This window comes from Lacipirellula parvula (assembly GCF_009177095.1).
GTDB classification, from domain to species: domain Bacteria; phylum Planctomycetota; class Planctomycetia; order Pirellulales; family Lacipirellulaceae; genus Lacipirellula; species Lacipirellula parvula.
On sequence record NZ_AP021861.1, the window covers coordinates 3,975,898 to 4,033,568 of the forward strand.

Consider the following 57,671-nt stretch of genomic DNA (forward strand, 5'->3'; position numbering starts at 1 on the left):
CGTTGTCGCGTTGCGGGCCCATCCATTGCGGCCACGAGTCGGCCAGGGCAGGGGAGGCGCAAACGATAGCGAGCAGCAGGGCGGCGAATCTCATCGGAAGACTCCGTGGCGAAGGGCGGGGATGCATCCGGGGCGCGTTCAACCTAGCGAAGTCACCCGCTGCTTGCCAGAGAGAGGGCGGCCAGCGGATTCGTGCGCGTCATGCGCGTTACGTCCGCTTCGCTAATGGAAAGCTTCGTTCGCAGATTGTTCGACATCTGCCGCAGCGTGCAAGCCGAGCCGACAAGGTGCGAACGATCGGCCGCCCAGGTGGCGAGTTGCTCGTCGACAACGACCTCCTGCCCAGCCAACATGTACCGCCCCGGCCCCTTGCCGGCTGCAGACATCGCGTCGCTCACGACGATCGCCCGCTCGGGGCCGACGAGTCGCAGATAATTCCGCAGCGCCACGAATGGCACGTGGACGCCATCGGCGATGAAGCAAAGCCACAAGCGATCGGCCAGCCCCAGCGCACGCTGCACGATGTTGTCGTGCCGATGCATTTGCAGCGGGCAGCCATTGCCGAGGTGGGTAAACATCGACAACCCCGCGTCAATCGAGCGTTCCAACTGGTCGAGCGACGGATTGCAGTGCCCCGCGGAAACAACGACGCCTTGCGAAACTAGCCATGCCGTCACGCGGCCGTCAGCGTCTTGCTCCGGCGCCAGCGTGACGAGTTTCACCATGCCGTCCGCGGCGTCGAGGAGTTGCTTCGCCGCGTCGAGCGTCGCCGGCCGCGCTTCCGCCGCCGGGTGCGCGCCGACGTAGCCCGGCTCGCGGCTGATGAACGGCCCCTCAATGTGAATGCCGGCGACCATTTGGTGGGCCAGTTCGTCGCTCGCGGTCGCCGCGGCAACGCGTTGCAGACGGGCGGCCATGATCGACAAATCGTCGGTGATGATCGTTGCGAGAAACTTCTCAACGCCATCGCCGCGCATCGCCTCGCAAGCAGCGCGCAGTTCCGCGCTCGACAATTGATCGCCATTAAAATCAACGCTGGCGTAACCGTTGACTTGCAAATCGAAGAAGCGGACGTCGGTCGCTGCGGAAGTTTCCAATCGAGTCATCAATCTTCGCCAACTACGAGCTGAATCTTCGCCACCGTTGCCGGGGCCTCGCTCCACTGCTGGAAGGCGGCCGCCACGCCGGCGAAGTCGACCGTTTGCGTCACCACTTGATCCACCGGAAATTGCTTCCGCCCAAGCATCGCGGCCACGCGGGCGAAATCCTCCGGCAACGCATTGCGCGAACCGAGGATGTCGAGTTCCTTCAGCACGAACTGCTTGCTGTCGTACTCGACCGGCGCCTTCGCGTACCCAATGTAGACCACGCGTCCTGCGAACGCGACCTCCTCGACCGCCAGCCGAAACGTCGCGGGCGAGCCGACCGCTTCAATGATCACGTTTGGCCCGTGCGAATCGGTGAGCGCCTGCAAGGTTCCATGGAGATCAACTTGCGACGAGTTGACCACGTCGGTTGCTCCGCAAAGCGCGGCGAGCGCGAGCTTCGCATCGTCGACGTCGACGGCGATCACCCGCGCCCCGCGTTCGGCGGCGCCGGCGATCACTCCCAGGCCAATCGCCCCGCAGCCGATCACCGCAACCACGTCGTCGTTCGTCACGCGACCGCGTGCGACGGCGTGAAAGCCGATCGTCAGCGGCTCGACGAGCGCAAGTTCGCAGAGCGACAGGCCGGGGACGGCCAGCAACTTTGCGAAGGGGACGGCGATGAACTCGGCCATGGCGCCGTCGCGCTGCACGCCGAGCGTCTCATTCCGCGCGCAGCAGTTGGCACGCGCCGCGCGGCATGAACTGCACGCACCGCAACTCGTATAGGGAATGACGAGCACCTCCTGTCCGACGCGCCAATCGCCGTCGACGCCGGGGCCGAGGCGCGCGATCGTCGCCCCAATCTCATGCCCCGGAACGCGGGGATAGCGGACGAGCGGATTTGCTCCGCGGAACGTGCTGAGATCGGTGCCGCAGAACCCCACGCGACGAACTCGCAACAACGCTTCGCCCGCGCCGACCGTTGGGTGCGGCCGCTCGACAAGGTTCACCGTGCCTGGCGCACTGATTTCAATCGCTCGCATCGGTCATCCTCGCAGGAAGTATCGAGATGAGGCCGCGTTCGCATGCCGCTAACCAAAACTGAGTGGGAAGCAGCGTTTCAACTGCAGCAACGTTCTCCGCAATCTTTGCGGGTGCACTCGTATTGAGGGCCACCGCAGCGACGCCCGTAAGGTGCAGCGCAAATTGCACGCAAGCGGTCGCCGGCGGCATGTCCCACTCGCGGCAGAGTTCATGGAAGCGCTCGCGCCATGCGAACGCCGCCGCATCCTCAGCGTTCGTTCGCGCGGGCAGGCGGTAATCAAGGTACCGGCCGCCGACAAGAAACCCAGCGTGGAACACCGCTGAGTTGACGACGCCGATCCCCTTCGCCGCCAGCGACGCCACCCACGCGATCAGCTCCGGCGGATGGCGGTAGATCGTCAGGCTGTTGGCGAGCATCACCCAATCGAGCGGCGTCTCCGCTTCGATCGCCTGGATGACGCGCCAATCTTTCGCGCCGACGCCGATCGCACGCACCGCGCCGCGCTGTTTCAGCTCGCCGAGCGCGCGGTAGGCGTCAAGTATGTCGTCGAAGCGGCGCCGCCGTTCGCTCTCGCTGGCCGCCGCCGCGAGATATTCGTCGGGATCGTGCACCGAAACAAGCTGCGGCCGATACGACTCGCCCAGCAACTCGCAGCCTTGCTCCCAACACTCGTTCATCCCAGCGAATGAAATCCGTTGCTGGGCGTCGTGTTTCAACCCAGCCCATACCCCCGGTTCGAAAGTTGGCTCCGCGCATTGCAGAGGCATTCGCTTCCAACCAAGCTTGTTGCTAATAACGACGGCGTCCGGGGCGATGCCCAACTCGCGAAGATTACGGCCGATCGTCTCGAGCGCCAGCCCGGCGCCATACTTACCCGCCGTATCAATCGCCACCGGCATGGGGCATTGTGTAAACCACTCGCGGCAAATTGCCAGCTTCGTCTCCGCGGGAACGGCTTCGTACAGGTTGCCGAGCGAACTCGTGCCGAACACGAGCCGCGGCATGACGACGCCCGTGTTGCCGAGTTTGCGGTGTTCCATGGCGATCACTGCACAGCGCGATGCCGCAGTTTGTCGAGCGCAACGGCGGTGACGATGATCGCCCCGGTGACGATCTCTTGCATCCAGACTTCGAGGCCGATCTTCGTACAGCCGTTGTTGATCGTCGACATCAGCAAGGCGCCGGCGACGGTGCCGAGAATCGTCCCCACGCCGCCGGAAAGGCTGGCGCCGCCGATCACCGCCGCGGCGATGACGGCGAGTTCGTAGCCTTGCGCGGTCGTCGGATCGCCCACCTCAACGAAGCTAAACTGCAACACGCCTGCGACGCCAGTCAACACTGCCGCGAAGGCATAGAGTTTTAATTTAGTCCGCTCGACGTTGATGCCGCAGAGGCGGGCGGTCTGCTCGTTGGAACCAATCGCATACAGATGACGGCCGAACTGCGTGTACCGCAGCACGCCGGCAATCGCGACAGCGAGGATGAGAAAGATCCAGACGCCGGGCGACCACCACTGGTGGGGGCGAAGAATGAGCGAAGCGTCGATTGCCGCGCTCGGAAACCGCATGAAGTTGTTGAGCGGCGTCGGCGGCGGATAAACGGCGGAATTGTCAGCTAGCCCTTTCGCTGCACCGCGGAGGGCGCCCCACATGCCGAGCGTCACGATGAACGGCGTCAGCGCGATCGACAGCTTCAGTTCCGACTCGCCCCAGAATGCGACTGCCGCCACGACAACGGCCAACAAGATCGCCGCGCGGTGGTCGAGGCCGTAACTCCACGCCGCCACGCCGACGAGTGCGCCCGCCACGATTGCGGCGACGCGACCGATGCGACCAATCACCATCGTCCCGATGCCGAGCCCGCACGCTGCCGCGACGGCCACGCCGGCCACTGCGGCGAGCGTCGACGCCGTGTACACGCCAACCGCCGCCGAGCCATCCTCCCCGCCGAGTAATCGCCGCAGCACGAGCGCGACGACCACCGAGACGAGCGCGATCAGCGAACCGACCGAGAGATCGATCCCGCCCGAGATGATCACCATCGTCCCGCCGAGGGCCGCGACGCCGATCACCGCCGTTTGCAGCAGGATGCTTTGGGTGTTCTCCCACGTCGGAAAAATATCCCACCGCATCGCGGCAAACAGCGACCAAACGCCGACAAGCGCAAGAATCGGTCCCAGTTGATCAACCAGAGAGCGAAGTTTCGTCGGCAGGCGCGGATCGGCAGGCATACGTATCTTCAGGTTCCAGTCGTAAATCGATCAGCCAATCAAGTTGTGCAACATCATGGCGCCGCAACCGCCTCGCGCCAGAACTCCGTTGACTCGTCCGCCCCGGTCGCGGCCAACATGATGCGGTGCTCGGTCCATTCGGCGATCGGCCGCGCCGGCCCCAACCGGCCGCGGCACATCACTGCAATACGATCGCACAGCCCGAGCAATTCCGGCAGGTAGCTACTCACGACGAGCACTGCCCGCGGCGCGCGACCGCGCGCCGCATCGCCCGCGGCAAGCTCGTCGATCAGTCGGCAAATTTCCGCTTTCGATCCCACGTCGATGCCGCGCGTCGGTTCGTCGAGGAGCAGCACGTCGACATCGGCATGAAGGAGCCGCGCGATGGCGACCTTTTGCTGGTTGCCGCCGGAGAGGGCGCCCACCTGCTGCCGCGGCGAATGGCATTTGATCCCCAGCCGATCGATGAGCGGCCGACTCGCGCGGGCTTGCGCGCCAGGCGTCACCCATCCGCGCGGCGTCAACCCCGACAGCTTCGGCAACGTGATGTTCTCAGCAATCGAAAGCTCCAGCGCCAGCCCCTCGAACTTGCGGTCCTCGCTCACTAGCCCCATCCCTTGCCGCCAGCGCTCGCTCGGGTTTTGCCAACCGTCGACCGTGGCGACGCGAACGGTTCCCCGTTGCACCGGGTCGAGCCCCATCACCGCGCGCAGCAGTTCGGTTCGCCCCGCACCGATGATGCCGGCGATGCCGACGACTTCGCCACGGCGGAGCTCGAGCGTCGCCGATTCCGGCTTCGCGACGCCGCCGAGTTTCTCGCAACTGAGGACAGTCTCGCCCGGCCTCCGTGGCGAGCGCGGATAGAGATCTTTCACTTCCCGGCCAACCATCATCGCGACGATGCGATCGACGGGAGTTTCCCTTACCGAGCCGCTGCCGGTGGTGCGGCCGTCTCGCAGGGCAGTAAATCGGTCGCACTCCGCTTTGACTTCTTCGAGGAAGTGCGAAATGTAAACAATCGCCAACCCGCGCTCGCGCAGGCGGCGAATGAGTGCGAACAGCCGCTCGACGTCTTGCGCCGGTAGCGTGCTCGTCGGCTCGTCGAGTACAAGGACACGGCAGCCGATGGCCACGCTGCGGGCGATCTCGACCAGCTGCTGCTCGGCGACCGAGAGCTTTCCCGCGGGCAAGTCGAGCGGCAATTCCGGTCGGCCGATCTCGGCGAGCGCCGCCGCCGCCCGCTCGCGCAGCGCCCGGCGCCGGACGAACGGCCCGCGCGTCGGTTCGACGCCGAGCGAAATGTTTTCCGCGACGGTCAGATCGGGCGCGAGCGACAATTCCTGGTAGATCATCGCGATGCCGGCCGCGCGCCCGTCGGCCGGCGATTGCGGCCGGTACGGGACGCCGTCGAGCTCCATCTCGCCCGCATCGGGCACGAGGGCGCCGCTCAACACCTTCATCAGCGTGCTCTTGCCGGCGCCATTCTCGCCGACGAGCGCATGAACTTCGCCGCCGTACACCTGGAGGTCGACGCCCGTGAGCGCGTGCGTCGCGCCAAAACGATGACGGACCCCCGACATCATCAACCGTGGCGTTGCCTGAGGAGCGGACATGCGAAACCGGGCGAGAGCGAGTTAGAAGCGATCACCAACAATGCAAACGGCGCGAGCGGCGACGAACTACACGAACTAATCGAGCAGCGGCTTGATCTCGGGAGTCTCCATATTCTCTTTGGTCGCGATTCGCACGTCGGTGACGACCTGCTCTTCAATCGGCTTGCCGTCGAGATGATCAACCATCATCTTCACGGCCGTATAGCCCATCTTCACCGGGTCTTGCACGACCAGGGCGTCGATCTCGCCGTCGCGCAGCGCCGCGACCAATTGCGGCGAGCTATCGAACCCGACGAATTTGACTTTGCCCGCGAGATTTGTCTTACGCAGCGCGGCGAGCACGCCCTCCGAGGCTGTTTGGTTCGAAGCAAACACGCCGTCGGCCTTGCGGACGACGTCGATCATGTTGAGCGCGGTGGTTTGGGCTTCGCCTTGCGAGGCGCCAGTGTAGCGATCGTCAACCAAGATTTCCGCCTCGCCGGCCTTCATCTCGGCGATGGCGCCATCTTCCCGCTTCGAGGTGCTCTCGTGGCCTTCCATGTGGCGAAAGCAGATCGTCTTGCCCCCCTTGCCGACAAGTTCCATCAGATGCTTACCGCCGAGTTCGCCAGCTTTGGTGTTGTCGGTCGCGACAAAGCTGATGAAATCCTTGCCGACTTCGCCATCGACGGCTGAGTCGAAGATCAGCACCGGAATTCCCTTCGCCGTCGCGCTCCGCACCTCGGCGGCCAGCGCCTTGCTGTCGGTCGGCGCGAGGCAAATGCCGTCGACGCTTGAATTGGTGAACTGCTGCGTCACCTGCTTTTGGCCCGCGCGATCGTTCTCGCTGCCGGGGCCTTTCCACAACAGCTCGACGTCGAGGTCTTTTGCCGCCTGCTCGCCGCCGCGACGCACCGCGTTCCAGAACGCCGATTGCGTCGCTTTCGGAATCATCACGATCGTTCGCTTCGCCTTACCCGCCTCGGACGTGGCCGAGGCATGCGCGTCCGTTGGCGTAGGCGATTTGGAACAACCGAGGATCGCGGTCAGCAGTAGCGCCATCGCCAGCGAAGCTGTTCGAGAAGGACGACTCACAGAGAGCTCCCACGTTGCGGAATAGAGCGTGAAGAAGAAGGAAGAGCAGCGAACTGCAAGTTTAGCCCCCCGACAAGCCGTTGGCTATCGCCTACGACCGCATGGATTGAACCGCCAAGGACGCCAAGAGCGCCAAAGAAATTCGGGAAATGAACCACGAAGACACGAAGAGCACGACGGCAACCAGTTTAGTCTTCTTCCGTTTTTGTATGTCCTTTGCGCCTCTGCGCCTTTGCGAGAGATCTTTTTATGAAAGGCATGTCTCACGCGAAGGCGCAAAAGGAAAGCGAGGGAAGATTGCGCTGCCTTGGCGGTTGCCTTTCAGACCTTACACTCCGCCCATTGCCTGGAAATCTGCCCGGAACTTCGGTACCTTGTTCCGACGAGACAGACGCGTGCCGGGCAGAGCGACGCCTAGCGCCGCGGCGTTTCGCCCCCGCACGATCGGCGTCCGCAGGCGATGGACGTCGGCCACCCACCACTCAAGCCAAGGCTGGCGATTCAGATGGCTGACGATTCCCGCGGCGCCGCCGCTGATCACACTCCCGGCGGCATGGCGCTCCACACGAAAATCCTCCTCGGCCTGCTGATCGGCGCCGCGCTCGGCATCGCTTGCAATCTCAGCTTCCGCGTCCCCGCCGATGCGGCGAACGTCGCCACCATCGACGCGAACGGCAACGGCATCCACGACACCCTCGAGTGGTGGGCGATCCATGTCGCCGACCCGCTCGGCCGCGTTTTCCTGCGGCTCGTCCTGATGGTGGTGCTGCCGCTGGTTTTTTCAGCGCTCGTCCTCGGCGTCCTCGGCATCGGCGACCTCACTCGGCTGGGCCGGGTCGGCTTCACATCTCTCCTCTATACGCTAATCCTATCGGGAACTTCGGTTGCGATCGGCATTGGGATGGTCAATCTGATCCAGCCCGGCAAACGGCTCTCTGCGGAACAAACGGCCCAGCTGAAAGCCGCGTATTCGACCGAAGCCGATGACAAACTCGCCAGCGCCGACAAAAAGAAGCCGCTCGAGCAAATCCTGCTCGATATGCTTCCCGAGAATCCAATCCAGGAAATGGCGGGCGCCCTCGACGGCAGTTCGAAGGGCAACGGCATGCTCGCCGTGATGTTTTTCGCCCTGATTTTCGGCGTTGCGCTTTCGATGGTCGAGGAATCGAAGCGGGCCGTCACCGTGACGCTGTTAGAGAGTTTGTTTGACGCGTCGATGATCATCATCGGCTTCGCGATGCGATTGGCGCCGTACGCGGTGGCCTGCCTGATGTTCTCGATGACCTCCCGCATGGGGGGCGGCATCCTCGTGACGCTCCTCTGGTTCGTACTGACGGTGGTGCTGGCGCTCGCCATCCAAATGTTCGTCGTCTATTCCCTAGCACTGAAGACGTTCGCTCGCCGCAGCCCGGTGAAGTTCTTCCGCGATGCGCAGGACGCGATCCTCACCGCGTTTGGCACGTCGTCCTCCAACGCCACGTTGCCGACGGCTCTGCGGGTCTCGAACGAAAAGTTGGGAATCCCAGCGGAAATCGGCCGCTTCGTACTGACCGTCGGCTCGACCGCGAACCAGAACGGCACGGCGCTCTACGAAGGGGTGGTCGTCCTCTTCTTGGCGCAAGTTTTCGGCGTCGAACTTACCCTCCCGCAGCAGCTGACGGTGGTTTTAATGTCGGTCTTGGCCGGCGTTGGGACGGCCGGCGTACCCGGCGGTTCGATCCCGCTGATCGTGGTCGTGCTCCGCTCGGTCGGCGTGCCGCCGGATGGGGTGGCGATCATCCTCGGCGTCGATCGCGTCCTCGACATGTGCCGCACGACGCTCAACGTCACGGGCGATCTCACGCTAGCAGCCTGCGTCGCCGCGACGGAAGAGCGAGCCGAAGCGAAGCGTTAGGTCCGCAAACCGATCTGTGGAGGCGTCTCCGACGCCGATTTCGCGTTGCCCCTTAGAATCCCTCAGCCCTCACGCGCTGCCTCGGGATCAGAGATCCCTCCCACAATTCTCTCAGATCGCCGCGTTCCGCGATCAGTTCCCATCGCTGCCAACCGATTTAAAAAACCTGGAAATTTTTTAAATCACCCGTTGACGCCGATCTCAATTCTCATATCCTATTGCTATTGAGACTCGATCTCACCAACCGCAGCCAGCACGCCTTTCGGTCGACTGCCAGCCACGGAGCGAAGGTTCAGCCACGGTTGAACCCCTTTGCGAACTCCCACGGCAAGAACAGCGACTGACGATGAGCCACCGCTGAGTTGCGATTCCAAGCGACCCGCTCGCACTCCATTGGAGCTGCCAGCATTCTCCGCCTCGATTGTGACTCGCTGCAGGCAGCGTTCAACCGCCAGTCACCCGATAAAACTCGCCCGGCCCCAGCACTGCCAATCGCAGGAAACGCTGACGCCCGGCGCCCCACACAACGTCCCCGTACTTGAAGGATCATCGACATGTCGCGTTACACCGGTCCGAAGGCCCGCATCAACCGCCGTCTCGGCGCCATGATTTTCGAGAGCGCCGGCGCCGCGAAGGCCTCTGATCGTCGCCCGAACGCCCCGGGCATGGCCCCGCCGGTCCGCAAGATGTCGACGTACGGCGAGTCGATGCGTGAGAAGCAAAAGATCAAGTACTACTATGGCCTCGGCGAACGCCAACTTCGTCGCGTCTTCGAGCACTCGAAGCACGCCGAAGGCGACACCGGAACCCAAATGCTCGTGCTGTGCGAGCGTCGTCTCGACAGCGTCGTCCGCTTGGCGGGCTTTACCAAGACGCGTCCTCAGGCCAGGCAGGGCGTCTGCCACGGCCACTTCACCGTCAACGGCCGTCACTGCGATGTCGCTTCAATGACCGTTCGCGTCGGCGACGTCATTCACGTGAAGCGTCGCGGCGGTCTCACGGACCTCTACGGCGGTAACTTGGCGGCCTTCGACGGCCAAGCCGCCGATTGGCTGCACGTCGACTCGGAACGGTTGATGATCACAGTGACTCGTCTTCCCGCGAAGGAAGACGTCACGCTGCCGGTGAACGTGCAGATGGTCGTCGAATTGCTGTCGCGCTAGTCTTGCTGTCACAGTAGTCGGCCGGTAGCCGCCAGCCGTTGGCTGGCGACTTTCCAACCGCGAGTTTCTCGCTTTCAAGAACCCCAGCATAAGCTAGTCGGACAAACCGCACATTTTACATATTTCTCGATCTATAAAAATTCTTACGAAGGAGAGCCATCGAACTCAACGCCCGCATCTTCGCGATTGAACGTCAGCCCCAGCAATGGATTGGATTCTCGCCCGAGCGCTGAGCCGTCTCTCCATCCTTAGCGTCCGCCCCTGCGGACGTTCTTCCGACTCCAACTGCGAGTCGTCTGCGCTGCCCCGGAACCTGCTGTTCCCGGCCCTCTGCGCTTTGCCCCCCAGTGAAATCCCCTCGTTCCCACATCACCACGTTTCATCTTGGAGTGTTCTCATGAAGAAATCGATCGCGGCGCTCGTCGCCGCCGTGGCTCTCTGCGCCAGCACGGCGTTTGCCGTTCCCACCTCGTTCGTCGTCCCCAACGGTTCGACCTCGCCCTTCGACTCCTGGTCGCTTGGCGCCGCCAACTCGGTGCACGCCCAGTGGGAAGTCTTCACCGACGCCTACAGCGCGCCGGGCAACGCCCCCGACGTGGCCGGCAGCTTCCCCGCTGCGGGCAGTCCGTCGGGCGCCAACTCGCTCGTCGTCGGCAACACGGCCGGCGCATTTCTAACCGGCGGCGGCAACATCTACTCGTTCTCGGCTCCGACGAGCTTCACCGTCACCGTGCCGAACTACAACCTCGGCGCCGGTTGGAACAGCCGCTTCGTCGCTCAGATTCAGAATCAAGGCAGCCTGCTCGATTTTACGAGCGTCCTGCTCAGCTACGACGGCGGCAATCAATTGCTCGCTCCCACCTACTCGGACGAGTTGGTCGGCGGCGCCATTCCCGAGAACCTCTTCGCTTGGGATCTCGCCGGCTTCAACCCGTCGACCTATTCGCTGACGTTCAAGGCCTCGGCCAGCTCGATGAGTCTCGACGCCATCGCGGTCGATACGTTCACCCAAACCGGCGCCTTCACGCCGATGGGCGTGCCGGAGCCGGCCACCGCCGCGCTCGCCGCGATCGGCCTCGTGGGTTCGCTGGCCGTGCGTCGCCGCTCGCACCGCAGCTAAGTCTGAAACAGGGCAGGGCGCCGTTCCGCACGCTTCGCTCGTCGACGGCGCTCTGCTCTTCCTGAATTGTTTTCCCTTTATTCCCCTACTGGAGTAGACCTCGTGAAGAACACTTTGTTGTTGGCCGCCCTCGTGGCCATGAGCGCGACCGTCGTTCGCGCTGAATCGATCAACTTCGCCACCGGCCCGATCGCCCCCAGCTTCCGCGGCGCCGCTAACACCACCTACTTCGGGTGGGGTAATGGTTCGTGGGACGGCAACCCGCCGCTGAACGTCGGCGATCCCGACCCGACTCCCGATGTGGTCAACGGCACGCCGTCGATCAACCCCGGCTCGCTCGCCGGCCCGCTGCTCGCGCAAAACAACGCCAGCGACATCGTATCCAGCAGCAACAACGTTTACACGAATCCGGCCAACGTCAACCTGACGCTCACCATCCCGACGGTCGGCTCGGTCGGCGCCGGCTTCACCACGATCATCGTCCAATGCAACGGCCTGGCCGGCTTCGGCGGCATCACCAACCTGTTCGCCTTCGGCAACATCGCGGGCGTTGCCCCGACGTACGTCACCGGCGTCAACGCCGACAATCAAGAAGCTCAGTTCTGGGCCAAGTGGGAAATTCCCGGCAACGCCGCGTCGTACTCTGTGAACGTCACCGGCTCGCCAGTCGGCGCCGGCGTTCTTTCGATCTCCGACATGACGGTCGATTCGCTTTGGTCGGCGACCGGGTTCGCCCCCGATGCGGTCGCCGCCGTGCCGGAACCGACCAGCTTCGCCTTGGTAGGGGCGGCGCTCACGGCCGCGACGGTGTTGGTCCGCCGTCGTCGCTAGGCGCCGATGGTCGTCGTCTCGCGGCAGCGTGCCTGCCGCGAGACGGCGGCTCTTTTTTAGTTCACCTCGATTCGACATTCACCTCGATTCGACATTCACCTCGATTCGACATTCACCTCGATTCGACATTCATCTCGATTTGACGTTCATCTCGATTCGGTAGGGAGCCGTTCATGTCTTCGCTGAAGCAACAATTCGTCAAGTTCATCGGCCGCTGCGGCGCTGTGGGCCTGCTAGCCGCCGGCGTCGCCTCGACCCCCGCGTGGTGCCACGCTCAGTCGCTGACCTACGCGACGACCGACCCCGACATCGAGATGTGGTTCTATCCGGTTTCAACCGCCAACGGTTCGGGCTCGGTCCGCGACCGCGGCTCAAGCTTCGCGACCTATTCGTACGTCGACGACGACGGCAACCTGCAATTCTACGGCGGCGACGGCTACGACTCTTCGCGTCGCGGCAGCGTCTTGCTGGCCACGAACACCACCTCCACGATTCCGAAGGTCGCTGCGAGCCGCTATCAAATCGACTCGCTCCGCCTGACCGTCACATTGATGGGCAACATCGGCGAGATCGCCTACGACGGTACGGCCGACGACTATTTCCAAATCACCGGCGGCACGGACGATCCCGGCAAGCCAATCGAACTGTGGGGCGTCGGCTTCGGCGGCGCGTACACGACCTTCGGCTTTGCGGGCGAGACGGGCCCCGAGTATTTCAACTCGGGCGATCGCCGCTGGCCAATCGCCGCCGGAAGTTTCTCAGGCCCCTATCAAGTTTATTCGATCGACGGCGCTGGCAACGACGTTGAAAACGCGATCTTCGGCGGCTACAGCGCCACCGCTCCCGGCAACGAGACCGAACAATTTAGCCCCACGCCGTTCGCGGTCGGCAAGGCGTACGACTCGCAAGGCGTCGAGTTGGCCCCCGGCACAATGCTCGGCGCCGGCACGCAGCTGACGTTCGACGTCAACCTCAACGCTCCCGGCGTCATGAGCTACTTGCAGAACTCGCTCGCTGCCGGCCACCTTGGATTCTTCTTGTCGTCGTTGCACGAACCGCTCGCCCATACCGGCGAAGTCGCGTACCCCGACTACTTCCTCGACAACAACCCCAACGGCCCAAACCCAAACGGCAACGCCCCGACGTTTGAACTTGCCGTGACGATTCTCGACGAGGCGCCTTCCGCCGACTTCAACGGCGACGGCGTCGTCGATGGCGGCGACTTCCTCGCGTGGCAACGCGGCTATGGCAGCGAGTACGACGATGCCGACCTCGTCGCGTGGAAGAGCGCTATCGCTGCGGGTGCGAACGGCCTCGCCAACGTCGCCGCGGTCCCTGAACCTCACGCCGCCGCTATTGCCACGGTCGGAACGCTCGGGCTCGCAGCATTCCGCCGTCGCCGTCCGTCCGCCGTTCGCAACTAGCCGGGAAGGATCCGATCGATGGGAAGCCTGTCGCGCGGCCGCCGCGCCTTCACGCTCGTCGAATTGTTAGTCGTCATCGCGATCATCGGCATGCTCGTGGCGTTGCTGCTGCCGGCAGTTCAGTCCGCTCGCGAAGCGTCGCGACGCACCAACTGCGTCAACAAGCTAAAGCAGATCGCCCTCGCGACGCTCAATTTCGAGTCGAGCCACCACACGCTGCCGCCGCCAAAAGTCCTCGGCGGCCCCGGCGGTTTGAAGTCAGGCGGCCCAGACGACACATTTTCGCAATACGGCAGCACGCTCGTCTTGCTGCTGCCGTATCTCGAACAAGGAAATCTGTACGCCAATTACGATCTGACAAAGACGACCAGCAGCGCGCAAAATCTGCGGATCACGAATGTCGCCTTCCCCGACTACACATGCCCGTCGATGTATCTGCCGCGCGAGGTGCCGATGACCGACTGCGGCGAGAAGCTGGGCCCAGGCAGCTACGTCATCAGCACGCGCGTCGACTACGCCAAGTTCGCGCAACTCGACGGCGCGTTCGCCACGCCGCCGCCGCGGAAAGGCGACGTCTACGACCTCGGCCTCGAACGGATCACCGATGGCACGTCGAACACGATCCTCATCGGCGAAACGAACTACGGCTTCGAGTCCTACGTTTGGGACTCTGGCTGCGGCGTCGACGGCCAGCCAAAGTGGGGCGAATTCCGTTGGGCCGAAGCCTATTGGGCTTACGCCTGGGGACACACCAACGCCGACGTGCGTTACAACTTCAACGATCCAAGCGCCCGCTGGGACGGCGGCTTCCGCGCTACCTATCGCAGCGATCACCCCGGCGGCGTCCAATTCGCGCTGCTCGACGGTTCGGTCCAGTTCCTGCAAACGGCGATCGAGAAAGAGACACTGTTCGCGCTGATCACCCGCGCCAACGAAGAAGTGATCGCTGGAATCAGGTGATCGTCGACCGCGGCGCGTTAAATCGCCGCGTTGCGTTTTCTTCGCGTGCTCGCCACGACAAGCACGCTGCCGATCGCCAGGGCGAAGGTTGCCGGCTCCGGCACGCCCGGCGCGATCGCGAACCCGCCGGTAAAATCGCGCCCACCATCGACGAGCGCCCCGCCAGTGATCTGCCCATTCCCCAGGTTAACGCTGTAAAGCAAATACGCCCCCGTCGGCCCGTTGACCGGCGCATTGGGCCGCTTCAGCACGGCGTACGCCGCATCTCCGCCGATGGTGAGGTCGGCATCGCCCGGCGTCGTGTAAACGTCGAACCCAATGCCTTGCTGCACGTTGGTGATGCTCACGCCGAACGCGCCGACGAGATTCAGCGAGCCGTTGTTCGGCGGGTTCTGCGTGTAGAGCGAGTTGTTGCGAATATCCATATCGAACAAGATCGTCGTGCCGCCGACTTCTGGCACGTTGTTGATGTAGGCCGCGGCGTCGGCGAACGGCGAGCCGCCGCTGGGTAGAATCGCCAGATCAACGTCGACGGCCGCGACCAACCCAGTGCTGGAATTAAGCCGCAAGTTCTCGCCATTGGTTGAAATGAGGCGAATCCGCATGCTCGAATCGGCCTGCAGCGTCTTCGGGTTGAAATCGAATCCGAACGACTGGTTGCCCGCCAAGTTGTAATCGACGCCAGTCGTCGCGAAGCCGGCGCCCACCGGCGTTGCGGCGGCAGTGGCGGTGTTGATCGTATAGAGCTGCGTCGTCGTGGCGCCGACGTCGATTGCGTAGAGTTGATTCGTCCCAGGCCGGAAATCGATCCCTTCGGGCAAGAAGCCAATGTTGCCAATCGTCGTCGAAGCAGTCGGATTGGTGACGTCGAAGCTAAACAGCGTAAAGTTCGCGTCGACTCCGTAGGCCGTTTGGGCGCTGGCGTGCGATTGGACGAAGCAGAGCAGGGCAGCGCTGCAGAGAATTGCCCGCAAGGGCAGAGAGTGAATCATGGCGTCGCTCCAGAATGTGCAAAGGCGTTGATGAACGATTTTCGACTCGACCCGAAAACGTTGACTCAGCGATGCGCTTCAGGAGCGGCTCCTTGATTGGAGTGAGAGTTAATGGGCGGGCGAGCAATTGCATCCCCGCATGGCCCGACATCGTATCGCCGCGCTACGGGTTTATGCAAAGAGATTCTGGCTAGATTTCTTGGCGCCCCCTCCGCAGAGGCACCAGCAGTGTGGCTCGCCACGTTAGTGCGGCGAAGGTGGCCCCGCAGAAGCCATCGGCTCCGCCGGTGGACGAATCGCGACACGGGCAACTTGCACGGATGCCGCATTCCTAGCCCCGGGCTCCGCCCGGGGGTCGCTCGCCATTCCGGTACGCGTCGCCCACCGGCATAGAAACCCACCCCCGGGCGGAGCCCGGGGCTAAAGCGCCGCCTAGCGATTCAAAACCCAATACCACCCATTCAGTACCATCGCGAACGCCACCCAGCCCCAGTAGGGAATCAGCAGCCCCGCCGCCGCGCGAACCGGCCGCCACGCACTCGCAATCGTCGCCCCAATCGCCAGCCACAGCACCACGATCTCTACGAGCGCCGCATCAATCCGGTGCAGCCCAAAGAAGATCCAAGACCAAGCCGCGTTGAGCCCCAGCTGCACGAACCACCACCGCATCGCCCACGAATTCGCCGCCCGCTCCCACAGCAGCCAACCGGCGACCGCAATCATGCAATAGAGCGGCGTCCACACGACGCCGAAAATCCAATTGGGAGGTGCAAGCGGCGGCTGCCGCAACGAAGCAAACCATTCGCCCAGCGGAAACTGCTGCCCAAACGCGATCACGCCGGCGCACAGCGCCACGAACGGAACCAGCGTCCAATATCGAAGCGATCGCTGCTCACTCATCCCACTGTTCTCCGCCGCTGCCGTTGCAAACCGACGCCCAGTGCGAGCGTCGCCAACGTGCTGCCCAGCAAGGCGAGTGCCATATCTTTCTGCGCATCCCACCAATCGCCCTGCTGACCGTTGTATTGCTCCGCGTAGTCGGGCGCCGCAATGATCGCGATCGCCCACTCAAACACCTCGTACAACGCGCTCACTCCGGCGACCGTCATCCAAGCCCAGGCCAATCCCCACGCGACGCTCAACCCTCCATAGCGCACCGCCGCCTCGGCGACTGGCAGCGTCATCAACAGTCCGAACGCGAAATGGACCAGCCGATCGTAATGGTTCCGCGTCCATCCCAGCCACTCGCGCGTCCCGCCCCCGAACACCGCGCGAAACCACTCGTCATACGGCACGTTCGAATAGATCCACCGCGCCCCGACGATATGCAGCGCCAGCATCATCGCCAAGCAGGTGAATGACGCATTCGAGAGCCATCGTCGCCGAGCGCTCCACAGCAACGCCGGCAGGGCCAGCACCGTCGGAATGTGCTGCAGCCATTGCTGGTCCGGGTAAATCGACTGCCACAGCGACGCCGCAAACAGCAGCATCGTCGCGGCCAAGACGGGCAGCTGATAGTTGACGCTGCTCGCAGCCATCGAGCCCTCCTGGAAAGATCTGCCGATTGGGTAAACCTGCGGGGGCGACGGCTAATCGTGCAAGTTTGCCAAGCTTGCCGCGCCTCGCGCCAGCATGGACGAATGCACATTAGTTTAGCCGATCAACCGCTGAACTTCGCCCGTCACAACCCGTATATTGGTTGCGTCCCGGCAACATGACGTAGCCGTTAGGCAGCGCGTGAGGAAGGAACGTGGACGTTCTTCATCACGCCAGTGAATCGACGCTGCCCCCGCTCAACGCCCTGACAGGCGCGGACGCGGAAGTTGATGGAACCACGGCGAGCCGGGATTTCCTGACTTAGAGTTTCTTGGAACGTCGGCGTGCAGCCCTCCCTGAAGCAGGGAAATTTGGCCGCTCGCCAGCTGACCAAATACTCGTCAAGACAGGGCCGACTCCCCCTCCGCGGCCCCGTCGATTCACTTTTCACATGTTCGTCAGGAGCAAGCGATCGATCGCATCAGGCGGCGCACTTGTGCGCCATCATCGCAATAGCGAGACCATGGATGCATCGTCGCGAGGGGTCGCGTCATGGAACGGAAACACACGCGTAAGGGCCGCCAGCTAGGCGTCATTGAGCAACTCGAAGATCGCCGCGTGATGACGGCCGATCCGCTCATCGAACATCAAGATCTCGATGCGCCGCCGCTCGAGCAAACAGTGCAAACCGGCGGAATCGGCGACGCCGACTTCTGGATCAACCCTGAAGACGCCGTTCCGTTCGACAACTACGTTCACGACATTGAGCAAGCGATTGCCGCGGCTCACAACCTGACCGGTTGGTACAACGTTCAATCGAGCTACGGCCTCACCGGCCGCGGCCAAACCGTCGCGGTCATCGACAGCGGCATCGCCTACGACCACTACGCCCTCGGCGGCGGCCTTGGCGCCAACTATCGCGTCGTCGGCGGCTGGGACTTCACCGAAGAAAACGACGCCAATCCCTACGACGACGGCGCCAGCGGCGGCCACGGCTCGCACGTGTCGGGCATCATCGGCGGCTCGGGTACGCCCAACAGCGGCGTGGCCACCGGCGTCGACTTCGTCGGCCTCCGCGTCTTCAACGACGCCGGGCAGGGCTACTTCAGCTGGGTCGAGAGCGCCCTGCAGTGGGTTCTCCAGAATCGCAACTCGTTCGAAAACCCGATCACCACGATCAACCTGTCGCTCGGCGTTAGCTCCTGGAACGCTGCGACGGTGCCGCAATGGGCGAACCTCGAAGACGAGTTCGCTGCGCTCGAATCGGCCGGCATTTTCATCGCCGTCTCCGCGGGCAACAGCTTTACTAGCTTCAACACGCCAGGCCTTAGCTACCCGGCGGCGAGTCAGTACGTCGTTCCGGTGATGTCGACCGACGAAAACGGCTCGCTCAGCTACTTCAGCCAGCGGCTCACTCGCGCGATCGCCGCTCCGGGTCGCAACATCGTCAGCACGGTTCCCGACTACAAGGGCAACAACAACGGCGTCGCCGACGACTACGCGACGATGTCCGGCACCAGCATGGCCGCCCCGTACGTGGCCGGCGCTGCGGTGCTCGTTCGCCAGGCGATGGAGTTCGCCGGTTGGACGAACATCACGCAGGATATGATCTTCAACCACATGATGGCGAACGCCGACACGGTGTACGACGCCGCCACCAATCTTTCGTACAAGCGTCTGAATCTGCAGAAGGCGATCAGCGCCTTGATGCCGACCGACGATTTCGGCTCGACGCAGGCGACGGCGCAAAGCATCGGCACGATCGTCGGCACGTCGACGGTCAACGGCGCCATCAACAGCAAGTCCGACGCCGACTTCTTCTCGTTCACCGCCTCGACCACCGGCAACGTGACGTTCAACGTCACGAACGCCAAGCAAGAACTCGCCGCGTCGTGGCAAGCCTACGCGGCCAACGGCCAAACCATTGCCACGCAAAACGGCAACACGATTAGCTTCGCCGTCACCGCGGGCCAAACGTACGCGGTCCGTATTACCTCCACGGCCGGCATCGGGCGGTACACCTTCACCGCCGGCCTCGGCGGCAGCGGCAATGGCGGAAATAACGGCGGGAACAACGGCAACAATGGGGGCAATGGAGGGAACGGCGGCAACGTCCAGCCGACCTTCACCGATTGGGGCGTCGCCGACTTCAACCAGTACGACGACGTCGTCATCGGCGGCGATCGCTGGTTCAAAGTCACCGCATCGCGAACCGGCGCCCTGTCGGTGCTTGGCCAATACTCCGGCTCGAACGCCAGCGTTGGAATCTACAACGCGAACATGCAGTTGATTGCGGGCGGCACGAACAATGGATCGACGACCCGCGCCGACGTCCAAGCGACCGCCGGCGTCGAATACTTCATCCGCGTCACCGGCAGCGCGACCGACATCGACCTCAGCGTCGTCAACCTCGTCAGCCAAGTCGGAACGAACGTCACCATTGCCGGCACCAGCGGCGACGACGTCTTCTCGTTCGTCGCGGGGACGACCCACTACGTCACCGTCAACGGCGTGCAGTACCAGTTCGCCGGCAGCTCGGCGAAGGCCTTCACCTTCCAAGGCGGCAACGGCAACGATTCGTTCACGTTCAACGGCACGACGGGCAGCGAAACCGCCACGGTCTATGCCTCGTCGGCCTCGATCGTTGGCGCCGCGTTCTCCGTGGCGACCGCCGCCATCGAGAATCAAATCATCCGCGGCGGCGGCGGCGCCGACGTCGCCTACATGTACGACTCGCTCGGCAACGACACGCTCACCGCCTGGTCGAACCGCGTGACGATGGTCGGCACCGGCTTCTCGAACGAAGTCGCCGCCTTCAGCAATGTCAAAGCCTACGCAGTGAACGGCGGCAGCAATTCCGCCACGCTCTACGATTCGGCCGGCGACGACGTCTTCATCGCCGGCTCGCTCCGCGGCATCATGCAGGGCAACGGGTTCTACAACTGGGCCGAAGGTTTTAACTCGGTCACGGCCCAAGCGATCAACGGCGGCAACGACCGCGTCGACTTCTACGACTCCGCCGGCAACGACACGCTCACCGCTTGGTCGGACAGAGTGACTTTCACCGGCGCCGGCTTCTCGCACGACGCCCGCGGCTTCGACCGCGTGAAAGCCTGGGCCACCGCCGGCGGCTACGACACGGCAACCTTCTACGATTCGGCCGGCGACGACGTGTACATCGCCGGCTCGCTCCGCGGCATCATGCAAGGCGCCGGCTTCTATAACGAAGCCGAAGGCTTCGACGCCACGGTCGCCTACGCGAACGCCGGCGGCAACGACCGCGTCGAGTTCTACGACTCCGCAGGCGACGACGTGCTCACCGCATGGTCGAACCGCGTGACGCTCACGGGCAACGGCTTCTCGCACGATGCCCGCAACTTCGAACGCACCGTCGCCCAAGCCTCCTCCGGCTACGACACGGCGACGTTCTACGACTCAGTCGGCAACGACTTGTTCGTCGCCCGTCCGACCGCCGCGTCGATGAGCGGCACGGGCTACTCCAACGAAGCCCGCGGCTTCGACCGCGCGAAGGCGTGGGCGACCTCCGGCGGCGACGATCAGGCCGACCTCTACGACTCGACCGGCAACGACACGCTCATCGCCGGCTACCTGCGGGCGATTCTCACCGGCTCGGGCTACTACAGCGAGGCCGAAGGCTTCGACCGCACAGTGACCTACGGCTCGGGCGGCTATGATACGGCCACGCTGTACGACTCGGCGCTCGACGACGTCTTCAACGCCTGGGCCGATCGCGCAGTGCTTGCCAGCTCGATTGTTTCGAACGACGTTCGCAACTTCGACCGCGTTCGCGCCGTATCGGAACTCGGCGGCAACGATCTCGCGAACTTCTACGACTCGATTGGCAACGACACCTACATCGCCGGCGCCGTCCGCGGGATCATGACGGGGACGAACTTCTACAACGAGGCCGAAGGCTTCAAGCAAACTGTCGCCAACTCGACCGCCGGCGGCACCGATAAGGTCGAGTTCTACGACTCGGCCGGCAACGACACGCTGCTTGTCTGGCAACGGTTGGCGTCCCTGAGCGGCCTCGGCTTCAACCACTCGGCCAACGGCTTCAAGAACGTCACCGCCTACATGACCAGCGGCGGCGTGAACGTCCGCGACATCCGCACGACCGACTTCGTGTTCAAACTCGTCGGCCAATGACCCGCATGCCTAGCCCCGGGCTCCGCCCGGGGGTCGCTCGCCATTCCGGTAAGCGTTCGCCCGCCGAGATGGAAACCCACCCCCGGGCGGAGCCCGGGGCTAGAAGCGCCCCAACGCGTCTCTATTTAACTAGTGTGCGGTAGTACTCAATCGACCGCCGCAACCCTTCGTCGAAGTCAATCGTCGGCTCGTACTTCAGCACGTCGCGAGCGGCGGTGATGTCGGCCAGGCTGTCGCGCACATCGCCCGCACGGGCTGGCTCAAAGTTCGGCTCAATCTTCGTCCCCAGCACGCGATTAATGCTGGCGATCAGTTCCAACAAGCTGTACTGCTTGCCGCACGCCACATTGAACGTGCGACCGCTCGCCGCCGGCGAGGCCGCCGCCGCCAGATTACCGAGCACGACGTTCTCGACGTAGGTAAAATCCCGCGATTGCCCGCCGTCGCCGAACACTGTCGGCCGCTTGCCGGCGAGCATCATCACGACGAACTTCGGGATCACCGCCGAATACTCGCCGTTAGGATCTTGCCGCGGGCCGAAGACATTGAAGTAGCGGATCACTACCGTTTCCAAACCATACGACGCGGCGAACGCCTGGCAGTACCCTTCACCGGCAAGCTTCGCCGCCGCGTAGGGCGAGATCGGCGCCGGCAGATCGCTCTCGCGCTTGGCGATGAACGGCTGGTTGCCATACGCGCTGCTCGAACCTGCGTAAACGACGCGCTTCACGCCGCCGCGGCGCGCCGCGTCGAGCACATGCAACGTCCCCGTCGCGCAAGCAGCGTGGCTCGCGGCCGGCTCGGCCAGGCTCCGCGGCACCGACGCCATCGCCGCTTGGTGAAACACCACATCGACGCCGACAACCGCTTTCTCGAGCTGCTTCGGATCGAGCAGATCGCCCTGCATCAGTTCGACGCGTTTGCCGAGGTGGGCAAGGTTCTCCGCCTTACCCGTGCTTAAGTTGTCGTAGACGCGCACTTCATCGCCGCGCTCAACGAGCGCCGTCACAATGTGCGAGCCGATGAACCCAGCGCCGCCGGTGACCAAGTATTTCATTGCGATTCTTTCTTAGCCGCTGATGGGCGCGCTGCGGTGAGCGACCAATGACGTCGTCGGCCGCCAGTTGCTGAAGTGCCGTTCCATCCGTTCGTCGAGATCAGGCACCGCCGTCCGCAGTCGCGCCGACAGCGGACCAACATGGTCGCCGCGGCGAATGTCGGCCAAGTATTCGACCAGCGTCCGGTGGGCAGCCGCCGGCCCATGCAACATAAAATGAACCCACGACCACGCGAAACGATACTCAAAGCTGCCCATTTCGCCTACCTCTTGCCGATCCTCGAGATCTTCGACGGTCCGTCGCATCCCAAGCCGCAAGTTCCAGCGGACGAGGGCGAGGTGAGGGTGGCCGTGCGGGCGACTCTCCTCGGGCATCTCAAAATATTCCGCTAGCCCTTCATCGAGCCACAGCGGCACCTCCGGCAGCGTCGCGTGCAGTAGGGCGTGCGTCGATTCGTGCCGCAAATCGACCGGCAACTCCGCATGCTGGTAAGCGTAAACGGCTCCGCGACCGCCACGCCGGACGTAAAGCGCCCGACGGTAAGGAACTTGGGGATAGAGCTGAGCCAGAAACTTCCGATGCGACGCCTCGTCTGCTAGCAAAAAAACGTCGACCGTCTGCCGCGCCGAGGGAACTGCTAGCGTCCGATGCAGCTCCGATTCGAGCCGAGCCAGCTCAGCGAACACTCCTTCTAGCGACTGCAGCGGGAACGCCGACGTGCAGACGAACGGCCCGTAAACGCGGCGATCGGCCCAGCCTTCGCTTTTTTCGGCAGCTCGGGCCAGCGGCGTCGCGATCGTTGCTGCTAGCGCCGCTTGTAAAAATCGCCGCCGTGACAGCCCAGAGGTCATCGAGCCTCCCGCCGGCAGGCTGCCGTTTCAAGTTGGTCGATCGGCGCCAGCACTTACTTCTCACGGCGAGGGAGGAGATGGGGGCGGGAGTATACTGGTCGACCAGCGCTGGTCAACCCAAGTCGCCCGCAGCCGTGTGAACGCCGAAAAATCTCCGCTTCGGCGCCTCCGAGGGACGACGCTAGGACTCGTCACTTCGATCCCATTCTTAGACCTTGGTCTCGTTTTGCGACCAACGTGGCACGAAACGATCCACCGGTTGGCAAGCCCCACTTGAGGGAAAATGTAAAAATCCCGGAAAATTCATCGTTCCACGTGACAGTGAACCTTCAACCCCACCAATCATACCTATTGGCATGTCGGTTGCACTTAGCCGATCCGTCGCAACGGAGCGACAACTTTGGCAGCCCGCAGGGAAGCCGCACCGTTTTTGTTGTTCGTTTCAGGAGGTAGTAGGGATGCTCGTACTCAGCCGCAAGATTGGCGAAAAGATCCACGTTGGCAACGACATCACGATCGAGGTTCGCCGCGTGGCCGGCAACCGCGTGACGCTAGCAGTTGAGGCTCCGCGCAACGTGCGGATTCTCCGCGGTGAACTCCGCGATGCTGCGATGGAATTCGAAATTCACGAAGAAGAGTTCGAACTGGAGCCAGAGCCTGTCCGCTCGCCGGTCGTGGTCACGCACCAACGACTCGGCTTGGGCGCCTCGATGCCCCATGTTCTGGGCTAGCATCTCGCCCCCCGCTTGAATCTGGGTTTACCAACTCACTTCACCCGGAGGCGCGGATGCGTTTCGCAAGACAATTTGCACAAAGAGAGCCGTGTGGCGCGATGCCTACGGCTTTTTTTGTGCGCTGATTTTCCTGCTACCGCCTGCCTGCCGCTCGCGGTCTAGCGATCTCTCCCAAAGCGCCCATTCGCGCGCGATCATGCCTCGTTGAGACGCCCTCCTTGGATCGCGTCGCGAGCTCGATTTTCAGGCCGTTTTCCCAGGCCGAACTTGACGTTCCTGCCGGGAATTTCCTACTCTCCCCGCCCCTCTCTTGGGGGCCGGCGTCGCACCAGGGATGCACCCTGATCGCGGAACGACGAGCCACCTGCCAACCGGTCGATGCCGACCATGGCGTGCTCCGCACAGCCGACGGTGACTTGCCTCAGTCCGCGCTCGCGCGCGTCGACGTGCCTGGCCGTTTACCTGTTGGCTGCCGCGATCCTCCTGGCTCCCGGTTGTGCATCGACCAGCAGCAAGTGGGTCACCCTCCGCACGACGCCGCGTAATCCGCTCACCGACACGCTTGGCCTCGTCACCAAGCAAGGCCCCAAGCCAACGCCGCGCACTCTGCAACTGCTGCGGCGCTACGACCTCGAGAAAAAGCTCAACGACAAGCCCGCGCTGCTCGTCGAGCTCAATGCGATCAACCGCAACGAGCCGAACCGCGAGAATCTCTACGCCCTCGCGGAAGTCGCCTACGTCGGCGGCAAGAAGGCCGACGCCGCTCACGACAAAGCCGCCGCACTTGAACTGTACGGTTCGTCGGTGCTCTACGCCTACGAGTACCTGTTCGCCAACGGTTACCCGACCGCGAGCAACGCCTACGACCCGCAGTTCCGCAGCGCGTGCGAACTCTACAACGCCGCTCTCGAAGGAACCTTGCGCATAGCACAGACCGAAGCCCCGCTCCGCCCCGGCGCAGCTCGTCGCATCAAAACGTGCGCTCACGATTGCGAGTTGGAAATTCAATTGAAGAGCGGCGGCTGGCATTCCGCCGATTTCGATCACGTCGAGTTCGTTTCCGACTACGAAGTCAACGGCCTGCGGAACCACTACCACAACTTCGGCCTCGGCGTGCCGCTCATCGCCGTTCGCAAGCCGCACGAAAACCCCGAGCCGGCCGAGCAGTTCTACCCGCCGGATCTCTCGTTCGCGGTCACCGCCTTCCTGCGCGTCGACCCGATGCTCGCTAAGCAACCTAGCGACGTCGTTCCCACGTCGGCGACGATGAGCGAGCTCGCCGCGGCCGAAGCCAAGCAACCGAAACGCAAACTTCGCGCGGTGCTCGAACTCTACGATCCGCTCGACACCACCCAAGTCGACGCCGGCGGCGTTACCGTGCCGCTCGAAACCGACCTCAGCACGCCGCTCGCCTACAACCTCAGCCAGCCGGCCCTCGACGACAGCAAACTCTCAACTGTCGGACTGCTGACGCCCGAGAAGGTGCAAAAGGTCAGCGGGCTCTACATGCTCGAGCCCTACCGCAGCGACCGCATTCCGGTGGTGATGGTGCACGGCCTTTGGTCGAGCCCTGTCACTTGGATGGAGATGTTCAACGACCTGCGGAGCGATCCTTACATTCGCGAGCACTACCAATTCTGGTTCTACCTCTACCCGTCAGGCCAACCCTTCTGGCAGAGCGCTGCCGAGATGCGTGAAGACCTCGTGCAAATGCGGGCCAAGCTCGATCCAGGTCGCAAGTCGCCGGCGCTCGATCAAACGATCCTCGTCGGCCACAGCATGGGCGGCCTCGTTTCAAAGCTGCAAACAGTCAACAGCGGCAACGAGTTCTGGCGCACGATGAGCGACAAACCATTTGCCGAGCTACAGGCCGACCCTGAAATCCGCGACCAGTTGGCGTCGACGTTCTTCTTCGACCCGAACCCGTCGATTCGCCGCGTCGTTACCATCGGCACGCCGCACCGCGGCAGCGAATTCTCCAACGACTTCACGAAGTGGCTCGGCCGCAAACTGATTCACGTCCCCACCGCGTTGATGAATGGCCGCACGGAACTCGCCACGCGCAACCCCGAATACTTCCGCAACACGGCGCCAATCAACATCACCAACAGCATCGACTCACTCTCGCCGAAGTCGACGTTCCTGCCGGTGTTGCTCGAAGCCCCAGCCGGCCCTTGGGTGAAGTACCACAACATCGTCGGCCAGGCGCCGCACGAAGGGGTGACGAACCAGGTCTCGATGTGGCTCTCCGGCGAGGGCGACGGCGTCGTCTCGCTCGCCAGCGCTCAGCTCGACCACGTCTCCTCGCAGATCGTGGTCCCCGCCGATCACATGACGGTTCACCGCCACCCGCAGAGCATCCTCGAAGTCCGCCGCGTGCTGATGCAGCACATCGCCGATCTGCAGAACTTCCCCTACGGCGGGGCGGTGCAGTACGCCGACGCCGAGGTCGCAACGCCCGTCGGCCAATCGCCGCCGCAACTGCCAGGGCCAGTGGCAACGTTGCCGGCGACGGTGACGAAGTAACTCAGCCCAAGGTGCATTCCAACGGTCGAGTCTTCTGGGGGGGATACTCGCGCTTCGCGCCGCTCAGGTGCGTTGTGACTCGCGGCTCACTCCCCGCGGGCCGCCACCATCTGCCGCAGCAAACCGCGACCGCCGCGAGCTCCCAGCACGTCGCCCGGCGACACCCGCAGGCCAGCCGCGTGGACGACCGTGTATAACTCGCTCGACGGCCAAGCATCGTGGTCGCAGTCGTCGTCGTGTTCGTCAACCGAATCTTCAGCGACTTCCGCTTGTTGGTTCACTTCCACCTCGATGGCGCGGGCAATCTCGCCACGCAGCACCGGCACATGCGACGGGGCCTGAATCCCGAGACGAACTCCCTTGCCCTTGGTCCGCACCACCGTGATGACCACGTTGTCGCCAATCTTGATCTGTTCGCCTTGCTTCCGGGTGAGAACCAACATGAGACACACTCCCTTGTAGATGAGATTCCTGCGGCCGACACGCCGCGTTTGACACGGAAGGCTCTATTGCACTACCCGTGCCGATTCTCTAGGGGCGTCGTCTGCCAAGCGGCAGATGCAAACGCCATAAGGAGTTACGTCAGATGCTGGCAGTACCGAAGGTGAGGGCGTGTACACCCAACCGGTGAACATTTGCCAAGAACTTGAAAAAACGGCAAAGCAAGCCGCGCTACGGTTGAATGAGCGAATGACGAATGATAATGGCGAGCCTACGCTTCCCCATTCGTCATTCGGATTTCGTCATTCGTCATTAGCTTTACAGCTTACGTTCCGCCTTCCGCGCCAGCCGATCCCGCAGCTTCGCCGCCAGTTCGTACTGCTCAGTGGCTATAGCATCGGCCAGTTGTTCGGCCAGCGTCGGGCCGAGATGGAACTGCGACTTGATCGACTCCTGCATCTCGCGGAGCTTCACCACGAACAAGTCTTCCTCGTAATGCTCCTCCGCCCCGTGACGAGCAAAAATCGCCGCCAACGATTGTAGCCCGGCGCCAATCACCTCGACCGCCGCCTCCGGCTCGTCGTCTTGCAACTTGGTGAGCGCCGTGGCCTGCACCTTGTGGAACAACACGAACGGCCGGTACTGCTCGTGCAGCATCGCCCAATCGCGATCTTCCGAGTTGGCTGTGCTGAAATCCATCAGCTTCAATGAGTGGTCGGCATCCTCTGCGGCCCGCTCGTATTCGTTGAGGCTCAACCAGCAGATCCGCCGGTGGTAGAACTGCACGAACTCGCGGTCGATCTCCTGCTGCCGTTCGGCGTTCAGCGCGAACTCCGTCCCTTCCTGAAAAGCCGCCGACACGAGGTAATCGTAATAGGTCGGGAAGCCTTCAGGCGTCGCCCCGTCCGGCCGGGCGGTCGTCTCCAGCTGCAGCAGCCCCATATCGACGCGCATCTGCAACAGCTCGCGGCCGTCCTCGCCGACGACACGGCGCACTACTGGCCGGCCTGGCTCAAAGGACCACTCGCGCAGCAGGCGATCGATGTTGTTGGAACGGGACGAACGAGGCATGGCGGGGACAATTCTCAGGGAGTGAACGATGCGGTCGCCGAGAGAATCCCTCGGCCACTCACATTGTAGATCGCTCCCCCTCCGGAGGCGAGCCACGCGCATACCGGCCTTATGATCGCTGTTTTTCAGCGTCAGAAAGGCCGCGTCGCGGTACAGAGTAGGGGAGTCAGCCCTCGCCCCCCACGTCGCAAGCGAGCGATTGCTGCAGCAACTCGATTTCATCGGCGTCGTGCTGATCAACGCGGTTCAAGAAGTCGATCAGCCGATGGCACACCACCTGCGCCCGCGCGGCGGGCAGAGCGGCGAGCGCGGCCACTTCCGGCTGCAGCTCTTCGATCAAATCGCGGAACTCGTCGTGCTGCAATTCAAGTCGCTGCACACGCGCTTCGAGATTCGGCTTGTCATGCCGCACCGCCTCCATGTACCCCTCGACCTCCTCCAGCTCCATCATCCGATCCAGATGCCGCATGAACGACTTCGTGGTGAACTGCACGCTCGACAACTTGCGCGACAGCCCAAACGCCGGCGCCTTCCACTGCAGCGTCACGCGCAGGGCTTGCTTCACATGGTCGAGAATCTGATGCTCCAGACACGCGGCCTGGGCGGCGGCGCGAACATCGCTCCGCATCGAGTGAGACAACATGGCCGATTCCTCCTTAGCGGCAAGCGAGCAAAGATCGAGCGATCTATTCCCGTAGATCGTTCGACGCGGCGTCGCGCCACGCAGTTAACGTCGCGTTCTCCCCTTCGCCGGAGTCAACACGACGCCTAATTTAGAAAAGCCTCTGCCGCAGCGGTCCCGTCCATGCTCGCGGTCACGAGTTATCGGATACCAGCAAGATAAGCCGCCGCGAGGCCTAGTCGCTAGCATCGATCGAAAACGCCCCGAATTGGGCGTCTCGAAAGAACGCACCCCCTGGGTGGGCCCGACACTCGGCCGAGACCAACCCGCTATTCACGAACGCGCTGCCGGCCGCGTGTCGGGGTCGCGCCAGCGACAGAAGGCAAGCCGATTCGCCCTCCGATTGCCGCTGGCAACACCGACGCACTGGCGGCATTACCGACGAGTAGTGGCAAGTTGCTTGCGCCAGAGCGTCGGTGCTACCCCATTCGCGCGAGTGGCACGCCACGCTCACTCCTTCGGCGGCAACGTCTCCACAAACGCCGCCCCTCGCTCGACCCACGCCCGAACCGCCGGCAAATCCTCCAGCCCCAGCGGATCGACCATCACCCACCCGCGCATCGTCCGCCCCTCCGAACCAAAAGGCGTGACGTGCGGTTCCTGGAGCGCCGCCTCGTAATCCTCCAGCCCGACGCGCACGACCATCGACTCTTTAAAGATGCCGATGCACCAATTGCCGTCGAGAAAGTACGCTATTCCCCCAAACATCCGCTTCTCAGAGAAGCCAGGATATCCAGCCAGGAACGGCCTGACGCGGCGTGCGAGTAGTTCGTCGTAGGCCATCGCTCACACTTTCACATTCAACGCGTTTAGCGTAAACCGCGCACTCGAATCGCGTTACGCGATCCGCCCCGCACGGCGACACATTTTTCGACTCTTTTTATGGATTTTCCGTGCGATCCCGCCAGAAATCCTGCCATACCGATTGAACGGGATTACGGCTACTATTCTGCAGCTTTTGGCCGCACGGACGCAATGCCGCCGATTCCATTAGCCTCGATTCGCTCTGCTCGCTCATCGGGATCATTCATGAAGATTGCTAGCTCGCCTCGACTGTTCGGCGTCGCTTGTTGCTTTCTGCTCGGCAGTTGCTGCTTGAAACCTGCCGCAGCCTCTTTTTACGACACCACGGAATGGCAAGGCCCCGCGGGCGAGGCGGGCGATTGGTTCGAACCAGCTAATTGGACCAACGGTGTTCCCGCCGTGACGCAACACCCCCAGATCCCCCCCAACGCGACGATCGACAACGGCGGCATCGCGCGGATTTCAGGGGGAACGGGCCGAGTGCAAAGCATTCAAATCGGCCTCTCTCAACATGGCGAGTTGGTCCTCGAAGGAGGAACGCTCGACGCCGCGTACGGAATCCATCTTGGTTCCCAACCGCAATCCACCGGCCGCTTAACGATTAACGGCGGCCGCGTCGATGCCCAAGGACTTTTTTTGGGCCAGAACTACGGGACAGGGCGCGTTGATCAAATTGGCGGCCATGTCGACGCGAACGACGTCACGCTCGGCTCAACGCTCTTCATCTTTACTCAATATTCGATGCCTGCCGCGCAGACTCCCGATGACTATAGTCGCGGCGAGTACAACCTCGCCGGCGGTCGCGTCTCCTCCACGAATATTCAAGTCGGAACCGGTGGCGTCGGCGACTTCCGCCAAACGGGCGGCATCGTCGAAATCGAACGCCGACTCACCGTCGGCGGCAGCTACTCCAACTTCGCCACCTTGCACGAATCGGACGAGCCGGTCGGCGGGCTGTTCCCGCAACCAGTCTCGCCCGCGTCTGACTTCTCCCAGAATCTGGTCTTGCTTCCCACCGTGCCTTCGCGCGGGCATTACGAGCTGTCGGGCGGTTCGCTCACTACCGCCGAGTTCGTCATCGACAACAGCGGAACTGTGTTGCAAACCGGCGGCTCGCTCCGCACCGACTACCTGGAACTCACGGGCAACGCCCGCTACGAGTTCGCCGCAGGTTCGTTGCGCGTCGAGTCAGGATTGCACGCCAACGACGACTTCGATTTCGCCGGCAGCAGCGTCACGCTTTCCGCTGGCTCGGCGATCGTCAACTTCGCCCACGCGCCGAAGAATGCCGAGCATGCCAAGATTAACGTCGGCCCCAATTCGCTGACAATTTTCCCCGCCGGGTACGACGTGGCGGCCAACATTGGGCAGTTCTCCACAGCCGGCCTCGTCCACTTCACGGGCGACGACCTCTCGATTCCGGCCAATCGCACGGTCGAAGGGCGCGGGACCATCACGGATCATGCGATCGTCGGCGGCAAGCTGCTCGCCAGTCAGCAGATCCTGGCTGCGATCAATCTCAACGGGCTTGAGTTAAAGGCGGGCGGCGAAGTCAATTTGGGAGACGGCATGCTGAATGTGCCGGACGACCGCACCGTCATTCGCAACGGATCGCTCAAGGCGGCCCAGATTAACGTCTACGGCACAGTCGACTTCTCTCCGCTCACGACGGATCCAATTACCGGCGTTTGGCCCCGCATCTTTATCTACCCTCAAGTCACTCCCGGCCTCGCTCGTCAAACGGCAGGCTCGGTCGAAACCTCTCGGCTCCGCATTACCAACGGTCGCTATGAAATCAGCGGTGGAACGCTCGCCGTCGATGTTATTGACGTCGGCAATGCAGCACTAGGCTTCCCTCTCCTTGGCTCGGAAGAACCTCTCCACAGCATGACGCAGCGCGGGGGAACCGTCTCCGTCCGCATGCTCGACTTCAATCCGACGTCTTTCTCATTGCTGGACTATCGTTCATCGCAGGACGACGGCTTCTACTCCGAGCCGCTGCTTCCGGTTCCCTGGCCAAGCTCAGCCGGCACCGCCCGCTACGAAATGCATGCCGGACGGCTAAACGCTGATTGGATTACTTTGAACTCCGGGGGTCGATCGTACGGCTCTGAATTGATCCAAACTGGCGGCGAAGTCGTCGTCCGCGAACTCAAGATCTTCGGCGAGAGCAGCCGCTACGTCCTATCAGGCGGCAGCCTGCAGGCCCGCAGGCTGCAGGTTGGATTCCGCGAGCCGGTCTTGGAGCCCTCCGGCAACTTCGCCATTCTCGACGCCGACGCCCAGGTGGAAGTTGCTGGCGAATTCCTGCTCGGCAGCGGCGCCGAGTTCGTCGCCGCGGCGGGCTCGACGATCCGGCTCACTCGGCCGGATAACATTGGCAACATCGACTACCCGCTCGTCACCGGCAATAGCGTGGCCATCCACGCGACCGATCCGCAAGCAGTTGCCGGGCTGAACAACCTCACGCTCATGTTCGAAGGCGGCAGTGACATCATCGCCACCATCGAAGCCGCAGGCGTAGATCGCGGCCCCACGCTCGCCGGCTTTTACCAGAACTTCTCCATCGACACGCTCGTCATCGGCGGCGTCGAACCAGCCAGCTTGTCGCTGGTCGACCTGTTTCAAAATCAGGCGGGCGGCACGCTGCCGAACGCCCTCTACGTCGACCATCTCGTCGTCAACGAAGGTTCAACGCTCAATCTCAATGGGCTGAAGCTCTACTACCGCACCGCGTCGATCGCGGCGAGCAGCCTCACTGCCGACGCGAGCTTCGGCATCCAGGTCGTCCCAGAACCCGCCGCAGCAGTCCTGGCGTTTGTTGCCGCCCCACTATTCATCCGCCGCCGCGCATCCTAGCCCCGGACTCCGCCCGGGGGTCGGTTATCACAACGCTAGAGATCGTCGCGCGTGACGCCTACCGAGTAGCAAAACCATAAAAGCCACTGGCTCTGCCGGTGGACGAACTGCTAAATAGCCGCCCTTTTGCTGCGTCCACCGGCGGAGCCGGTGGCTTCTATGCCGCACGCCCCGGCATCACGGCGGTCGGCAGCCGCCACACGTAAGCGCCGCCGAGCAGGCCGCCAATAAGCACGATCGCTTTCACCCCGAGAGGCATCGTCGGCCAAAAGCACGTGACGCCGACGACAATCGCCAGCAGCGCGAGCGCCTTCACTCGCACATGGGCACGGATGCCGCGGTGCAAATGCCAGTCGCGCAGCACGCCGCCGAACAGCCGGCTGTCGAGCAACCACCGGTGCCACCGCCGCGAGGTGCGCATCAGGCCGTAACTCGCCAGCAGCACGAACGGCGTCGTCGGCAGTCCGGGGATCAAGACGCCGAACAGCGCCAGCACCAGCGCGACGGCCGTCAGCAACATGAGCGCCGCGCGCCGCCAACCGGTCGCTAGCTCCTGGGCCCGCACGCAGTAGAGCGTCTCGCCCTGAGTGTCTTGCCAGTGAATGATCTCGTCGGCCGCCGTTGCGCCATCCGCGGCCAATGCAATCTGATCCGCTGCCAGTGCGTCGTGGTGCGCGCCGCCGTCTTCGAGTACGACCTCGGCCCCGCGTTGCGGCAATAGCATTGCTTCGAGTTGCGAGCGATCGATCACGACTGCTCGCACGCCGGGCCGGCGGAGCAAGCCCGCCGCGAGATTGTGCAGCCGCGCCGTATCGTTGCTCAGCTCGCGCGAAAAGCGAATCGAGTACAGCGGCGGCGGCGGCGGCATGGCTGGGGCGGATATAGGGGCGGAAGCTAACCCGCCAAAGCGGATCGCGCAGGCGGCGCCATCGCTACATGCGGACGCCACTCCCACAGACTAGGCCGCGTTTCTCGCGAGTCAACTCGCTCGCCCCGCCCAAAAACTCGCAATCTCGCCGCAAACCGCTTCTTAGATGGGCGCCACTGGCATCTTGCCAGTGCAGCAGCGGGTACTCGCTCGGCACTTCTCACTGGCAAGATGCCAGCGGCACACATGCGAAGCCCATCTCGCCGTCACGGTTTCCGCTCCAGCAACTCGCTCAGCTGAAACGCATGGTACGGCTGCTCCGCCGCCGGCTCACCCTTGGCATTCGCGTTCGCCACCCAAAACTTCGTCGACTTCGGCTCGAACAACGCGTTGTGCAAGTTCGATTTCATCGCCACCGGGCGATCCATCAACCGCAATGCGTCCTCAGCGGTGAACTCGCCCCACTTCGCCTCCGTTCGATCGACCAAGTGATGGTAACGCTCGCCAGCCGACAGCAGCACCGCGTCCTTCACCGGCCGCGGCAGTAGCGGGTGGCTCGTGTTCGGCTGCACAAGGCTGAACTGCTTCGCTCCCGCCTCCATGCCGACTGCCCGGTTTGACTTGCCGTCCGCGATCACAAAATAGTATTCGCACGTCCGCGGCGAATCGCGGAACACCGCCACCGCCTCGTCCAAATCGCCGGCCGACTCCAGCACCTCGCGGACCAGGAACGCCATCGGCACGCCGTTCCATTGGCCGAGTCCCTTGCCCCCCATCTCGCCGATCGACACATGCGAGGCGTTCATCCCCGTCACCGAGCCGATGAACCCGGCATACGTCACGTTGACGAACGGAATCCCCCCCTTTGGCTTCGCGACGATCAGCACCGCATGGTCTTGCAGCTTGAGATCGACGCCGTAGTCGAGCACGCGGCCATGATACAGCGTCCCATCCTTCGTCGCCGAGTTCATCAGCGCGAAGCCGCTGCAATGAAACAGCTCGGGAATAAAATTGGCCGCCTGCACTTCCTCGATCGGCAGCCTCGTTCCCTCGGCCAGCCCCTCAAGTTCTTCCCAATATTTCTGCGGCACATGTTGCCGTTGAATGTTGACGATCTGCGAGATGACGGCGTTCGGCTTGATCGCAATCGGCCCGAGTTCCGCAATCGCTTCGTCCCCCTTCTGACGCACGAGGTAGTCGACGTTCTGCCGAATATGATCGCCGAGCAACTTCCCATGCTGCACGCCCATCTCGCGATGAGTCCCTTCGAGGTGAAGCACCAGATAACCGTCGATCTCCTCCAGCCACCCAGCGCCATGCCGCCCGAGCGTCTTGGCATTGAGGTTCGCCGTGGCAAGCAGCAGCCAAGCGACGCCGCAAAGAGCGACCAGACCACGCAAGAATGAATGACGCATACAGTCTCCAGCGTTTGAAGTCTGACGTGGCGAGCAACATAAGAAGAGGACGCGGCGCGCCTATTGATTGCATCAACGGGCGCCAGTCGCACATCCTAAGCTGATTGCCGACAAATCGCCAGCTGAGCATTTGTAGCCCCGGGCTCTGCCCGGGGATCGGCAACCATTCCGGCGAGTTTAGCCGTGCGTGGCGTCACCCCCGGACGGAGCCCGGGGCTAAAGCGCTGCGACCCCCTAACGCCCCACGCGACCCAACTCTCGCTTCACTATCGGCATCTGGAACGCATCAACCCACTCCGGCCGCAACGGCCGCTCTTCGCCGACGAGGAGTTGCTGCCACTCCTGATCGGTCCATCGCTCCTTAGCCGGACGTTGGAACTCGTAATACGAATACGCCGGCCCGACGTAAATCATCCGATCGCCGTCGTTATCGATCGCCGCGACCAGAAAGTTGCAGTCGCCGACGCCGACTTCCAGCACGTTACCTGAATTAGGGTCGGTATGCACGTCGACAACGGTCGGATCCCATTCCGCCGCTCGCTGACCGCCGCTATAGAACAAGTCGCAATACCACCCATCGTAATACGGAGCGCCGCTCCCGACGCCGCGGGCATCGATCACCTTCTTCAGCCACGTCGATTCTTCATCGCTAAACGGCTCGGCCGCCAACTCCTTGCGTGCGAGTGTTTCCAGCCGCGTCATCGTCATCGCCATCTTTCGCAGAAATTCAATCTGCTGCGTTTTGAGCTGAGCCAGTTGCGAACCATGCGATCCAGGCGCGCTGTAGTCGGCAGCTTGCAGCAAGCGTTCCCCTTCAGCGGCAAAGAACTTGATGCGTCCGTATAGCTCTGGATACGGCTCTACATAGCCGGCGGGATACTCGCACCGCTCCCGACTCGTGTACGACTGCTTCGCATACAACAGCATGTTGTGTCGCAGTTCCGACCACGAGGCGAGTTGCGTCTGCAGTTGCTTCCGCTGCCACGCTGCCGTCTGCATCACTTCGGGAAACGCCCCCTCCGCCGGCGGCGCGTCGTCGAGTTGCCGCAACGCGTCGAGCCACACGTTATAAAGACTCGCCCGCCAAAAACTGCTCGGCCGATTGGCGACATATTCCCGGCTGGCCGCCAAATTCGGCGCGTAGTGCCATCGCTCCAACTCCTCGGTCAACAGCGGCAGCGCCGCGTCGTTCCCCAGCACATAGGCGACGTCGGGCCCCATCGGCATCATCCGCTTCATCTTCTGGCGTTCGTACAAAATCTCGTCGAACACCACTTTGGACAGCGCAAAAGAATCGATCACGAACCGCTGGCCGAACATCTGAAATAGACTCGGAGTTTCAACCTTCCGCTCGTTGCCCGGGTCGGAGGTAAGCGTTTGCGATTGAATCTGCTGCGTCCCGAACTCGCCGCTCGCCAGTGCCGCCTGCAGTTCGCTCACCGCCTGGGCAGAAGCAAGATCGCCCAGTTCAGTGATTCTCCGTCGCTCCAACAAATGCGCCGTCTGAGCCGGCATCAGGTTGTCGCTCGCCCCGACGAAGAAGTCGAGCATCTCATCCATCTGCTCTAACCGTACCTTAGCGCCGCTCGACTCCAACAACTGCGTTAGCAGCACGCTGTTGCGCAACTCCCGCGCGGAATCGATCTTCAGGCTCGACTGCGGATCGACAGGCAGCACGCTCCACCCCGTATCGGCCCGCCCCAGCCACATCATCGTTCTGAAATACCGCGACAGCCACGGGGAGAGCGCATAGTGCCCGCGCGGCTTGAACTGCGAATAGTCGATCGGTCGCTTGCCGCCGTAGATCTCCGTAAAAGCATTTTGCACCGGATCCTGCAAGCGCAGCGTCTGAACAAGTTTTAGGATCTCCAGGGCTGCCTCGTCTTGTTCCAACTGCGAGTGGACCAGCAACGTCCCGTCCCACGCATCGGCATGCGGCGTCGTCTGCGGTCCCGTCGGCGCTCCGGCCCCCTGCAGTAGGTTGCGCGCCACCGTTAGATACAAATCGACGTCGGCCTCGTTGAGCGCCAATTCGCCCCGCTGTCGCGACTCGGCGCCCAGTTCCGCATGGCACTGCGAGAGCACGGTTTCCAGCAAATCGGTGAATAGTGTCTGCTCCAGCTCCTTGAGCAAATCGACGTACGAGCGATGCATCGCGTGCAAGATCGAGTCGGTCGTCACCAGGACCGGCAGATCATTCGAATAAATGGCGAAGTACATCGAGCCAAAGCTGTACCGCTGCCCATGGTCGATCGAGACGAGCCCCGTCTCTCGCAGCCGCGTCGTCTCCGCCGCGGTGAGCTTGAGTCGCTCGACAGTCTCCTCGAAAAACGGCGCCTCGACGGGATCGAACGAGAGCTTCGGTAGATATTCCCGCGCCGGCGCGGCGGCCAGCAGCTCGTCGGCCGTCAGCCCGGCATGCAGCTGCAGCAAATCATCAAACCGCTCATCGCGTCCCGGCGGGGGAGGGGACGAAGCTGCCTCGCTGGCCGGAGATGAACAGCCTGCCGATACTGCTGCTAAGCAAAGCCATCCTGCGGCCAACAGTCGGTACATCTCCCGCGCCTCCGTGAAAGCGTCGGCGCGACGCCCCGCGATTGCGAGCCTGCCTCCCGCCAACGTCCTTGGCGATATCTTACTCGATTTAATACGCCGCGATGTAGAGAACACGTCGCATGGGCGAGAAATCGCACACCAAAGAGAGGAGGTGATGCTCAGCACGTGGACCGAGCCCCGCCAGTCCCATTGAAGCCACCGGCTCTGCCGGTGGACGAAGTGCTAACCTGCGTCGCTTTCGCTGCGTCCACCGGCGGAGCCGGTGGCTTTTAATCCAGCGAAGGCAGTGCTTCCACCGGCCGCAGCGTCGGCGTGCCGCGATCCGCCTGCATCTTCTGGTGCGCCAGCTCGCGCAACGTCACGAAGCGGTGCTGGCCCCCGGTTCCCTCAGCCAGCTGAATCAGCGAGCAGTTCTCGCGGATCTCGAAGCAGAAATGGACGACGTTGATCTTGATGTTGTTCTTCTTGCAATGCCGCACGATCCGCCGCACGTCGCTCGGCGAAGGATCGTCCTTCGCTTCGCCGTCGGTCATCAGGAAGATCATATCGGGGTTGCACTGCAGCGCGTTTTCGAGCGCGATGTTGTGATTTGTGTTCGCCTCGGCCTTCATGTTCTCAACGAAGGACTTAGCTTGCTCTTTGTTCTCGTAGGTGGCGGTGTACATCGTCGGGGCGCCGCCGAACATCACCGCGATGTCGTTGTAGAACACGATCTGAAAGCGGCACCCTTCGTTCAAATCGCCGAGGCTGCGAATCAGTTCGTTCTTGGCGGCCTCAAGCGGCGTCACCGTCAGGCTGCGGTCGCCGTCGATCTGATAGGTGAAGACCGAGTTCATGCTTTGCGAACGGTCGAAGGCGTAAACGAAGTTCCCCCCTTCGCCCGCGAGGCCGAACATACTCGTGTAAGCGTGGCCCGGCCCTTCGCCATCGCCGGTGCCGGTCCCTTTGCCGGCGCCATGCCCGCCGCCGGTGCCGGTGCCTGAACCGCCGTCGCCTGTGCCGGTCCCTTCAATCGTGCCGCCGCTCGAAGCAAGCAGCGAGCCCGCGTTCGCGGCAAACGATTCGCGAAACTCCGCGTCAGGCGCCGCCATGCCTATCAGCGACTCCAACTGCGGGTTGGCCATATCAGTGAGGGTCTCGCCCTCGATCGGCACCTCCGCAGCGCCGACGTCGAGGTTATCCATCTCACTATTGAGCATCTCGTCGAGCGGCTGGCCCAAGCCGTCGCCGCCGTTGCCGCCGCCGCCCGCGTCGAAGTCGGTCAGCCCCGGATCGCCTGGGTTGATCGTCAGCTCCACGCCAACGTCTTTCGGCGCTGCCTGGTAGGCAAGCCCGAGCACAAGAATCATCGCCATGTGACTGATCATCGAGACCAGCCACGGCGGCGCCGCTTCGATGCTGAACCACGAACCGCGACGCGACGCTTCGTCGTCGTCCCGCTGCCCGCTTTCATCCCGCTGCGCGCCGGCGTCCGCGCGCACCGCCGCCGCAGAAGCGAGGCGGCTTTCGGCGGAATTCAAGGCTTGAACCGACATCAATCTACCGACCGCCGACATGTTTCGTGTCGACGGCAATCTTCTGCAAACCGAGCTCGTGCAACAAATCCATCACGCGAATCACTTCGCCGTACGCAATATCCCGATCGGCCGCGAGATTCACCCGCTGGTTGTCGCGCGCGAGTCCCATCTCGTCGATCATCGTCCGCAGCTTCGCCTCGTCGGTTTGCGTGTCGTTTAGGAACAACGCGACGCCGCCGTCGGCCCCGCGGCTCACCGACACCGTAATCGGCGGCAACTCGCTCGCCACCTCCACGGAGCCCGACTCCGGCAAGTCGACCTTAATCGGCGCCGAAGCGACGATCGCCGGCACCGTGATCATGAACACGATCAGCAGCACCAACACGACGTCGACGAGCGGCGTCACGTTGATGTCGCTCATCACCGAGTCGTCTTCGTCCGAGAAGCCCGAACCGACCGAAGCACCCATGGTCTCTAGACCTCAGTATGATTGAACAGAGTAGAACATGCACGCCAACGGGCCGCCGGGGCCCTATATTCTACCGGTCGGCGTCGGCGGAGCAGCTGGAATTTCCGAGCCTGGGCCTTTCTTGGCGCCCTCGACCCGCACATTGGCCAGCACCATGTGAGCCAGCGAATCGACGTTCGCCATCGTATTCCGGACGCGGCGTTGCAGCAGATTGAACCCAACGACCGCCGGAATGGCGACGAACAGACCGACAGCGGTCGCCACGAGGGCCTCGAACACGCCCGCCATCACGGCGTTCGGATCGCCAGCTCCCCCGTCCGAGGCGCCCGAAAGGTCGTGGGCCGCCTTGACGATGCCGAGCACCGTACCGAGCAGCCCGACGAACGGAGCGTTACTGCCAATGGTCGCCAAGATGGACAGTCGGGCGTCGACCACCGGCCGCAACCGCGACTTCGCCGCGAGCATCGCCTCGCCGCACGCCGTCGCCCCGCGCCGCAGCGCCGGCAACCCTGCCGCAACGACCTGGCACTCGATCGCCTCGTTATCCTTCACCAGGTCCCACGCCCCGCGCACGTCGCCCTGTTGCAAACGTTGTTCAAGCTGCTCAGCCAACTCGTCGGAGTTAATCTTCCGCATATAAAAGTAGATGCAGCGATCAACGATCAGCGCGATGCTGATGAAGCTCAAGATCACCAACACCCACAGCACCCATTCGGCGCCGACAAGGGTCAACCGCAGTAGAAGATGAGTCAGCATGACGAACGATCACTCCGCATAGAAAACCGCGACAGGTTGCGCGACCAACGCTCGAACGAGCTCTCGGCCCCCCGGCCGAACGGTTTGCACCACCGAGTCGCTCAGCGAGTCGCCTCCGCGCACAAACCATGCTGGCATCATAGTCGCCCTATTTTCCAGCGGCAAACTGATTCGCTAGGCGGGGCGGAGGAGGGCGGCGCGAACCTCACAACCAGCACAGCTGGACCGGTTGCGGCGCTGGACAAACAGGCGCGCGACGGGAATTCGCCGGCCGAAATCGGATGGAGCCGCTTAGAGCGATCGCAACGATTGCCGTCCAAGCACGCAACGCCGGCGCCCCGATTAACGACACCTACATACACAACAGCTCACTAGGTAACCCGGGTATCGGGTAGCCCGGGTTGGCGTCCAGCCTACCCGGGCGGCGCAGCCGCAAGGCGCATTTGCTATGCTGATCGCCTCGTACCGTCAGGCGCCTCCCGCCGGGGAGCGCGCACACCACCCCTCGCCGAGTCTGAGCCTGTGAGCAAGCAACATGACGCGCCCGCCAAAACGCTGGCTCAAAGTTTCCCTGCGGTCGCTCTTGCTCGCGATCACAGCCGTCAGCGTCGCCCTCGCGTGGTATTCACATGGCGCGCGCCAGCGACGGGCCGCAGTCGCGGCCATCGAAGCAGCGGGCGGTAAGGTGCGAATGGCGCCCGGTTCGTCTTCCTGGGTGGATGACTGGTTTGCCTCAGACCTTCGCGGGTCGGTGGTTAGCGTCGACTTGAGAAACGCCAGCGCCGCCGATGAACTCATCGCGCACATCGCAGTTTTATCGGAGTTACACGAACTCGATCTGAGCAGCGCCGCAATTGATGACGACGACCTAAAAAAGATCGCTCATCTGCCGCTCGGCAGGCTATGGCTCCAGTCCACGCGAATCACCGACGCATCGGCGCCGACGCTCTCTCAGATGAAAAACTTGGATTTCCTGCAACTAAATGCCACTGGCCTCACCGATGCGTTTCTGCACGACCTCGCCGCGCTGCCGCATTTGCAAAAGCTAGGATTGCGAGGCGCCAAAGTCACCGATCAGGGGCTGGAGTTTCTCTCACGCCACCCGCATCTGGAAGAACTTGATCTCTACGATACCGCTGTGACCGACGCCGGCGTCGAGACGCTGATCAACTGCCAGCAGCTGAAAGACCTCGGCATCTCGATGACGAAAGTGACGAGCGACGTTTTTCAATACCTGGCGCAAATGCCCCACTTAACCGACGTCGATCTGTCAGCGAATGACGTTACCACCGAGGAGGTGCTCAACTTCGAGCGAGCGAACCCCAAATGCGACGTCGAGTGGTACGGCCCCTAACCGTACCGCACGACGCCATGATCCTATCGCTAGGGGAGCCATACGAATGAAGCTAGGCGCGAACCGCTGCACCGCATGCCGACGCTCCGCGACGATGCGCTGTCCTTGTTTAAGCTCACCCCTCCGCCGGGGGTGGCAGAAACTGACGGCTGGGAAACGGCCGCTCCATCCGCTAGGGTGGACTACATGGCTGCCAACTGCGCGATCGCCGTGCAATTGAACGCCATGCTCTCGCCTCGCAGGCGCGAGCGTGCGGAAGCTGAGGGTCCACTTTCGCTCGACCCAACGCGTCCTAATCCTAGCCCCGGGCTCCGCCCGGGGGTCGCGCGACTCACAGCAACGCTCACCGGCCCGCGGACTCACCCCCGGGCGGAGCCCGGGGCTAGAAGACGGCAAGCAGCGCTATCGTGTCGCCTGTCGCCTACGCCCGACACATATGAAGTTGCTCACAACACCTGCAGTGACAATAACTTCCGCCTCATGTCGCCAAAAACGCGAAATGCGACATCAACGCGACATGACGATCAAATCGACGTGCTCACGCCCGAGGGGGTCGGCAACGTCGCTGGCCGACTTAGCCGCCGCGATCATCTCGGCCAACACAACGCACGCAAACTGTCGTCAGCAGCGACAACCAAACTCTACGGCGTAGAACGACTTAGGATTTATGTCGCCAAAAACGCGCTAGGCGACAAAATGCGACAGAAAGCCGTTCGCTGCTTACCGCCGCCGCATTGCCACGCCGCCCAGCATCGCGAGCAAGGCCAGCGTCAAACCGCTCGCCTCCGGCACGGCCGCCGCCACAGGGGTCGACACGGTTTGGCCGAACGTCTGCTGCCAAGCCATGAAGTCGGCGCCGTCGACGTCGCCGTCGCCGTCCGCGTCGCCTTGGGCCCGCGTGGCGCCGCTCGTGATGCCGAAGTTCGACTTCCAGCCGACCAGGTCGCCCGAATCAACGAATCCGTTGCCGTCGAAATCGCCGCTCACCGTTGGCGCGACGACGCGGAGCGTGCCGCTTTGGTAAAGCTGCGACGTATCCCACGCCCGCCCCGGCAGCGACGGCAGGGTGATGCTCGAGAAGCCGCCGGTCAGCGATCCCCAGTTCAGAATGTCGAACGTCTGTCCGATCGACGGCACGAAGCCGTTGATCAACGAAACTGCGAGCGCTCCGTCCGCGGCGAGGTTGCCGGCAATGTTCAGCGCATCGTACTTGCTGCCCCGCGTTGTGCCGCCGAGTTCAATCTTCAGCGTCGCCGCCGGACCGAAGACGACGTTGCCGCCGTAGGAAATCATCGCCGGGCTGTTGCCCGGCACGATGGGACCGAAGTACTCGACAGTGCCGCCGCCGGTAAACGAGCCGCCGCCCGTTTGCGTGGCGAGGAAGACCGTGGTGGCGCCGGTCGCCGTGAGCACAGTGCCTTGATTGACGAAGTCGCCGTAGAAGCTGCTAACCGATCGGCCGACGGTCGACACCGCGCCGCCTGCGTTGTTGGTGACGTCGCCGAGGATATCGGAGTTGCCGCCGCTGAACGCCAGGAAGCCGTCGTTCGTCAGCCCCGTGCCGCCGAAGATCATCGTGCCGCGCCCCGACATGCCGCCGGTGACGGCGGAGTTCGTGACAGGATTGGTGAACTGAATCACGCCGCCCAGCAAGCTAATGTTGCCCGAGTTGGTGTTCACAGCGCCCGTGTAAAGCTGCGAGTCCGACTCCAGCAGGCGGATCGTGCCGGTCGGCTGATTGGTCAAATCAGCTGCGACAGAACCGGAGCCGACGATCTGCCCCGCGTTCGTCAGCGTCGGCGACACAATCGAGCTCCCCAGCCCGTCGAACTTCAAAGTAGCGCCGACGGCATTGGTGAACGCCGTGTCCGCTTTCACCGTGGCGCCTTCGATCGCGAGGGTGCCGGCGGCGTTGTTCACCGTGCCGGGGACGAGCAGGTTCGTCCGGCGAATGAGCGTGCCGCTGCCCGCCTTCTCCAGCGTCCCCGTGCCTTCAATCGAGCCAGTAAAATCGAAGTCGATGGTCGAGCTGTTGCTGATCGACACCGTGCCGCCGGCGTCGAGTTGCAGCTTGCCGTTGCCGGTCAGCTTCGCGACGGTTTGCTTGAAGGCGTTCGTCTTGAACACGCCCGACGCCATGATCGACAGCTTCGCGTCCGCCGCCAATGGTTCGTTGACGGCCAGCTGCGCCTGACCAGGTTGAACGCCATTTTGGTTCGTGCCGACCTGCAGGTCGCGCTGAATGATGTAGGTCACGCGGGCGCCCGAGTTGACTTCGGTCCCGTTGAGCGTGATGGGCTGGCCGTCGAGCGTGATGTTCAGATTGGTGACGATCGGCAGCGAAGGATTCAGCACAATGCTGCCCGCTCCGCCGACGCCGCCGGTTCCCGACGCACCGCCTTTGGCTTGCATCACGGTGCCCGTAAACGTCGTTTCGATCGGGACGCCGCGCGAGTTGGGGTCAGCGTTTTGGAGACCGTCGATGATGATCTTCCCGCCGCCGCCGCCGCCGCCCTGGTTGGTCGCCGTGCCGCCGTTGGCGGAAATGGTTTGCGACGCGAGCGGAATGACTTGCTTGCCGTGAATATAGATGAGGCCGCCGCTGCCGCCGCCGCCGTTGCCCGCGCCGCCGGCCGAGCCGTTGCCGCCGTTCGCAGTGATGGCGACCGTGCCGCCAAGCGAGATCGAATTGACGGCTCCAATTTCCAAACCGCCGCCGCCGCCGCCGCCCGAGCTAAACCCGCCGCCGCCGCCGCCGCTGCCGCCGATGACCAAGCTGCCGACGTTCGCCGCACCGCCGACGCCGCCGCCCGTGCCGGCGCCCGTGCCGCCGGCCCCGCCAAAGCCGCCGCCGCCGCCGCCGCCCGAAACGCCCGCGCCGCCCGCCGTCGTGCCAACGCCGACATGGCCCGTCGTCCCGCCGGCGCCGCCGCCGACGCCTGCCGTGCCGGCGACGCCCGCGTTCGCGTTGCCGCCGTTAATCGCGATCGGAATCGTCACAATGTTCTGCTGCGAGAGCAGTGCGACTGGATTCGTGCCGGTGATTGTCAGCGCCGTGGCAAGGCCGCCGAGATTGATGTTCGAAAACGTAAAGACGGCGATATCGGGGCCGCTGACCTGCGGCGTCATCACGGCGTTGTACACCGTCGTGCCGTAAGTGAACGTCGCCGAGGTCGACGTGGTGACGATCGACGCCGTGGCCGTGCCGCTGAGAATCGGGTTGAGACCCAATCCGTTGTCGAGCACCGAGTAGTTCAGCGGATTGAGCTGAGCCAGCGCCAGGGCAGGGAACGACAGTAAAACGACGAGTGAAGCGACGATCCTTCGCATGATCTCTCCGAGATAGCTCGCATTGCGCGCACGGTCTTCCAATGACCGAGCGGTTTCATACCAAGCGACCAAGAATCGGCCTAGACTGATTCGCAGCGAGAGGAGCGGCGACAAATGACGCTAGCACGACTATTCCGCGGAGAATCCGCCGCGGCGCTGCTGCTTCTTTTCAGAATTCCGCTGCTTCGACTCAATGCGGCGTTCCACCGAGCCGCGCGAAGGCCGCGTCTTGATCCGCCGCCGCGGCGGCTGGACGACCGACAGCAGCATCGCCCGCAGGCGATCGTAGCAGGCCGTCAGATTCCGCGGTTGCTCGCGGTGCTCGTCGCTGGCGATGACGATCTCGCCGTCGTTCGTCAGGCGACTGCCGAAATGCTGCAAGAACCGCTGCCGCACGGCCGCCGGCAGACTCGGCGAGTCGACGACCCGCCACCGCAGCACCGCTTTCGAGTTCACCTTATTGACGTTCTGGCCGCCCGGCCCGGCGCTGCGTGCATAGGAGATGCCGAATTCAGCGGCCGGAATTTCGATCGCGGCGTTCACAACGAGGGGGCGGGCCATCAGCGACTTCTAACTCCGCTCGCCGCCGACCGGCGCCAGCACGCGTTCAAAGAAGTTCAGCGAGTCGCGCAGCAGATCGTCGTATTCGTTCTCTTCAACGTCGCGACCGGAGAGTTCCACGTCGAAGTCGCCCGTGTAGCCGGCGTCGACAAGCCCGCGCACGATCTCGGCGATGTGGAGCCGTCCTTCGCCAAGCGGCTGGCGATACTGATCGATCGAATGCGACTCGATTCGATCGCCCAAATGGACGACGCCAATGTGCGGCACAAGCTCCGGCAAATTCGCCAGCACGGCCTGATCGTGACCGAAGTGATAGGTGTCGAACGCCAGCTTCAAGAACGGCGAGCGATAGCTCTCCACCAACGCGACGGTCGATTCGACGTCGGTGAGAAAGGTCCAGTCGGCGGCGCAGGCGGCGTGCATTGGTTCAATCGCGAGCGCCACTTCTGCGTCGGCGGCGTAGTCGAGCAATTGATCGAGTGCGCTTCGCAGCAGCCGTTCGGCTTGCCGATAGATGTGGAAGTTCCGCCCGCCGGGATAGATCACGAGACAACCGGCGCCGAGCGCGCCCGCAAGACGAATCGCATGGATCGCGTCTTGAATACTCTCATCCGGCGTCCGGCCGCAGCTCCCAGTGAAGCCGCCGGCCCACAGCAGGTTCGTCACGCGCAGGCCCGACTCGGCAATCAAGTCGACGCCCGCCTCTTCGCCGAAGTCGGCAAGCTTCTGCCGCCAGACGCCAATCCCTTCGTACCCAGCGGCGACGTAACGACGTACATCCTCCTCCAGCGTCCAACGGAACGTCGTGACTTCATTCATCGACAGCGTGGGCATAACGCGCGATCTCGCGAAGGGCTCTGCACGGGAAAAGGTTGAATCCGTTCGCGCGGCGTTGTGCGTCGCGCTCACCATCTCGATGCCGTGCCGAGTATGCGTCATCATCGCGTCGATGTAAAGCAGTTGACAAGTTCAGTAAATCAGCAGCGTCGCGAAGCTCGGTAACTCGCAATACGGCCGCGTGACGCCGCTTGATTTGAGACAAGCCGCGACCGATGGCGGCGAGTCGCCATCGGCAAGGTTCTCAACGCGCGAGCGGTGATTCGTCGCTGCGTTGCTCAGATGCCGAGCGGACGCGCGCGACCACGAAAAAAAACTCAGACAGCCGCTAGCAAATCGATCAGCGCGCCCGTTTGGCGACCAGCGCCGCAACTGCCCAGAGCCCCTAATTTCCTCGAATTCTGTTGCGAGGGTCGTCGAACCTGATATGGTTTAGGAATCGGGCGGCGAGCATCGGGAGATGCAGCCCCCCGCAGCGCTCGCTGCACGAAAAATTGGCCGTATGCGTACGGCATTTGCTCATCACTTCGATCGGCGTCGACTAACGCGCTTTTCAGGAGGCGCACTTCCGGGAGAGGAAGGTAGCTCGTCCGATGACTGTTCGTCTCCTCATCGCCGATGACCACGATGTGATCCGGGCTGGACTACGTAGCCTTCTCCATGACGTACGCGAGATCGAAATCGTCGGCGACGCCCCCGATGGCGACGAAGCGATTCGCCTCGCCCGCCGCTTCCGGCCCGACGTGGTGCTGCTCGACGTTCGCATGCCGGGGGTCGACGGCCTCGGCGTCCTGAGTCAGTTACGGGCGGAGCTACCGGGCTCGTCGATTGTGATGTTCAGCTCGTACGACAACCCAACCTACATCGCCCGCGCCGTGGCGCTCGGCGCTGCAGGCTATTTGGTGAAGAGCGCCAGCAAGGACGAAATCGTCGCGGCGATCCACCGCGCCGCTGCCGGCGATATGCTCTGGTCGCGCGAGGGCCTCCGCCGCGTCGCGGGGGCGCTCTCCACGCCGCGGGCGACGATCGACTTCGACGCCCCGCTAACTCGCCGCGAAAGCGAAGTGCTGCGGCAACTCGCGCTTGGCCTGAGCAACAAGGAAATCGCTCAAGCACTCGATATTAGCTACGAGACGGTCAAAGAGCATGTGCAACATATCTTGCGCAAGCTCGGCGTCGCCGACCGCACGCAAGCAGCCGTCTGGGCCGTACGCAAAGGGATCGCGTAGCAAGTCCGCTAGCCCCGGGCTTCGCCCGGGGGTCGGCTGCTATTCCGGTAGATTTGGTCGCGCGTGATGCAACCCCCGGGCGGAGCCCGGGGCTACAGCGCCGCTGAACCAGTCTCGCCGGTCCGCACGCGAATCACCTCCGCGAGATCAGTGACGAAAATCTTGCCATCGCCCACTTGCCCAGTCTTCGCCGCCGAGACGATCGCCGTTACCGCCTTCGGACTTAGCTCCGACGCCACGGCGATCTCGATCTTCACCTTCGGCACGAAATCGACGCGGTACTCCGTGCCGCGGTACGTCTCGGTGTGACCGCGTTGCCGGCCGAAGCCGCGAACCTCGGTCACCGTCATGCCTTGCAAGCCAAGGTTGAGCAGGGCCTGCTTCACGTCGTCCAGCTTGTGGAGACGCACAATCGCTTCAATTTTCTTCATCACGTGAGCCAATCCAATGTTGCCGATCGCGGGGAGGGCGAGCGAACCGAGCAGGCCGCCGCTTCAATTATATCCCGCCGGCTCTGCCGAGGCTTCTGGAATGGCTTTTCTGGATGATTCGACGCAAAAACCGGCCCCATGGACAAAAAAGAGGGGCCGCGTCCGTAATTTGGAATCACGAACGGGCCCCTCAGTAATAGCTGTCGCAGAAATCTGTGCCGACTCATGCAAGCCACCGGCTTTGCCGGTGGACGCACTAAAAGTACAGCAAGCGAGCACTTCGTCCACCGGCAGAGCCGGTGGCTTTCAATCAGCTGCGGCTAGATCGCCGCCGCGCCGGTTTCGCCGGTGCGGACGCGAACGACTTCCGCCAGGTTGCTGACGAAGATCTTGCCGTCGCCGACCTGGCCGGTCTTCGCGGCGGTGACGATCGCCGAAATCGCCTTGTCGAGCAGTTCGTCGCCGACGACGATTTCGATCTTCACCTTTGGCACGAAGTCGACGGTGTACTCCGTCCCGCGGTACGTTTCCGTGTGGCCGCGTTGCCGGCCGAAGCCGCGGACTTCAGTAATCGTCATCCCTTGGAAACCAATGGCGATCAAGGCTTCCTTCACCTCGTCGACCTTATGGTGACGCACGATGGCTTCAATTTTCTTCATAGTGAAATGTCCCTAACGAGAGAACATGTGGATTGGTGGAAAAGTTGCGAGCTTCGAGTCGCGAGTCACGAGCGGGGAAGGGCATGGCCGCCCTTCCGCCAACTCGAAACTCGCTCCTCGCAACTCTTAACTCTTAGGTGAAGATGTAACCTTCTTCGCCATGCTGGCTCTGATCGAGGCCGATCACTTCGCCTTGCTCGCTGACGCGGAGGCCCATCACTGCGTCGATCACCTTCAGGATGATGAACGTGGCGACGATGCTAAACACCCACGTGACGACGACGGCGACGATCTGGCCGATGAAGACGCGGCTTTCGCCTTCGATCAAGCCGAGCTTGTTGCCGTTGTCGATGTTCCACGCGGCGCGAGTCGCGAACACGCCGGTGAGGATCGCGCCCAGCGTACCGCCGATGCCGTGAACGCCGAAGGCATCCAACGAATCGTCGTAGCCGAACGCACCCTTCACCTTGCTGCAGGCGAACGCACAGACGATGCCCGCGGCAAAGCCCATTGCCAACGCGGGCATCAGGTTCACGAAGCCGGCGCCCGGGGTGATGCACACCAAGCCAGCGACCAACCCGGAAGCGGCGCCGAGCACCGTCGGCTTGCCGTGCGTCAGCCATTCGTACAACACCCAGCCCAGCAATCCGGCGGCCGCCGAGAAGTGGGTCGTTGCGAACGCACTCGTCGCCAAGTGATCGCTCGCCAGTTCGCTGCCGGCGTTGAAGCCGAACCAACCCACCCACAACATCGCGGCGCCGAGCACCGTGTAGGTCAGGTTGTGCGGACGCATATCGTCGTGGCCGAAGCCCTTACGCTTGCCAATGACCAACGCGCAAATGAGGGCCGACACGCCGGAGCTAATGTGCACCACGGTGCCGCCGGCGAAATCGAGGGCGCCGCCGCTCCACGCGACTGCACTGCCATCCTTGATCGAGTCGGTCGTTGCGAAGCCTAAGATGCCCGCATCCCACACCCAGTGGCAAAGCGGGCAGTAGACGATGGTTCCCCACAGAACCGAGAACACCACCATCGAGCTGAATTTCATCCGCTCGGCGAAGGCGCCGCAAATCAGGGCCGGGGTGATGATGAAGAACATCCCTTGGAACAACATGTGAGCCGGCAGCGGCAACCAACCGGAGACCGGATCAGGCCACATGTGCTCGACGGGGGCCCCGGCTTCTTCGTCCCAGCTGCGGGCGACTTCGTTCATCATCACGTACTGCGAGCCGCCGATGTACGGCTTCAACTTGCTTTTAGCATCAAGATCGCCGAACGCGAGCGAATAGCCGTACAGCGACCAGATGACGGTCATGAGCCCCATCAGGAACACGCACTGCATCATGACGCCGAGGACGTTCTTCTTACGGACCAGGCCGCCATAGAACATCGCGAGGCCCGGAGCGGTCATGAACAGCACCAAGGCGCTGCTCGTCAGCATCCAGGAGGTGTTTGCGGCAATGAGCGCCGGCGCCGTCGGCTCAGCGGCGGGCGCCGCGGCCTCGGACTCGACGGCGTCTTCGGTCGTCGACTGAGTTTCCTCTTCCGCAACGGTTTCAGCTGCTGGAGCTTCAGCGGCAGGCTCGGCCGCTTCTTCAACGACAGCCGCTTCCTCTTCAACTACCTCGGCCTCTTGAGCCCAAGTCGTTTGCGGCGCCGTAGCGACCAGCGAGACCAACAGCAGCAGGGACAGCGCTCCCCACCACGGTCCTCGCATCTGAGACCAGTGGTTCAAACAACCCATTGCGACACTCCCACAGAACAGAGGAAAGGATGTTCACGCCAGCGACGTCGCTGGGATGTAAACGAGCCGAACCCTCGACGGAAAGCCGTACGGCCATCCGACGCGGCGAGACCGCGCAATGTAGAACGAGGCGATTCTGGAGAGCTTTCCAACGACGCGAGCGCGCCGCTCCCCAAGTAACGCAAGGTCCCCTTCGAGAGTCCGCCTGGACGCTTTTTCGAGGTCTCTATCCGGCATTCGCTGCCGATCTATTTCGACACCCCCGTGATAGCAACGGGCGTGCCAGCGCTACGTGCGACAGCCTACCGCAGCGCGCAACTCATTACCTAGCAAGGATTAAAACGCCGTCTTTTCGGCCTCTCGAACCAGCTGCGCGGCAGGGGTTGCCCCATCCCTAGGCACGACGTGCGTAGCTTCTGCTCAAAATCACAGCGTCGCGTGCGCAATTCCAGGGAGCGGCTACCAAACCCCAAATTGCCCAATCAAAAATCTCGAAATTTCGTTGTCGAAACTGGGCCACTCGTTCCGCTACGGTGGCGCCGGGTGCGACCCGCGCTCGCAGCAATTCGACCGTGGCGTCGCGCACCCGAATGTCGTCCAAATGGGGAACTCCAATGTCAACGACCGGCCGCCCGCGCTCACTCGACGAAACCAAACGCCGCGAAGTCGTCGCGCTCATCAGCGTCGGCCTCGGATTACAAGACGCCGCCCGCTACGTCGGCTGCTCGGTGAGCACCCTCCGACGCGAAATGCAGCGAAACGCCGACTTCCGCCAAGACGTCCGCAGTGCGGAAATTCGCTCGCAAATCGACGCCCTCCGCGCGATGCGCGCCGCCTCAGCGACGCACTGGCGCGCGGCCGCATGGTTCCTCGAACGGACCAATCCCCGCCGCTTCGCCCGCCCGAGTCTGCGAGCGTTCAACTCCGATGAAATACAAACCGTGCTCGACGACGTCATCACCGCCGCGGTCGACGAGATCGACGATGTGGAAGTTCGGCAGCGCGTCGTCCGACGACTCGCGATGGCCGGCAACCTCGCCGCACGAGCGCTCGACACCGACGCCGCTCACCGCCTCGACGCCGGCACGATCGTGCCCGCGCGCAAGACGCCCGGCGAGCGCGAGATCGACGCCGTGCTCAAAGAAATCGACGACCGCTCCGAAGAGTCGCGACGCATCCTCCGCCGCGGCGCCGCCTAGCCCCCAAAAAGCCGCCGCCGGTGGCGGCGGGCATTTCGAAACACTCCCCGCACACAAAAAACGCAAAAGTCCTCCCGCCCAAAAAACACAAACAGTGATAAACGCCTAGATTTGTCGAACAGAAGCATGTTCGCCAAGCTCCGCTCCCCGACTTTTGCACCAAATTAATGGGGCCCCCCATCACCGCGCAAAACTCAAAACTCAAAAAACCTGTTAAACGACGCATCGTACGCCGCCTTTCAGCAAAAACTGCCAAATGCAAAACTCAACCGCCAAGGAAAAGGGGCTGACGCATTTCCTTGGCGCTCTTGGCGCCCTTAGCGGTTCAACAACTACGGACGACTGACAACTGACAACGGACAACCAACCACTCTATAATCGCCGCATGTCGACCTTCGAATTCCCCGACCTGCCGTCTCAGTTTCGCCAGTTACTCGGCAAGTGTCGCGATCTGTACGTTTCCAGCGGCGAACTCGCAGTCCGTGAAAATCCGCAGCAACTCGAAGGCTCGGCCGAGCAATTCGTGCAACTGATGGACGACCTCCATCGCGCCCTGCTAGTAAAAGTGTTCGTCAGCGTCTGCCAATGCGATCGACGCTGGAGCACGCAAGAAAAGTTCCTTGCGGAAGTCTTAGTCTTCCACCTGTGGGACCAGTGGCTTTCGGGCGACGCGTTGCGGGACGCACTCGTCGAAATGTCGGACAAGGCGATGGAGCTAAAGTGGTATGCGCTGGTCCGCCCGTTCGACCAGATCGCGGCGCTCCGCAACCGCGTCGGTGAATTGGAAGCGTTTGTCGTCCGTCTCGCCAATCTGGTGGCCCGCGCCGATGGTCCGATTCAAGAAGTCGAAGCGGCCCAGATTAAGTCGATTCAAGAGGAACTGAGCCGCCACCTCCGCCCGATCCCCATCGACGAACCGAGCGAACACGCCGCCGCCGACCACGCCGGCCCGCAGGCGATCGAGAAGGTCTTCGACACGCGCAGCCAACTCCCGCCGCTGAAAGCGCCGGCGCCATCGCCTGACGCCCCGAAGCTTCCCGATGCCCCCTCAGCGGGTTCTCAGGAGCGAAGCGCTGCGCCCTCCGCCGGCAAAGAAAAACTCCCCGCCGCGAAAGCAGCCGCCGCCGAAGCTCAGCCGGAGAAAACGCCCGCCGAGCGACTCGCCGCCGCCATGGCCGAGCTCGACAAACTGATTGGCCTCGCCCAGATCAAAGAGGAAGTCCGCACGCTCGCCAACTTTCTCAAAGTACAAGCGAAGCGCACCGAAGCCGGCCTGCCGACCACCGAACTCACGCTCCACATGGTCTTCAACGGCAACCCCGGCACCGGCAAGACGACCGTCGCCCGCATCGTCGGCAACATCTTCGGCGCGATGGGGATCCTCAAGAAGGGCCACCTTATCGAGACCGACCGCAGCGGCATGGTCGCCGAATACGCCGGCCAGACCGGCCCGAAGAGCCACAAGAAAATCGACGAAGCCCTCGACGGCGTCCTGTTCATCGACGAAGCCTACACGCTCATCGCCGTCGACAGCGAAGACCCGTACGGCCACGAAGCGGTGCAAACGCTGCTGAAACGAATGGAGGACAATCGCGACCGGCTCGTCGTGATCCTCGCCGGCTATCCCGACGAAATGGAGCGTCTGCTGCAGTCGAACCCCGGCCTCTCGTCGCGGTTCAGCCGGCAACTCGAATTCGTCGACTACACGCCACTCGAGCTCTCGAGCATCTTCGGCATGATGTGCGACAAGAGCCAGTACAAACTGTGCGCGGCAACGCGAGCCAAGGCAATCGTCGGGCTCACGTGGCTGCACAAGCATCGCGATCGCCACTTCGGCAACGGTCGCACGGCTCGCAATTTGTTCGAACTGGCGATCCGTCGCCAAGCGAACCGCATCGCAGAAATTGCCGAGCTGACGGTCGAGCAACTCTCGACGCTCGACGCGGCCGACGTGGAGTTCGAAGATTGCCCACCAGAAGCGCTCGCGCCGCTCGCCGACGCCAAACTGCGGTTCCACATTGAATGCCCTGCGTGCGAGCACGGCAAAGACGTGCCGCAGAAGTTCCTCGGCCAGAAAGTCCGCTGCCCAAAGTGCAAACAAGAATTCGACGCGGCGTGGGGCGAGATCGTCTACGCCGGAGAAGCAAATGACGAATGACGAATGACGAATGACGAAATCCGAATGACGAGTGAAACGTCGGAGACAGCTTGCCGCACTGCTCATTCGTCATTCGGACTTCGTCATTTAAACATTCCTCTAGAACCCCCGCCCGTTGGTGAACCCACGATTCGGGAACGGCGGCCGCCCCGTCGCTTGCCGGGATTTCTGCCGCACGGGCCCGCGCCGTTCGACGCCGCGGCCGGCACTCTGCTCCATTGCCGCGCCCGCCACCTCGGTCAGCACCTTGAGCAAGACCATCGAAACATCGCCCGCGGGGAAGTTGGGCATCTGCGGACCGCGTTGCTCTTGCCACGTTGGCGCGAATCGCTGATTGCTCTGCAGCGTTGACCACACCTGCTGAGCGTCGACGCGGCCGGCGATGTACTGCTCGACGAGATCGTCCGCATTGAGCTGCAGCGGGAATGTCGAGCGTTGCGAATCGAACTCCGCTTGGCGGAAGCGTTGCAACACCTCCTGCAAGCCGTTGAGCCGCTGGTCCCATGCGGCTCGCGCTTTGCCGAGTTCCGCGCCGCGTCCTTCGGCCGCTTCCAATCGATCGCCGATCTGGGCGACTTCCGCCACCATCGAATCGTCTTCGCGCTCGGGCGTGCTTTGCGAGTGCCGCTCCAAACGGGCTTCGGGCAGACGTTCCAAAAACGCCTTCATACGGCTGATCGCCCGCTCGTAGAACTCGTTCTGCCGCCCTTCGAGCTGCGCGAGTTGCTCCTGCAGTTCCGTCAGCAAATTTTGGGTCGCCGCCACCACGGTCACCAGGTGATCGCGGTCCGCTCCCAGCTGTTGGCCGTTGCGCATCACCTCGGTCAGCCCGATTTCATCGCTGACGCGATCTTCGATCGCTTCGACTTGCTGCATCAGTTCGTTGAAGCTGTCGCGCCGCCGCGTCACCTCTTGCTTCATCAACTCCGGCGTCGTCCGCAGGAAATCGTAACCGCGCCGCGCCGATTGGAAGCCGATCATCTTCGCGATCCAACCATCGACGCGCCGCGTGAGCCCTTGCGACTCGTACTTCCCGGTGCCGTAGCCGGCGTCGTAGAGGTACTTGAACAGCCGGCTCCCTTCGTACGAAGGGAGCTTTGTTTTCGCCTCGGCCTGAACGTCGGCGACGCGGCGTTCGTTGCGGTTGAGCTCTTGCTCGGTCTCAAGCGCCCGCTGCGAGAGCGTCGTGAACTCTGCGGTCCCGCGAAGCCGCTCGGCGAGCAGTTCTTCCAAGCGTTCGCGTTCCGCTACTTTGACGTTCAGTTCGTCGGTAACGCGATCAAGCTCCGCGTCTTCATGCTCAACTTGACGCTGCGCGCCGGCCGCTTGGTCGTGCAGTTCTTGCTGTCGCCGTTGTTTCTCAGTCAGCAGCCCGAGCAGTTCGTCGCGCACCTCGACGAACGAACCCTGAATCGTTTCCAACTTCAAATCGGGCAGGTAATGCCGCGCCAACGCCAGCAGCGTCTCGCTTCGCTGCGAGAGCAGCTCGCTCATTTCGGCGTCGAGCTCGCGGACGCCGTCGGCGTGAGTACTCAGCCGCTGGCGAATTTGCTCGACCGCCCGCTCCAGCGAGCGGCCAACCGTGCGTCCCGATCGAACGTTCATTTCCATGAGGTGATCTGCCCCCGCCGTTCGATCGGCTCGTCGTCCGCGCCGCGCAATTGGACTTCGACTTCACGAGTTCCGCGTTGCTTGCGACCGAACTCGCGCTCGTCGAGCACGCCATCCTTCTGCTTGTCGCGATACAGCCGGTCGAACACCTTCTTCGGCACCTGCTCGCCCCAGCGGCTGACCATTTCGACGCGGTCGGTCTCGCGGTTGCGAATCGGCACGCTCACTGGCTGGTTCTGCTCGTCGAGCGCGTCGACGAAGACGAAATACCCGGAAGTTCGCGTTCCCTCGTCGTCGGTCCACAGTCGCTCGGTGGCCGATTGCTCGCCGGGAGCGTTGACGATGAACAGCCCGTACTCCAGCTCGAGCAATGCCTGCAGCTCCTGCAGCTCTTTAGTCGCGGCGGCGATCTTCTTGCCGTCGCGCTGTTCGTGGGCGGCAACTGCCATCGTGGAGAGTCGCTCGGCCTCGGCGGTGGCGGCAGGATCGGTGCTGAGCTTGCTGATCGCCGAGGCCAGCCGCTGCGACTCGCTGAGCTGCGCGTCGAGGTCAGCCTGCTGCTGTTCGGTGACGTATCGCGTCCGCGCTTCGCCTGGCAAGACTCCCGTGAACACGAGCCCCCACACGAGCGCTGCGGCGCCAGCCAGCGCCACGACCGCGGCGGTGAGGTACTTGCGGAGGACCCAACAGTGAGCCAGGAACTTCGAGAAACTGGCCGGCGGATCGCGGAACTCGTGCAGCCGGTCGTAGTACTGCTCGACCGCCGCATCGATTTCGGCCGGCGTCACGGGATCGCCGTTGAGCTTCGCCGCTTCGAGCAAGCGGTCGCGGAGGGCCGCCTTGATCTCGTCGATGTTGAGCTGCTGCTCGACAAGCGTCCGCTCTTTGCGGAGCGTCGCGGCGACGTCCATGATCCGCGTCATCTCCGCAAGGCTCAACCGCTCGCCAGCGGGCAACCCGTCGGAGTCGATCGTCGACTGCGACGGCGCCTCGGCGGCTTGCGTTGCTTGCGAGTTGGACATGACGGAGGGTTCAGGCGTTGGGGTTCAGGGTTCAGCGTGGGAGAGAAGGCAGCGGAGGTTCGCTCAGAGTTCGCGGGGGCTCGAGTTCTTGTTTTTACTGAACCCTGAACCCCAACACCTGAACCCTCCCGCGCTGTCGAAAGCGAGCCAATCGTGCTAAGCTGGCTGGTCAATTTACCAAACGCCGCGGGCCGCGTCGAATCGTTGCCGCCGCCCCGCGATCGCTTCTCCAATCACAACGCGCGAGGGATTCCGATGGGCCGTCAAGCCACTCAAGAGCAGCCCGCTCCCAAGAAGTCTGCCGGCGGTTCCGCCTCGGGGAAGCAAACGCAGACCTATCTCGACAAGGCCGTCGACGTGCTGGAGAAGTTCGGCCTGAAGAGCGGCGAGGAAGTGCCGGCCGAGCTGATTCGCTTGCTCGAAGAAGTCCGCCATGTTGACGAAGCCCGGGCGCTCGCGATCGCCAACACGATCAAATACATGAGCACCTTCAATCAACTGGTGCGCGACAACGTCGAGAACATTAACGTCGGCAATCGCTATCTCGAAATCAGCCAGATGTTCGACTCGATCCGCGAGGATTCGAAGACGCTGATCGCGCAACTCGACGACGGCAAGATTGGCTTCTCCGAAAAGATGGCGAACCTCTGGATGCGGATCCAGCGCGGCTCGCCAAGCGCCCGCTTCGACAAGATCGTCGACGTCTACAAAGACGTTTGCAAAGACACCAAAGACCAGTTGGAGCGCGAAGACGCCATCATGGATGGCTATATTGATTTCCGCTTCGCGCTGAAGGAAGCCGAGATCCTCTCCCGCGAGTTGCTTGAGAAGCAAGTTCCGAGTCTGGAGAAGGCCAAGACGGCCCTCGCCGCGGCCCAAACGGCCGTCGACGAGTATAAGGGGGGCGACGCGAGTCAGCAGTCGCGCCTGGAACTGACGCGCGACGAGGCCCGCAACAACTTCCAGACCGAGGACCGCACTTATCAGTTGCTGAAGGACATCGCCGAGAATCTGTCGATCGGCTACGACGTTGGCGAGACGCTCGTCACCAAGCTCAAGCAGACGCACGACGTGAAGGATCAAGTCTATCGCCGGGCGGTGACGTTCTTCACCACGAACGAGCACGTCTTCACGATCCTTGGTACGGTCTACACGTCGCAACAAGGGCTGCATGAAGCAACCCAAGCGACCGAGGCGATGAAGACCGGCGTCAACAAAAGCCTCGAAGACGTCGCCGACCTGGGCCGTGAGTTGGAGAAGGCAGCGCTCAAAGCCGGCTACGGCTCGACGATTAGCCCGGCTTCGCTCGAAAAGTTGGTGACGGCGATCAGCGACTACCAGGTCGAATCGCTCCGCATGATCGCTGAACTGCGGCAAGAGAGCGAAGCAAACGCCCGCGAGATTCGCCGCGTCGTCGAGAATGGCAAGAAGGTCTATCAGGAGACGCTCGGCAAGTTCGCGCGCGGCGACGCCGGAACGAAGTAATGCCGCAAATCAGCGACGCATGAAAACGTGGAACAAGCTATTCACTGAACTCGCCAAGTGGGCCGCCCGCACCACCGGTCGGCCGACGACGTTCATTCTCGCGGCGCTGACGATTGTCGTCTGGGCCGTCACCGGGCCGATCTTCGGCTACAACGAAACCTGGCAGCTGGTGATCAACACCGGCACGACGATCATCACGTTCCTGATGATCTTCCTAATTCAGAACACGCAGAATCGAGACACCGCGGCGATTCAGATTAAGCTCGACGAACTAATTCGCGCGATGGAAGGCGCCCACAACGCG

46 protein-coding genes (2 of these 46 only partly in view) are annotated in these 57,671 nt (G+C 62.9%); 16 read left to right on the forward strand and 30 right to left on the reverse strand.

The annotated features are described in order from the left end of the window. The 7 genes from PLANPX_RS15430 to PLANPX_RS15460 form a co-directional block, all read right to left on the reverse strand. Window positions 1-94 carry the beginning of a PQQ-binding-like beta-propeller repeat protein gene (locus tag PLANPX_RS15430; protein ID WP_152099592.1) on the reverse strand. The gene continues 1,208 nt to the left of window position 1, outside the view, so the window shows 94 of its 1,302 coding nt (coding positions 1-94); the start codon lies at window positions 92-94; its stop codon lies beyond the left edge, outside the window. A 58-nt stretch (window positions 95-152) separates the two neighbouring features. Beyond that, entirely contained in the window at window positions 153-1,106 is a 954-nt protein-coding gene (locus PLANPX_RS15435) for an N-acetylglucosamine-6-phosphate deacetylase (RefSeq protein ID WP_152099593.1), read from the reverse strand. Then, window positions 1,106-2,131: a zinc-binding alcohol dehydrogenase family protein gene (locus tag PLANPX_RS15440; protein ID WP_152099594.1), complete on the reverse strand. Its 1,026-nt coding sequence runs from the start codon at window positions 2,129-2,131 to the stop codon at window positions 1,106-1,108. The genes PLANPX_RS15435 and PLANPX_RS15440 overlap by 1 nt, the downstream gene beginning before the upstream one ends. Continuing rightward, window positions 2,118-3,173, reverse strand: coding sequence for an aldo/keto reductase (locus tag PLANPX_RS15445; RefSeq protein WP_152099595.1), 1,056 nt, complete (start codon window positions 3,171-3,173; stop codon window positions 2,118-2,120). Before PLANPX_RS15445 ends, PLANPX_RS15440 begins: the two co-directional genes overlap by 14 nt. 5 nt (window positions 3,174-3,178) lie before the next feature. After that, window positions 3,179-4,363, reverse strand: a complete 1,185-nt coding sequence (locus tag PLANPX_RS15450) for an ABC transporter permease (RefSeq protein ID WP_152099596.1) — start codon at window positions 4,361-4,363, stop codon at window positions 3,179-3,181. 53 nt (window positions 4,364-4,416) lie between these two features. Continuing rightward, window positions 4,417-5,976, reverse strand: coding sequence for a sugar ABC transporter ATP-binding protein (locus PLANPX_RS15455; RefSeq protein WP_152099597.1), 1,560 nt, complete (start codon window positions 5,974-5,976; stop codon window positions 4,417-4,419). Window positions 5,977-6,051: 75 nt separating this feature from the next. Beyond that, window positions 6,052-7,050 carry a substrate-binding domain-containing protein gene (locus tag PLANPX_RS15460; RefSeq protein ID WP_152099598.1) on the reverse strand — a complete coding sequence of 333 codons (999 nt, stop codon included), beginning with the start codon at window positions 7,048-7,050 and terminating at the stop codon, window positions 6,052-6,054. Between the two features lie 505 nt (window positions 7,051-7,555). On the opposite strand from PLANPX_RS15460, the gene PLANPX_RS15465 reads away from it, so the two are divergent. From PLANPX_RS15465 to PLANPX_RS15490, 6 genes are all read left to right on the forward strand, one after another. Next, window positions 7,556-8,944, forward strand: a complete 1,389-nt coding sequence (locus PLANPX_RS15465) for a dicarboxylate/amino acid:cation symporter (protein WP_152099599.1) — start codon at window positions 7,556-7,558, stop codon at window positions 8,942-8,944. 554 nt (window positions 8,945-9,498) lie between these two features. Continuing rightward, window positions 9,499-10,107 carry a 30S ribosomal protein S4 gene (gene rpsD, locus PLANPX_RS15470; RefSeq protein WP_152099600.1) on the forward strand — a complete coding sequence of 203 codons (609 nt, stop codon included), beginning with the start codon at window positions 9,499-9,501 and terminating at the stop codon, window positions 10,105-10,107. Between the two features lie 397 nt (window positions 10,108-10,504). Then, window positions 10,505-11,227, forward strand: a complete 723-nt coding sequence (locus PLANPX_RS15475) for a PEP-CTERM sorting domain-containing protein (protein WP_172992098.1) — start codon at window positions 10,505-10,507, stop codon at window positions 11,225-11,227. 102 nt (window positions 11,228-11,329) lie between these two features. Further along, entirely contained in the window at window positions 11,330-12,058 is a 729-nt protein-coding gene (locus PLANPX_RS15480; RefSeq protein WP_152099602.1) for a PEP-CTERM sorting domain-containing protein, read from the forward strand. Between the two features lie 173 nt (window positions 12,059-12,231). Beyond that, complete coding sequence (locus PLANPX_RS15485; protein WP_152099603.1) at window positions 12,232-13,482, forward strand: hypothetical protein; 1,251 nt, start codon at window positions 12,232-12,234, stop codon at window positions 13,480-13,482. A gap of 18 nt (window positions 13,483-13,500) precedes the next feature. Beyond that, window positions 13,501-14,442: a DUF1559 domain-containing protein gene (locus PLANPX_RS15490; protein ID WP_152101895.1), complete on the forward strand. Its 942-nt coding sequence runs from the start codon at window positions 13,501-13,503 to the stop codon at window positions 14,440-14,442. Window positions 14,443-14,459: 17 nt separating this feature from the next. On the opposite strand, the gene PLANPX_RS15495 is transcribed toward PLANPX_RS15490, so the two are convergent. From PLANPX_RS15495 to PLANPX_RS15505, 3 genes are all read right to left on the reverse strand, one after another. Continuing rightward, on the reverse strand, window positions 14,460-15,434 hold the full coding sequence (locus tag PLANPX_RS15495; RefSeq protein ID WP_152099604.1) for a DUF4394 domain-containing protein: 975 nt from the start codon (window positions 15,432-15,434) through the stop codon (window positions 14,460-14,462). A gap of 432 nt (window positions 15,435-15,866) precedes the next feature. Further along, a complete protein-coding gene (locus tag PLANPX_RS15500) occupies window positions 15,867-16,334 on the reverse strand; it encodes a TspO/MBR family protein (protein ID WP_152099605.1) in 468 nt (155 codons plus the stop codon). After that, on the reverse strand, window positions 16,331-16,972 hold the full coding sequence (locus PLANPX_RS15505) for a DUF2238 domain-containing protein (protein WP_152099606.1): 642 nt from the start codon (window positions 16,970-16,972) through the stop codon (window positions 16,331-16,333). The genes PLANPX_RS15500 and PLANPX_RS15505 overlap by 4 nt, the downstream gene beginning before the upstream one ends. A 550-nt stretch (window positions 16,973-17,522) precedes the next feature. On the opposite strand from PLANPX_RS15505, the gene PLANPX_RS15510 reads away from it, so the two are divergent. Then, window positions 17,523-21,140, forward strand: coding sequence for a S8 family serine peptidase (locus tag PLANPX_RS15510; protein ID WP_152099607.1), 3,618 nt, complete (start codon window positions 17,523-17,525; stop codon window positions 21,138-21,140). A gap of 121 nt (window positions 21,141-21,261) precedes the next feature. Here PLANPX_RS15510 and PLANPX_RS15515 read toward each other — a convergent pair whose 3' ends face one another. Together PLANPX_RS15515 and PLANPX_RS15520 are read right to left on the reverse strand one after the other, a co-directional pair. Continuing rightward, window positions 21,262-22,197 carry an SDR family oxidoreductase gene (locus tag PLANPX_RS15515; protein ID WP_152099608.1) on the reverse strand — a complete coding sequence of 312 codons (936 nt, stop codon included), beginning with the start codon at window positions 22,195-22,197 and terminating at the stop codon, window positions 21,262-21,264. Between the two features lie 12 nt (window positions 22,198-22,209). Further along, complete coding sequence (locus PLANPX_RS15520; RefSeq protein WP_152099609.1) at window positions 22,210-23,049, reverse strand: DUF1570 domain-containing protein; 840 nt, start codon at window positions 23,047-23,049, stop codon at window positions 22,210-22,212. A 458-nt stretch (window positions 23,050-23,507) separates the two neighbouring features. Between PLANPX_RS15520 and PLANPX_RS15525 the strand changes: the two genes are divergently transcribed. Further along, window positions 23,508-23,780 (forward strand): carbon storage regulator, encoded by a 273-nt coding sequence (locus tag PLANPX_RS15525; RefSeq protein WP_152099610.1) that lies wholly within the window; start codon window positions 23,508-23,510, stop codon window positions 23,778-23,780. A gap of 390 nt (window positions 23,781-24,170) precedes the next feature. Next, a complete protein-coding gene (locus tag PLANPX_RS15530) occupies window positions 24,171-26,309 on the forward strand; it encodes an esterase/lipase family protein (RefSeq protein ID WP_152099611.1) in 2,139 nt (712 codons plus the stop codon). 86 nt (window positions 26,310-26,395) lie between these two features. Here the strand turns inward: PLANPX_RS15530 and PLANPX_RS28465 are convergent, their stop codons facing one another. The 4 genes from PLANPX_RS28465 to PLANPX_RS15550 all read right to left on the reverse strand — a co-directional run bounded on the left by PLANPX_RS28465 (window position 26,396) and on the right by PLANPX_RS15550 (window position 29,286). Beyond that, window positions 26,396-26,752, reverse strand: coding sequence for a carbon storage regulator (locus PLANPX_RS28465; protein WP_152099612.1), 357 nt, complete (start codon window positions 26,750-26,752; stop codon window positions 26,396-26,398). Between the two features lie 316 nt (window positions 26,753-27,068). Further along, window positions 27,069-27,821, reverse strand: coding sequence for a UvrB/UvrC motif-containing protein (locus PLANPX_RS15540; RefSeq protein WP_152099613.1), 753 nt, complete (start codon window positions 27,819-27,821; stop codon window positions 27,069-27,071). 166 nt (window positions 27,822-27,987) lie between these two features. After that, the gene (locus PLANPX_RS15545; protein WP_152099614.1) at window positions 27,988-28,464 is read right to left on the reverse strand and encodes a hemerythrin domain-containing protein; all 477 of its coding nucleotides are present in this window, start codon (window positions 28,462-28,464) and stop codon (window positions 27,988-27,990) included. A 489-nt stretch (window positions 28,465-28,953) separates the two neighbouring features. After that, window positions 28,954-29,286, reverse strand: coding sequence for a TfoX/Sxy family protein (locus PLANPX_RS15550; RefSeq protein ID WP_152099615.1), 333 nt, complete (start codon window positions 29,284-29,286; stop codon window positions 28,954-28,956). 246 nt (window positions 29,287-29,532) lie between these two features. Between PLANPX_RS15550 and PLANPX_RS15555 the strand changes: the two genes are divergently transcribed. Next, window positions 29,533-32,166 carry a hypothetical protein gene (locus PLANPX_RS15555; RefSeq protein WP_152099616.1) on the forward strand — a complete coding sequence of 878 codons (2,634 nt, stop codon included), beginning with the start codon at window positions 29,533-29,535 and terminating at the stop codon, window positions 32,164-32,166. A 157-nt stretch (window positions 32,167-32,323) separates the two neighbouring features. Here the strand turns inward: PLANPX_RS15555 and PLANPX_RS15560 are convergent, their stop codons facing one another. The 6 genes from PLANPX_RS15560 to PLANPX_RS15585 all read right to left on the reverse strand — a co-directional run bounded on the left by PLANPX_RS15560 (window position 32,324) and on the right by PLANPX_RS15585 (window position 39,747). Beyond that, window positions 32,324-33,034, reverse strand: a complete 711-nt coding sequence (locus PLANPX_RS15560) for a YbaN family protein (RefSeq protein ID WP_152099617.1) — start codon at window positions 33,032-33,034, stop codon at window positions 32,324-32,326. Between the two features lie 266 nt (window positions 33,035-33,300). Beyond that, window positions 33,301-34,449, reverse strand: a complete 1,149-nt coding sequence (locus PLANPX_RS15565; RefSeq protein WP_152099618.1) for a C45 family autoproteolytic acyltransferase/hydolase — start codon at window positions 34,447-34,449, stop codon at window positions 33,301-33,303. Between the two features lie 234 nt (window positions 34,450-34,683). Further along, the gene (locus PLANPX_RS15570) at window positions 34,684-37,005 is read right to left on the reverse strand and encodes a DUF3160 domain-containing protein (protein ID WP_152099619.1); all 2,322 of its coding nucleotides are present in this window, start codon (window positions 37,003-37,005) and stop codon (window positions 34,684-34,686) included. 269 nt (window positions 37,006-37,274) lie between these two features. Next, the gene (locus PLANPX_RS15575; protein ID WP_152099620.1) at window positions 37,275-38,540 is read right to left on the reverse strand and encodes a VWA domain-containing protein; all 1,266 of its coding nucleotides are present in this window, start codon (window positions 38,538-38,540) and stop codon (window positions 37,275-37,277) included. A 4-nt stretch (window positions 38,541-38,544) separates the two neighbouring features. Continuing rightward, window positions 38,545-38,991, reverse strand: a complete 447-nt coding sequence (locus PLANPX_RS15580) for an ExbD/TolR family protein (RefSeq protein WP_152099621.1) — start codon at window positions 38,989-38,991, stop codon at window positions 38,545-38,547. 63 nt (window positions 38,992-39,054) lie between these two features. Continuing rightward, window positions 39,055-39,747, reverse strand: coding sequence for a MotA/TolQ/ExbB proton channel family protein (locus tag PLANPX_RS15585; protein WP_152099622.1), 693 nt, complete (start codon window positions 39,745-39,747; stop codon window positions 39,055-39,057). A gap of 535 nt (window positions 39,748-40,282) precedes the next feature. Between PLANPX_RS15585 and PLANPX_RS15590 the strand changes: the two genes are divergently transcribed. Then, the gene (locus PLANPX_RS15590; RefSeq protein ID WP_152099623.1) at window positions 40,283-41,101 is read left to right on the forward strand and encodes a leucine-rich repeat domain-containing protein; all 819 of its coding nucleotides are present in this window, start codon (window positions 40,283-40,285) and stop codon (window positions 41,099-41,101) included. A gap of 720 nt (window positions 41,102-41,821) precedes the next feature. Here the strand turns inward: PLANPX_RS15590 and PLANPX_RS28250 are convergent. The 3 genes from PLANPX_RS28250 to PLANPX_RS15610 all read right to left on the reverse strand — a co-directional run bounded on the left by PLANPX_RS28250 (window position 41,822) and on the right by PLANPX_RS15610 (window position 45,826). Continuing rightward, the gene (locus PLANPX_RS28250; protein WP_172992099.1) at window positions 41,822-44,431 is read right to left on the reverse strand and encodes a hypothetical protein; all 2,610 of its coding nucleotides are present in this window, start codon (window positions 44,429-44,431) and stop codon (window positions 41,822-41,824) included. Window positions 44,432-44,560: 129 nt separating this feature from the next. Then, the gene (gene arfB / locus PLANPX_RS15605; protein WP_152099626.1) at window positions 44,561-44,992 is read right to left on the reverse strand and encodes an alternative ribosome rescue aminoacyl-tRNA hydrolase ArfB; all 432 of its coding nucleotides are present in this window, start codon (window positions 44,990-44,992) and stop codon (window positions 44,561-44,563) included. A gap of 9 nt (window positions 44,993-45,001) precedes the next feature. Further along, window positions 45,002-45,826 (reverse strand): sugar phosphate isomerase/epimerase family protein, encoded by an 825-nt coding sequence (locus PLANPX_RS15610; RefSeq protein ID WP_152099627.1) that lies wholly within the window; start codon window positions 45,824-45,826, stop codon window positions 45,002-45,004. A gap of 596 nt (window positions 45,827-46,422) precedes the next feature. Here PLANPX_RS15610 and PLANPX_RS15615 point away from each other — a divergent pair. Then, on the forward strand, window positions 46,423-47,058 hold the full coding sequence (locus tag PLANPX_RS15615) for a response regulator (RefSeq protein WP_152099628.1): 636 nt from the start codon (window positions 46,423-46,425) through the stop codon (window positions 47,056-47,058). A gap of 92 nt (window positions 47,059-47,150) precedes the next feature. Here the strand turns inward: PLANPX_RS15615 and PLANPX_RS15620 are convergent, their stop codons facing one another. From PLANPX_RS15620 to PLANPX_RS15630, 3 genes are all read right to left on the reverse strand, one after another. After that, a complete protein-coding gene (locus PLANPX_RS15620; protein WP_152101896.1) occupies window positions 47,151-47,489 on the reverse strand; it encodes a P-II family nitrogen regulator in 339 nt (112 codons plus the stop codon). A 320-nt stretch (window positions 47,490-47,809) separates the two neighbouring features. Next, window positions 47,810-48,148 (reverse strand): P-II family nitrogen regulator, encoded by a 339-nt coding sequence (locus PLANPX_RS15625; RefSeq protein WP_152099629.1) that lies wholly within the window; start codon window positions 48,146-48,148, stop codon window positions 47,810-47,812. A gap of 133 nt (window positions 48,149-48,281) precedes the next feature. Further along, on the reverse strand, window positions 48,282-49,892 hold the full coding sequence (locus PLANPX_RS15630) for an ammonium transporter (protein ID WP_232536132.1): 1,611 nt from the start codon (window positions 49,890-49,892) through the stop codon (window positions 48,282-48,284). 614 nt (window positions 49,893-50,506) lie between these two features. Here PLANPX_RS15630 and PLANPX_RS15635 point away from each other — a divergent pair. Further along, window positions 50,507-51,091, forward strand: coding sequence for a helix-turn-helix domain-containing protein (locus PLANPX_RS15635; RefSeq protein ID WP_152099630.1), 585 nt, complete (start codon window positions 50,507-50,509; stop codon window positions 51,089-51,091). A 385-nt stretch (window positions 51,092-51,476) separates the two neighbouring features. Continuing rightward, window positions 51,477-53,249, forward strand: coding sequence for an AAA family ATPase (locus PLANPX_RS15640; protein ID WP_152099631.1), 1,773 nt, complete (start codon window positions 51,477-51,479; stop codon window positions 53,247-53,249). Window positions 53,250-53,348: 99 nt separating this feature from the next. Here the strand turns inward: PLANPX_RS15640 and PLANPX_RS15645 are convergent, their stop codons facing one another. Both PLANPX_RS15645 and PLANPX_RS15650 read right to left on the reverse strand, forming a co-directional pair. Continuing rightward, the gene (locus PLANPX_RS15645) at window positions 53,349-54,854 is read right to left on the reverse strand and encodes a hypothetical protein (RefSeq protein WP_172992100.1); all 1,506 of its coding nucleotides are present in this window, start codon (window positions 54,852-54,854) and stop codon (window positions 53,349-53,351) included. After that, on the reverse strand, window positions 54,851-55,882 hold the full coding sequence (locus PLANPX_RS15650) for a DUF6384 family protein (protein WP_152099633.1): 1,032 nt from the start codon (window positions 55,880-55,882) through the stop codon (window positions 54,851-54,853). Before PLANPX_RS15650 ends, PLANPX_RS15645 begins: the two co-directional genes overlap by 4 nt. A 255-nt stretch (window positions 55,883-56,137) precedes the next feature. Between PLANPX_RS15650 and PLANPX_RS15655 the strand changes: the two genes are divergently transcribed. Next, window positions 56,138-57,367 carry a cell surface protein gene (locus PLANPX_RS15655; protein WP_152099634.1) on the forward strand — a complete coding sequence of 410 codons (1,230 nt, stop codon included), beginning with the start codon at window positions 56,138-56,140 and terminating at the stop codon, window positions 57,365-57,367. Between the two features lie 19 nt (window positions 57,368-57,386). Then, window positions 57,387-57,671, forward strand: the 5' portion of a protein-coding gene (locus PLANPX_RS15660) for a low affinity iron permease family protein (RefSeq protein WP_152099635.1). 171 nt of this gene lie beyond the right edge of the window; 285 of the gene's 456 nt are visible here — the first part of the coding sequence; its start codon is at window positions 57,387-57,389; its stop codon lies off the right edge, out of view.

What these genes read in the sequence shown, in the direction of transcription:
- PLANPX_RS15435 (WP_152099593.1), bottom strand. Translation starts at nt 1,106, where the DNA reads ATGACTCGATTGGAAACTTCCGCAGCGACCGACGTCCGCTTCTTCGAT.
- PLANPX_RS15440 (WP_152099594.1), bottom strand. Translation starts at nt 2,131, where the DNA reads ATGCGAGCGATTGAAATCAGTGCGCCAGGCACGGTGAACCTTGTCGAG.
- PLANPX_RS15445 (WP_152099595.1), bottom strand. Translation starts at nt 3,173, where the DNA reads ATGGAACACCGCAAACTCGGCAACACGGGCGTCGTCATGCCGCGGCTC.
- PLANPX_RS15450 (WP_152099596.1), bottom strand. Translation starts at nt 4,363, where the DNA reads ATGCCTGCCGATCCGCGCCTGCCGACGAAACTTCGCTCTCTGGTTGAT.
- PLANPX_RS15455 (WP_152099597.1), bottom strand. Translation starts at nt 5,976, where the DNA reads ATGTCCGCTCCTCAGGCAACGCCACGGTTGATGATGTCGGGGGTCCGT.
- PLANPX_RS15465 (WP_152099599.1), top strand. Translation starts at nt 7,556, where the DNA reads ATGGCTGACGATTCCCGCGGCGCCGCCGCTGATCACACTCCCGGCGGC.
- rpsD (WP_152099600.1), top strand. Translation starts at nt 9,499, where the DNA reads ATGTCGCGTTACACCGGTCCGAAGGCCCGCATCAACCGCCGTCTCGGC.
- PLANPX_RS15475 (WP_172992098.1), top strand. Translation starts at nt 10,505, where the DNA reads ATGAAGAAATCGATCGCGGCGCTCGTCGCCGCCGTGGCTCTCTGCGCC.
- PLANPX_RS15485 (WP_152099603.1), top strand. Translation starts at nt 12,232, where the DNA reads ATGTCTTCGCTGAAGCAACAATTCGTCAAGTTCATCGGCCGCTGCGGC.
- PLANPX_RS15490 (WP_152101895.1), top strand. Translation starts at nt 13,501, where the DNA reads ATGGGAAGCCTGTCGCGCGGCCGCCGCGCCTTCACGCTCGTCGAATTG.
- PLANPX_RS15495 (WP_152099604.1), bottom strand. Translation starts at nt 15,434, where the DNA reads ATGATTCACTCTCTGCCCTTGCGGGCAATTCTCTGCAGCGCTGCCCTG.
- PLANPX_RS15500 (WP_152099605.1), bottom strand. Translation starts at nt 16,334, where the DNA reads ATGAGTGAGCAGCGATCGCTTCGATATTGGACGCTGGTTCCGTTCGTG.
- PLANPX_RS15505 (WP_152099606.1), bottom strand. Translation starts at nt 16,972, where the DNA reads ATGGCTGCGAGCAGCGTCAACTATCAGCTGCCCGTCTTGGCCGCGACG.
- PLANPX_RS15510 (WP_152099607.1), top strand. Translation starts at nt 17,523, where the DNA reads ATGGAACGGAAACACACGCGTAAGGGCCGCCAGCTAGGCGTCATTGAG.
- PLANPX_RS15515 (WP_152099608.1), bottom strand. Translation starts at nt 22,197, where the DNA reads ATGAAATACTTGGTCACCGGCGGCGCTGGGTTCATCGGCTCGCACATT.
- PLANPX_RS15520 (WP_152099609.1), bottom strand. Translation starts at nt 23,049, where the DNA reads ATGACCTCTGGGCTGTCACGGCGGCGATTTTTACAAGCGGCGCTAGCA.
- PLANPX_RS15525 (WP_152099610.1), top strand. Translation starts at nt 23,508, where the DNA reads ATGCTCGTACTCAGCCGCAAGATTGGCGAAAAGATCCACGTTGGCAAC.
- PLANPX_RS15530 (WP_152099611.1), top strand. Translation starts at nt 24,171, where the DNA reads ATGGCGTGCTCCGCACAGCCGACGGTGACTTGCCTCAGTCCGCGCTCG.
- PLANPX_RS28465 (WP_152099612.1), bottom strand. Translation starts at nt 26,752, where the DNA reads ATGTTGGTTCTCACCCGGAAGCAAGGCGAACAGATCAAGATTGGCGAC.
- PLANPX_RS15540 (WP_152099613.1), bottom strand. Translation starts at nt 27,821, where the DNA reads ATGCCTCGTTCGTCCCGTTCCAACAACATCGATCGCCTGCTGCGCGAG.
- PLANPX_RS15545 (WP_152099614.1), bottom strand. Translation starts at nt 28,464, where the DNA reads ATGTTGTCTCACTCGATGCGGAGCGATGTTCGCGCCGCCGCCCAGGCC.
- PLANPX_RS15550 (WP_152099615.1), bottom strand. Translation starts at nt 29,286, where the DNA reads ATGGCCTACGACGAACTACTCGCACGCCGCGTCAGGCCGTTCCTGGCT.
- PLANPX_RS15555 (WP_152099616.1), top strand. Translation starts at nt 29,533, where the DNA reads ATGAAGATTGCTAGCTCGCCTCGACTGTTCGGCGTCGCTTGTTGCTTT.
- PLANPX_RS15560 (WP_152099617.1), bottom strand. Translation starts at nt 33,034, where the DNA reads ATGCCGCCGCCGCCGCCGCTGTACTCGATTCGCTTTTCGCGCGAGCTG.
- PLANPX_RS15565 (WP_152099618.1), bottom strand. Translation starts at nt 34,449, where the DNA reads ATGCGTCATTCATTCTTGCGTGGTCTGGTCGCTCTTTGCGGCGTCGCT.
- PLANPX_RS15570 (WP_152099619.1), bottom strand. Translation starts at nt 37,005, where the DNA reads ATGTACCGACTGTTGGCCGCAGGATGGCTTTGCTTAGCAGCAGTATCG.
- PLANPX_RS15575 (WP_152099620.1), bottom strand. Translation starts at nt 38,540, where the DNA reads ATGTCGGTTCAAGCCTTGAATTCCGCCGAAAGCCGCCTCGCTTCTGCG.
- PLANPX_RS15580 (WP_152099621.1), bottom strand. Translation starts at nt 38,991, where the DNA reads ATGGGTGCTTCGGTCGGTTCGGGCTTCTCGGACGAAGACGACTCGGTG.
- PLANPX_RS15585 (WP_152099622.1), bottom strand. Translation starts at nt 39,747, where the DNA reads ATGCTGACTCATCTTCTACTGCGGTTGACCCTTGTCGGCGCCGAATGG.
- PLANPX_RS15590 (WP_152099623.1), top strand. Translation starts at nt 40,283, where the DNA reads ATGACGCGCCCGCCAAAACGCTGGCTCAAAGTTTCCCTGCGGTCGCTC.
- PLANPX_RS28250 (WP_172992099.1), bottom strand. Translation starts at nt 44,431, where the DNA reads ATGCGAAGGATCGTCGCTTCACTCGTCGTTTTACTGTCGTTCCCTGCC.
- arfB (WP_152099626.1), bottom strand. Translation starts at nt 44,992, where the DNA reads ATGGCCCGCCCCCTCGTTGTGAACGCCGCGATCGAAATTCCGGCCGCT.
- PLANPX_RS15610 (WP_152099627.1), bottom strand. Translation starts at nt 45,826, where the DNA reads ATGCCCACGCTGTCGATGAATGAAGTCACGACGTTCCGTTGGACGCTG.
- PLANPX_RS15615 (WP_152099628.1), top strand. Translation starts at nt 46,423, where the DNA reads ATGACTGTTCGTCTCCTCATCGCCGATGACCACGATGTGATCCGGGCT.
- PLANPX_RS15620 (WP_152101896.1), bottom strand. Translation starts at nt 47,489, where the DNA reads ATGAAGAAAATTGAAGCGATTGTGCGTCTCCACAAGCTGGACGACGTG.
- PLANPX_RS15625 (WP_152099629.1), bottom strand. Translation starts at nt 48,148, where the DNA reads ATGAAGAAAATTGAAGCCATCGTGCGTCACCATAAGGTCGACGAGGTG.
- PLANPX_RS15630 (WP_232536132.1), bottom strand. Translation starts at nt 49,892, where the DNA reads ATGGGTTGTTTGAACCACTGGTCTCAGATGCGAGGACCGTGGTGGGGA.
- PLANPX_RS15635 (WP_152099630.1), top strand. Translation starts at nt 50,507, where the DNA reads ATGTCAACGACCGGCCGCCCGCGCTCACTCGACGAAACCAAACGCCGC.
- PLANPX_RS15640 (WP_152099631.1), top strand. Translation starts at nt 51,477, where the DNA reads ATGTCGACCTTCGAATTCCCCGACCTGCCGTCTCAGTTTCGCCAGTTA.
- PLANPX_RS15645 (WP_172992100.1), bottom strand. Translation starts at nt 54,854, where the DNA reads ATGAACGTTCGATCGGGACGCACGGTTGGCCGCTCGCTGGAGCGGGCG.
- PLANPX_RS15650 (WP_152099633.1), bottom strand. Translation starts at nt 55,882, where the DNA reads ATGTCCAACTCGCAAGCAACGCAAGCCGCCGAGGCGCCGTCGCAGTCG.
- PLANPX_RS15655 (WP_152099634.1), top strand. Translation starts at nt 56,138, where the DNA reads ATGGGCCGTCAAGCCACTCAAGAGCAGCCCGCTCCCAAGAAGTCTGCC.